This is a genomic window from Streptomyces sp. NPDC107546 (assembly GCF_055639175.1).
Window position 1 is genome coordinate 1 of sequence record NZ_JBVKBA010000013.1, and the last position, 57671, is coordinate 57671.

The window sequence follows — 57671 nt, forward strand, 5'->3', positions numbered from 1 at the left end:
TGAACTGCTGGACCGGCACCTGCACCACCTGCCACCAACCCCTGCCCAGCAGAGCCACGCCAAGATCAAGAAAGACCTAACGGAGTCCTACTAGTACGGGAGTTCATGGCAGGCCGAGACGTATGCGACGAAGAGATGGTCGGTCGCGGTACAGCAGCGAAGTAGAGCCGCAGCAACCGACCAGGACCGGCAGTGCCTCTGAGGGGCCTCGCGGCGACCTCCGTGACCGTCGTTGACCGATCTTTATAGAGCTACGGATCAGAAGGTGATGGCCCCGGCCCGATCCCCAGGGCATCACGTCTCCGGGTCCCAGCGTTCCGGCCCTACTCCGCGCCAGTCGATCCACGGGGTCCCTGCCACCTCCGCCGGGTCGATCTCCAGCCCGGCCCGGCGCAGGAACTCCGCGACGTCGACCACGCTGTGGGCCAGGCCGAGGGTCTCGCCGTCCACGCGTACGCGCCGACCTCCCGTGGGCGACGGCGGATGCACGATCACGCGAATCGCGCCGGACATGCCTTCAGGATCATCCGGCGCATGCGGCCCCGCATTCCAGCGCGTCATCGATGAAGCCGCTCGCTCACGTCCCCGTCCGAGCGTCCCAGATCACGCAGTTCCCGCCACGCCGCAGGGCCCGGGCGCTGCTGCTGCCAGTAGGGATGAAAGAAGAGCTGAGCCGACAGCCGGTACAGATGCCGGCGCAACTCGGTACAGCCGGGCCGCTCGGCAAGCTGCCGGTAGGTGGCACTCCACTCCTGCTGTGCCTGGGCGAGGTCGTCGGGAAACGGTCGCATGACCGAATTCAAGCATGTGTTCGATTTCTCAGGCCAGCAAAGATCCCGTGCCAGGTGACGGAGGACAGGCCCTGGGCACACCTCGGGCGGTACGGCTCGCCCCGACGCCGAACCGAGACCGCGGTGGCGAGTTGCCTTTGAGCGCTCACCTGGGCAGGAGCAAGGACCCGGCCGGTCGCCACCGTCTCAGTTTCCGTCTCATTCACCGCCGTTCGCGGACGTTCAGGCGAGACCAGCGGCCCACTCCCGCACACCGACCATCCGCCCATAGACCCAGGTGAACACCCCTGCACACACCGCAACACCCCACCACTGAGGCTTCGATGCAACAACGCTAAGGCGACGGGGGATGCACCAGCGTCGTTCGTCGAGGGACATAAAAGTCACCCTTCGAAGTGGTGACTGAACAGCTCAACGTGGCGATCGCTGCTCCTGATGTTGGATGGAGGTGCCCTCCCGCTTCGCGGTGGGGCAGGCGGTGGGGGTTGTCGCGGAGGGACGCACTGGCAGGGGCGTGAGGGGCGTGCAGACCGGGGCAGCCAGTCCGATGAGCTTGACCAGTCCTTCGCCGCCCGTCGGTGGGATGATCTTCGACCAGTTGTTGGCCACCCAGACGTTTCCGGAGGCGTCGATCTGAACGGCCGTAAGATGCTGGATCGCCTTGTTCTGGAAGCCCGTGCCAGGGGACAGGACGGTGCCGGCCGAGGCTCCCGCAGTGCAGGCGGCGGTGTTCACGCCGCACAGCAGCGACACTGAGGAGGCGCCGAATCCGGCGACCCACACGCGATCCGTACCGTCGACAGCGACCGACCAGGGGAAGACCGTCCTGGGCAGCTGATGCACGCCCGCGACGGTGCCGTTGGGTTGGATCTGAGTGATGGCGCTGCTGAAGAAGTTCGCCACCCAGGCGTTGCCCTTTGAGTCCAGTGCGAGTCCGACGGGCGCTTGGAGGGAGCTGTCGTTGATGGAGGTGATGGGTTTGAAGTCGGGTCCGATGACGGTGACGCTGCCGCCGACTTTGCCGGGGCGCTTGCTTTCCATGATCTCGGTGAAGGAGAGGTGGCTGTTGGTGACCCAGGCCCGGCCGTAGGCGTCGATCTGGACGGCGAACGGATGGTTGAAGCTGCTGTCGGTGATGGTGATGGCCTTGGAGGGGTCGCCGTGCGGGTATACGACGACGCTGCCCTGGCCGGGTTTGCCCTTGAGACCGTAGGAGTTGGCGATCCACACGTTGCCCCGCTGGTCGACGGCGGTGCCCTGCGGGTGGTTGAGCCCGCCGTTCTTCCACCCGGTCGGGGGCGACAGCACGGCGCCGGTGGCTGAGTACTTCGACATGGCGTTGCCGCCGTAGCTGGGTATCCAGACGGAGCCGTCATGGTCGATCGCGATGCCCCACGCCCCGCCTTTCATGCCGCCGCCGCTGATGGGGCTACCGAAGGTGGGAATGCCTGTCGGGTCCTGGACGGTCACGAAGGGGTTGGGGTTCCGGGTACCGGGCAGCCAGTTGTTGCTCGCCCAGGCGTTGCCGTGGGCGTCGAAGGCGATGCGGCCGGGAGCGTAGAGGTCGCCTGCGGTGTGGCGTAGCGCCAGGATCCAGGCCGTGGGTGGTGCGGTGAGGGCGGGAGTGAAGACGTTCGCCTCACGGGCCAGGGCGTAGAGGTCGGCCGGAGACAGTGTGGGGCTGTGGGCGAGGTTCCCGACCGCCTGCACGGTGTCGGCCGCAGCCGCGTTTCCTGGTGGTGTAGCCAGCCGAAGGACCTGGTCGCAGCGCGGGTTGTCCGCCGTGCACAGGGAGATGAGGTTGGCGAGCGTATCCAGTGTGGCGAGTGTCTGGCTGTTGGCGCTGTCGGCCGTCACCGCCGCTGCGGGCTTGCCGGTGACCGGGTCGGCGAGGGTGAAGGCTGTCGCCGCGGCGTTCTGCAGTCCCGGGCTCGGTCCGGTGATGCCGCGCTGGTCGCCGAACTGGGCCAGGGCGTAGGCCGTGGCGATCGTGGTCAGTTCGTTGACGGTCACCGTGTTCACAGTCCGCTGGGGCACACCGCCGCCGACGCCCAGCCCGACGACCGAACGCAGCCGGAATCTGCGCGCTGCCGTCGAAGCCGCCTCGACGTACACGACTCCGTCAGCGGGCTGGGCATAGGTGATGGTGAAGGAGCCGCTCGCATCGGTCGTTGCGCGGCCCAGCTCTCTGACTCCTGACCGCGATCCGGCGAAGAGCGTCACGTGCGCACCGCGCAGCGGCCGTCCCGCGCCGTTGACCATGCCGTGCAACGGGCCCGGTGGGGCGCCGGGTGACGCCGCGGGAGTGGTCACTGTTCCCAGGGCGACGGCGACGGCGACGGCGGCGGAGGCCGCTGCCGCGGTGGCCGCCGCCCACGGCACCGGACCCGTCCGTATTCGTGCGCGGCTCACTTTCGCGAAGACCGGTCTGAGCGGATGTATGTCTGAGATGCGCATCATGGAAACCGTTCGCCGTAGGTGGTCGGACTGGGGTGCGGAGCCGTAAGGGGGTTGTGGTCGTCGGCGACTCCGGTGACAGCCGGGGCCGGCACCGGTCCGCTGTGCGGGTGGATGGGGCTCAGGTCTCTTCGGCCTCGGCCGGGCCGGGGCCGCGTTCCAGAACTCGAAGCACGAACCATCCGACCCTGAACCCGAACAGCCAGACGACCCCCAGATACAGGCCCGGACCGACTTGCCGCATCTCGTCGCGCACTCCCCGGGCGACCAGGGACGTCCTTGAGTAGTCGATGACGACACACTCCCGGTCGTCCAGCAGGCTCGGGCCTGTATAGACCTGCGCCACGATGGCGAGCACGTCGAAGGAGGTCATCCGATTGCTCAGGTAGCCGTTCGGGGCGAAGACCTTGCCCCGCCACACGGCCGTGCGCACGAGCGCCGCCAATGGTCGGGCGACCCGACTGCCGCCCCATCGGACAATGCCAGTGCCCTGCAGCGGGCCATTCGGGATGTCACCGGGCGAACTTTCGCGGAAGAGCTCCACCAGCCCGGCATCGCCGGCTTTGAGCAGATCCGCCTCAGTGAGTGCCACGATCACCCTCCTTGCCGCCTTCAGACCGTCGGTCAGGCTCACGGCTGCCGCATTCCCGACTCCGCCGATGGGGCCGGTCAGGGAGATACGCAGCTTGGGTGGCACCGCAGCGGGACTCCGGCTGCCCGTCGGCGATCGTGTGGCTTCGCGCCCCCTGCACGCGAAGCGGGCCTGTGCAGGACCCATCCTCGATGCGTGATCCAGCTGCCAACTCTCACCCTGGATCCTGCAAACGCGAATCTCCACTGCTGCTCGGCCGAACGGGAAGAAGCTTAGAGTTCCTAACGAAAGGCCGGCCTCGCTCCTCGCACCCAGGCACCACCACACGACCGCCCGCTGTACAGGCGAGCCGCGGACGGTTGCTGTACAGCAGCGATTTGGGAGCCCTACGACCTCACCGCCGACACTCTTGTCGTCCTCCCCGAGGGGGGACCGCACGCCGGAGCGGGGGGTCGTGAACCGCATGGCGGCGATCGGCGTCACCGTCAGCCATGCTGTGGAACAGCCGGAGCCACGACAGGCGACCGCCGAGGAAGCCTCACTTCTGGGCATCCAGAAGGCGGCACTCGTCACGCATATCCGGCGGACGTACTACAGCGACGACGGGCGGCCCGTGGAGACGGCGGAATCGCGGCGCCCGCGGCTCACTGCGAGATCGTCTACGAGATCCCGATCAATCGGTAGGCGCACGCCTCGCGGGGACGGGCTACGGCAGTGCGCTGGGTGCGTCGACGTCCTCAAGCGGCGAGCGGTCATCCCTGCGATCACGCAGTAGTAGCGGAGCCCCCGGATGTGAGCTGCCGAGTGATCACCTCTGGGCCGTCTCTGGGCCGTGCGAGGCCGCCCGAGGCCGCCCGAGGCCGACCAATGGCGACCGACAGTGACAGGCGAGTCTCAGTCGTCCATCACAAAGACCCAGGTCAGAGCCGCCCAGCCATACGCGTTTCCGCCTACGGCTGGCGGTACGGCAAGATGGGGTGTATCTGCCCACTGCCTGATTTCAAGCTGCCGGACGGTTTCTCTTGGCTGAGTTCATTTACACCATGCGCAAGGCGCGCAAGGCGCACGGCGACAAGGTGATTCTCGACGACGTCACCCTGAGCTTCCTCCCGGGTGCCAAGATCGGCGTCGTCGGTCCGAACGGTGCCGGCAAGTCGACCGTGCTGAAGATCATGGCGGGGCTGGAGCAGCCGTCCAACGGTGACGCCTTCCTCTCGCCCGGCTACAGCGTCGGCATCCTCCTCCAGGAGCCTCCGCTCAACGAGGAGAAGACCGTCCTGGAGAACGTCCAGGAGGGTGTCGCCGAGATCAAGGGCAAGCTCGACCGGTTCAACGAGATCGCCGAGCAGATGGCGGTCGAGTACACCGACGAGCTGATGGAGGAGATGGGCAAGCTCCAGGAGGACCTCGACCACGCCAACGCGTGGGACCTGGACTCCCAGCTGGAGCAGGCCATGGACGCGCTGGGCTGCCCGCCCGGCGACTGGCCCGTCACCACCCTCTCCGGTGGTGAGCGCCGCCGTGTCGCGCTCTGCAAGCTCCTCCTCGAGCAGCCCGACCTGCTGCTGCTCGACGAGCCCACCAACCACCTCGACGCCGAGTCCGTGAACTGGCTGGAGCAGCACCTGGCCAAGTACGAGGGCACCGTCGTGGCGATCACCCACGACCGGTACTTCCTGGACAACGTCGCCGAGTGGATCCTCGAGCTGGACCGCGGCCGCGCCTACCCCTACCAGGGCAACTACTCCACCTACCTGGAGACCAAGGCCACCCGCCTCAAGGTCGAGGGCCAGAAGGACGCCAAGCGGCAGAAGCGCCTGAAGGAAGAGCTCGAGTGGGTGCGGTCGAACGCCAAGGGGCGGCAGGCCAAGTCCAAGGCGCGTCTGGCCCGCTACGAGGAGATGGCCGCCGAGGCCGAGAAGATGCGGAAGCTGGACTTCGAGGAGATCCAGATCCCGCCGGGCCCGCGCCTGGGCAGCGTCGTGGTCGAGGTCGACGACCTGCACAAGGCCTTCGGGGAGAAGATCCTCGTGGACGGGCTTTCGTTCACGCTGCCGCGTAACGGCATCGTGGGTGTCATCGGCCCGAACGGCGCCGGCAAGACCACCCTGTTCAAGATGATCCAGGGGCTGGAGACGCCGGACTCCGGTGACATCAAGGTCGGCGAGACCGTCAAGATCTCCTACGTCGACCAGAGCCGCGCCAACATCGACCCGAAGAAGACGCTGTGGGAGGTCGTCTCCGACGGGCTCGACTACATCAACGTCGGGCAGGTCGAGATGCCGTCCCGGGCGTATGTCTCCGCCTTCGGCTTCAAGGGGCCGGACCAGCAGAAGCCCGCCGGTGTCCTCTCCGGCGGTGAGCGCAACCGCCTCAACCTCGCGCTCACCCTGAAGCAGGGCGGCAACCTGCTGCTCCTCGACGAGCCGACCAACGACCTCGACGTGGAGACGCTGTCGTCGCTCGAGAACGCGCTGCTCGAGTTCCCCGGCTGCGCCGTCGTCGTCTCCCACGACCGGTGGTTCCTCGACCGTGTGGCCACCCACATCCTCGCCTACGAGGGCGAGTCCAAGTGGTTCTGGTTCGAGGGCAACTTCGAGTCGTACGAGAAGAACAAGATCGAGCGGCTCGGCCCGGACGCGGCCCGTCCGCACCGTGCCACCTACCGGAAGCTGACCCGGGGCTGATCTTGCGGCACATCTACCGCTGCCCACTGCGCTGGGCGGACATGGACGCATACGGCCACGTCAACAACGCGGTGTTCCTCAGCTACCTGGAGGAAGCCCGGATCGACTTCCTGAGCCGCCCGGACAAGCAGTTCAGGCAGGGATCCGTAGTGGCACGCCACGAGATCGACTACAAGCGGCAGCTCGTCCACCGGCCCGAGCCGGTGGACATCGAGCTGTGGGTGACCGAGATCAAGGCGGCGTCCTTCACGGTCGCCTACGAGGTCAAGGACGGCGACCAGGTCTGCGTCCGGGCCTCGACGGTGGTCGTGCCGTTCGACTTCGAGGCACAGCGGCCCCGCCGGATCACGGCGGAGGAGCGCGCGTTCCTCGAGGACTACCGGGACGACGAGGAGGAGGCCGTCGCCGCATGACGGTGCTCCACCTCGCCGACGACGGGGAGGCGGCGGACCTGGCCGCCTTCCTGGCCCGGCTGCTCCACTACGACCGCGGCGCCGCGGTACGTCTGCAGGCGACCGGGACGACGCTGGCGGTCTTCGGGCGGCCGCCGTCGTTCGAGGTGCTCGCGGTCCGCGCGGTGCGGCTCGCCAAGCCGTACGAGGACGGGCTGGAGGTCCAGCTCGATGTGACCGTGTCGGCGGGTGAACTCCTTGAGTCCGTCGACGAGTCGGCGGCCACGGCGGCGGTGCCTGCCACCGTCACCGGGCCGCCCTGGGCGGGGGTCCTGCCGCCGCGCGCCGGATGGCGGCCCGAGCCGGGGCTTGTGGCGCCCGACGCGCTGCGGGCGACCGTGGCGGCGGCGGTGGCCGAGTTCAGGTCCCGTACGGAGGAGCTGCCGGCCGAGCGGCGCACCCGTGCCGAACTCGACCGCATCGGCCGGGAGATCTGGTCCCGCACGGTGGGGGGCACCGGGCTGCCGGTGCGGGCCGTGCACGCGGCGCAGTCGCTGGGCTTCCTGCGCCCGGCCCCGCAGGCGTCCACCGGGGAACCGGTCGCGCTGCTCTCCTCCGGCGCGTGGCTCCGGCTGCGCACGCCGTACGGGTCGATCGCCGTGCGCAGGGCCGGACTGGGCGCGCTGAACGTCAGCGTCCGCTGATCCGAGGGGTCACCCCGGGGTGTTCACCATCGTCGCGGCGGCGTACGTCAGGTAGTTCCACAGCGTGGTCTCGTGCTCCTCGGAGAGGCCGAGTTCCTCCACCGCGACCCGCATGTGCTTCAGCCAGGCGTCGTGCGCGGCCTGGTTCACGGCGAACGGGGCGTGGCGCATGCGCAGACGGGGATGGCCGCGCTGCTCGCTGTACGTCGTCGGGCCGCCCCAGTACTGGATCAGGAACAGGACGAGGCGCTCTTCTGCCGGGCCCAGGTCCTCTTCGGGGTACATGGGCCGCAGGATCGGGTCCTCGGCGACTCCCTCGTAGAAACGGTGGACCAGGCGGCGGAAGGTCTCCTCACCGCCGACCTGCTCGTAGAAGGTCTGCTCCTGAAGCGTGCCGCGCCGAATCTCTTTCACACGCTCCATGCTCTCAGACACGCCGACCGAGGACGCAAGGCTTAGGACCAGGGGGCCAGTGGGGCGGATTCCGGATCCGGCGCGCGGCGTGCTCGCCTCGGGACTGTGTGCCGCAGCACAGTGGAGGTATGGCCACGCACGCTCTCGACCAGGATCTGGAGAACCTCGCCGCGTCGGCACGGGCGGAACTCGTGCGGGAGATCGACACGAGCGGCGCCTGGAGCGCGGATCCCGTGTGGCGGGAGGCGTTCGAGGCGGTGCCGCGCCATCTCTTCGTGCCGTACTACTACATCGGCGTCAGGGGCGGCTACGAACGCCGATGGTGCGGCGACCCCGACCCGGAGCGCAGGGAACAGTGGCTGCGCGGCGCGTACACCGACACCCCGCTGGCCACCCGTGTGCGCGACGGCGAGCTGGTCTCCTCCAGCAGTCAGCCCTCCCTGATGGCGGAGATGCTGACCGAGCTGGGGGTCGAGGACGGGCACGCCGTACTGGAGATCGGCGCAGGCACCGGCTACAACGCGGCCCTGCTCGCCCACCGCCTCGGCGACGACCGGGTCACCACCATCGACCTGGACCCGGAGATCACCGAGTCCGCCCGGCAGCACCTGGCGGCCGCTGGACACCACCCGGCCGTGGTCACGGGCGACGGCGCGCGCGGCGTACCGGAACGCGCACCCTTCGACCGGGTCATCGCGACCTGCTCGCTGTGTTCGATCCCGGGCGCCTGGCTCGCGCAGTGCGCTCCGGGCTCGCGCATCCTCATGCCGTTCGCGACCGGGCTGATCGCCCTGCGGGTACGGGACGCGGGGCACGCCGAGGGGCGTTTCCTGCGTACGCCCGCCTTCTTCGTGCCGTTGCGCGGGGGCACCCGTGCCGAACCGGAACCGCGGGATCTGGGCGGCCTGCCGCAGCGGGCGCGCGGCAGCGACCGGTTCCGTTTCCTGCTCGCCCTGACGCTGGACAGCCTCGATCCGTACGAGGCGTACACGCTGTGGGAGCGTGAGGAACAGCCCGGGCGGGAGCGGTACGGCATCACGGTCGGCGGTGACCGCTCCTGGGCGTGGCTGGACGACCCGGAGGGGCCGTACGCCTGGCCCCTCCCCTGATCGTCGCTTCTTTCAGCCCTTTTCAGCCCCGCCGGACGGTGATCGTCGTCCAGGCGCCCACGTGCACCCGGTCCCCGTCCTGCAGGGGCACCGGCACGAAGGGCTGGATGGGCTCCTCGGAGCCGTTGACCGTGGTGCCGTTGGTGGAGTTCTGGTCGACGATCGCCCAGGACCCGTCCGGCTGGTGCACCAGCACCGCGTGCTGGTGCGAGACGCCCGGGTCCTCCGGCGGCACCGACAGGTCGATGTCGGGGGTGTCGCCGGTGGAGTGGCGGCGGCGGCCGATGGTGACCTGGTTGCCGGTGAGCGTGCGCTGCTGCTCCGGGGAGTACGCGGGCAGGTTGAGGCCCGCGGCCTCCGGGCCGGAGCGTTGCATCATCGCCATGAAGTACTCGCGGTCCGGACCGATGGTCGCGGTCCAGGTCGCCGGCTGCTGCTCGTACGGGCGCGGCGGGGCCTGGGTGGCACCGGGCTGCGGGTAGCCGTATGCACCGCCCTGACCGCCACCGGGGCCACCGGGGCCACCCGGGCCCCCGGGACCGCCCGGGCCGCCCGGCGCCGGGGCGGACGACGGCGGTGAGATCACCCAGTCGTCGTCACCGCCGCCGAAGGACGGACCGCCCGACTGCGGCGGAGCGGGGGGCGGGAAGCCCTGGGTCGGCGGCGGGGGAGGCGGCGGGCCGGGCCGCTGGAAGGCGGAGGGCGGTGTGCCCTGCGGGAAGCCCGACGGGGCACCCGGAGCCGTGGTCTGCGGACCACGGGACGCGCCGGGACCGCCCGGACCGCCGGGACCGCCCGGACCACCGGGCGTGGGCCCGGGCGGCGGCGGAACCGGACGCGAGGGATCGGCGCCGAAGCCGGGCGGACCCGCGGGACCGGACGGGCGTGAGGCGTCCGGGCCGAACCGCGTCGGCCCGGACGGCTCGCTGCCGAACGGCGGCGGCGGAATCGGTTCGGCAGGCCGGTTGACCTGCGACGGCCGGGACCTCTCGTAGTCGTACGAGTCCGGGCCGGGCCCGCTCGGTCCGCCCTGCTGGAAGTGCGGCGGCAGACCCGGCGCCGGCGTGCGCGGGGCGGCGGGGGTGTACGAGGTCGCCGTGTTGGTCAGGAAGTTCCACCGGCACTCCTCGCAGAACGGGGCGCCGCCCTCCCGGGGTGTACGGCACTGCGGGCACAGCTCCGGCTCGGAATCCGGTACGGCGGACAGCGGGCGTCCCCCCGGGCGGCCGCCCGGGCCCGGAGGCGGCGGGGGCGAACCCGGCGGCGGGAAGCCGTAACCGGCGGCGGGCGGCGGCGGAGGCGGCGGGGGCACGGCACCGGCCATACGGTGACCGCAGACCTCGCACCAGTCGTCGGAACCCGACTGGTGTCCGTTCGGGCAGGTCGGCATGTCGGCGCGTCCCCCTCTCCTTCTTCCGGCCACCGGGACCGGCGTGGTTCTCCAACCCCTGGGGGTCGGGCTGGCTGTTATGTCACTTCTTTACACGAACAGTCTTTGTGGACCGTGTCTCGAGTGTCATCTCGTCGGCCTCTGCGACCTTCGCCTTCAGTCGCACAGTACCTGTCGCGGCATCGACCACGTCCACCACCTTCGCAAGCAGTTTCGCAGTATCCGCGTTCCCTGAGGCATTCGCGAGCTGAACGGCGCGGCCCAGCTTGGCCGTTGCGCCATCGAAATCGCCCTCTTTGCGCAGATCCAGCCCCTGTTGGATGACTTGGGCGAGTTCGGCCTGCCCTGTGTAGTGCGCGACCTGGGGGTTGATGGACGTGGACGCCGTCATGTCGTCGGTCCACACGGCTCGTACGAGCCCCTGGGCACCCAGGCGCTGGGCACTTCCTCCCCCACTCGCGGCCACGCTCGAGCGGGAGGTGCCCCCAGCCTCGGGTATGACCAACGACACGCGCGCGGCCAGCATCTCCTGGCCGATGTTCGCGGGCGGGACCTGCACGCAGACGTGGTAGTCGCGGGACTCGTCGCCCCAGGAGCCGGTGGGGTAGTCCCCGGCGCGCGGACCCGCCTCGATCCGCCGGGCGGTCAGGTCCTCGACGGTGGGCGCCACCTGCTTGACGAATGTGATCTCCGTGCCGACGGGTGTCCACAGCCGCAGCGCGACGTCCGCGACCTCCTTGCCCATGGCCGTCTCCATCATCTGTGTGAAGTCGGCGGCGAGAGCGGCCGGGTCGGCGACGATGTCGGCGGTGCCGAGCAGCGCCGAGGCGATCCCGGTGACCTCCTTGACCTCCCAGTCGGTGCCCACTCCCCGCGCGTCGCAGGTGAACCGGCCGGCGCAGGCGTCCAGCGTGGCCTTCAACGCGTCGGGGGACTCGTGCTCGTTGCGGCCGTCGGTGAGCAGGATGCCGTGGCGTATGGAGACGTCCGCCGAGGAGAGCAGCCGGTCCGCGAGCCGCAGCCAGGTGCCGATCGCGGTGCCACCGCCCGCGCTCAGCCGGCGCAACGCCTGCTTGGCCTGGCCGCGGGTGGTCGCGTCGGCGACCGCGAGCCGCCCGCCGCCCGGGTAGACCTCCTTGGCCACGTGGGTGCCGCCGATCACCGCGAAGTGCACGCCGTCGCGCAGGGTGTCGATGGCGGCGGAGGTCGCCTCGCGCGCGTTGCGCATCTTGGTCGGCGGATAGTCCATCGACCCGGAGCAGTCGACCATGATCGCCACCGCCGCGTCCGGGGCCTGCCCCGGCGCGTAGAGGTGGGGTGTCGTGACGGCGCCTCCGATCGTGCCGCCACCCGTCGCCGTCACCGTGACGATGGCGTTGACCTCGCGGCCCCCCTCCGGCAGGTACTCGTTCTGGTAGACGTCCACCGAGAACTGCGGCACGTTCAACTTCGAGAAATTGGCCATGGCCGTATCGGATCCCCCTTGAGAACCCACCGCGGTGGGTGATGACTGATGGCGGACCGGTCCCCTCCGGTCCTGGGCCCTGCCGTCGAACTCCCCACGACAGGCCCCGGGGCCGACCCCCGCCGGCCCCGGGCGCCTCCGGGGGCACCCTCACGGTGCCCCCGGCACACCTCTCAGGCGGATCCTGCCCCCTGCGGCAGTGCCGGGAACGGGAGGACCGCCACTGTTACGTTGTCGTGCCCGCCGCCGTCCAGGGCGTGGCCCAGCAGTACCCGGGCGGCGTGCAGCGGGCGGAGCCCGGCGTCGAGCGGCACGACCTCGGCCATCTCCTCGGCGGCCTCCGCGTAGTTCCACAGCCCGTCGGTGCACACCACCACGACACCCGGCCGGTCCGGCTTGAACGACGCGGTGTGCGGGTCCAGTTCGTAGGCGTCCGCGCCGAGCCAGCCCGTGATCGCGTGGGCACGCTCGTCGGCGTACGCCTGGGCCTCGCTCATCAGGCCCGCAGCGACCATCTGCGCGGCCCAGGAGTCGTCCTCGGTGAGCCGGGCCGGCGGCGCGGCGCGGTCCACCGGGACCCAGTAGACGCGGCTGTCGCCGACCCAGCCGACGACGAGCAGACTCGCGGTGACGACGGCGCCGACCAGGGTGCACGCGGGCGCGTTCTGGTGCGGGGCGTGCTCCTGGGCCGTCTCGGGCTCGGCGGCCAGGGAGTTGACGGCGTGCGAGGCGGCGACGATCGCGTCGTGCATGGCCTGCTGCGGGTGCGTGCCGCGCGGCAGGGCGTCGAGGAGCGCCTCGCTCGCCGCCCGGGCGGCGGCCAGAGAGGCGTCGTCGGGGCGGGTCGCCGAGGACACGCCGTCGCAGACGATCGCGACGACCGCGGGCGAGCCGTCGGGCAGCGCGGTTGCGGAGACCGCGAAGGCGTCCTCGTTGCGGTGGTGGCGCAGACCGCGGTCGCTGACCGCCGCGACCGCGCCCAACTCCTGCTCCAGGTGGTCGCGTTCACGGGGCTGGGCATGGCCGCAGTTCTCGCAGTAGCCGTCGCTGTCCACGGTGCCCGCGCGGCAGGCCACGCAGACCGTCGTGCCGGCGGGAGGCGTGGACGGCACGGCGGTGCGCGGGTCGACCGGCTGAGGCGGGGGTCCGACCTGCTCATGGGGGTCCCCCCGCTCGAGCGAAGCCGAGAGCGGGGGAGAAGTCGAGAGCTCGGGGGAGGCGAGGTGGTAGTCGTCGGGTTCCGCGGGACGGTCGAACCGCACGCCCCTCCCGGCGGGCGTTCCGGGCGGCTCCGCGCCGCCCGGGTCCGTGCCCGGCAGGTCGGTCGGCAGGTGCACCGGTGCGGGCGCCTGAGGGCCGCCCGCCGGAGAAGCGGTCGGCCAGTCCACCGGGGGCGCCTGCGAAGAGGGCCGCGGCACGGTGCCGTTCATGGTCAGCGTCGGGGGGTCGGACGGCGGGGAGGGCACCACCGACAGGTCGTACCCGCAGGCACCGCAGTAGAGGTCGCCCGACTCCAGGGGCTCCTCACAGCTGGGGCACCGCGAAAGCGCCGTCGACCGGGGCATCTGCGACATCGATCACACCCACGTCCGGGGGCGGTAACGGTTTGCACGTTCCACCAGGTCGATCCTCTCCTCGCCGCCCTGTGCGAGTCTGGCCAGCGTCCGGTACGAGCGCTCCAGACCGAAGCGCAGGCCGCGCTCGTCCAGGTCGCTGCCGAGCAGCGCCCGCCCGTCGGCCGCGGGCGGCGCGGAGCCCTGGCCACCGGAGAGTACCCAGTCCAGCGCACAGCCCAGGACCTCTGTGGACAACTGCTCGCGCCGCACGGCGTCCAGGCCGTACGCCTCCAGCGCCTGCACCTGTCCCGCGGCGGCCACCAGGTCGTCCAGGAAGGCCGGGTCCGGTCCCCGGCCGGTGCGCTGCCGCAGCCGCGCCCGGACGGCGGCGACGCGGGCGGCGGTGTAGTGGATGGACGCCTCCGGCACGGACTCCAGGGTACGCACGGCGCCCTGGCGGTCACCGGCGGCGAACTGGACGCGGGCCAGACCGAACGCCGCGCTGACGTAGCTCGGGTCGGTCGTCCAGACGAGGCGGTAGTACTCGGCGGCGTTGTCGAGCTGGCCGAGGACCTCCGCGCACAGGCCGAGGGCCAGCTTGGGCGCGGGCTCGCCGGGGAAGGCGTCGTAGACCGCGTCGAAGGAGAGCGCGGCGGCCTCGTGGTCACCCGTGACGAGAGCGGTGACGCCCCGGTACCACACGACCCGCCAGTCGTCGGCGTGGTCCGCCTCCAGGGCCGCGAGGGTCTGCCCGGCATCCGCCGTCTCGCCCATCTCCAGCCGGGCGCGCAGTTCGCGCAGCCGCAGCTCCGGGGAGGCGGCGGGTGCGGTCCGCAGAGCGACGACCAGCTCGGCGGGCGCGGAGGCCATGAGACCGGCCAGGAAACCGGCGTTGGGGTCGCCGGGGTCGACATGCGGAACGGGCAGCGCGAGCGCGGCGGCAGGGGCGTCGACCGGCTTGACGACGGCGGGGGTGCCGGCGGGGGTGCCGGCGGCGGCCGCGCCCCCCGTGCTCCCGGTCGCTCCCGGACCGGTACCGGCGGCGGGGGAGCCGGAGACGGCGGGGGCGGCGCCGGGAGGGGCGGCGAGCGGAGCGGCTACGACGGCGGGGGCGGACGCGGCCTCCCCGGTGCCGGAGCCCGGCGTGCCCGGCGTGGCGGGCAGCGCACCCCCGGCCGCTCGGCGCAGGCGGCGCGCCGGCACCACCCGTGCCCCCAGCCGCGACACCTCCCCGGGCTGCCTCGGGAACAACTCCGTGTCCGCGAGCTTGAGTTCCGGACCGAACAGCGTCGACAGCGCGGGCCTCGGACGGCCCGTCCGAAGCGCGACGACCTCGCGCAGCACCCCCGTCAGCTGCTCCGACATCTCCTGCGCGGACGCGAACCGGCGCGCGGGATCGGGGTCGGTGGCGCGGACCAGCAGCCGGTAGAAGGACTCGTACCGGCGGAACACCTCGATGGTGTCCGGGTCGGGCAGACAGTCCGCATAGGCGTTCGTGTAGCCCGGGAAGTCGAAGGTGAGCACCGCCAGGGTGCGCGCGACCGTGTAGAGGTCGGAGGCGACCGAGGGGCCGACCTCCGCGACCTCGGGCGCCTGGTAGCCGACCGTGCCGTAGATGGCCGACTCGTCGTCGTCCATCCTGCGCACCGCGCCCATGTCGATCAGCTTGAGCTGGTCCTCGGTCTGGATGGCGTTGTCGACCTTGAAGTCGCAGTACAGCAGGTTCCGGCTGTGCAGATGGCCGAGCGCCTCCAGCGCCTCGATGCCGTACGCGCACGCCTGCTCCACCGGCAGCGGATCGCGTCGCCCGTCCGGTGCGCGTCGCTCGTTGGCGATCTCCTTGAGCGACTTGCCGCCGACGTACTCCATGACGATGTAGCCGTCGAGCGAGCCCGTGCGCTGGTCCAGGTGCTCGACGAAGTTGTAGATCCGCACGATGTTGGCGTGCTCGATCTCCGCGAGGAAGCGCCGCTCGGAGATCGCCGCGGCCATCGCGTCCTGGTCGCCGGTGTCCAGCAGGCCCTTGAGGACCACCCACCGGTCGGAGACGGCACGGTCGACCGCCAGGTAGATCCAGCCGAGCCCGCCGTGCGCCAGGCAGCCCACGACCTCGTACTGGCCGTGCACGATGTCGCCGGCCTTCAGCTTCGGGACGAACGAATAGGGGTGGCCGCACTTGGTGCAGAAGCCCTCCGTGCGCCCGGGCCGGTCACCGCGCGACCGCCCCACCGGGGCCCCGCAGTCGGAGCGCGAGCAGAACCGCTTGCGCTCGGGCACCTCCGCGCGCTCCAGCACCATGGCGCGCGGGTCGGGCCGCGGCACCGCCGGGACCTGCACCAGGCCCAGGCCGAGCCGGCTGCGACCGGAACTCCCGGCCGTGGAGCCGGAGCTGCGCACCGACACCGAGCGGCTGGTGGACTTCCCGGACAGCCGGCCCGACACCGAGCGCCGCGACTGTGACGACCGCCGGGACTGCGACGACCGCGACGACGCCCCGGAACCGGGCCGCGCGCCGCCGGTCCCCGAGCCCTGGGAGCCCTTGCCGTCCGCGGCGCCCCCCGCGGGCGGCGAGCCCTCCGCGCCCTTCGCCGAGACGACCGGTGCGAGCCCGCACGTGTCGCAGTACAGCTCGCCGCCGCCCACGTCCTCGTACGACCCCTCGCAGCCGGGCCGCTGGCACGTCCGCCCCGCCTGGCTCATGCCTCCCCCCTCCGGTCGACCGGTGCGCCCGGCTCGGGCACGCGCGCGCCGAACAGTTCCGCGGCCGCCCGCTGGTAGCGCAGCACCGCCTGCTCGGCGGCCCTCAGGTCGCAGGGTGCGCTCCACAGCATGCGGCGGGCCGTGTCGTACCGCTCGACCAGCAGCGGGTCCTCAGCCAGGCCGTGCCGGGCCACCTTCGCCTTGTACGCGTCGAGGCGGCCGCGCAGCTCGGCGCGGACCGCGAGCGGCGCGGTGACCGCCGTCAGCGACTCGCGGGCGCGCTGGAGTTCGTCCTCCGCCCTCTGCTCCAGCGAGTCCAGGAGGGGCGAGAGGCGGTGCCACTGGGCGTGCCTGCGGTACTCGGCGGCCGTCGCCAACTGCTCCTGCAGCGCGGTGGGCGGGCCGCTGACCGCGGGCACCTCCGAGGCGGCGATCTTCGCCAGCACCTCACCGCGCGCGCTGCGGGCCTCGGCCAGGGTGCGGTCCGCGCGGCTGAGCAGGTCGCGCAGCCTGACGAGCCGCTTCTCCGCGTCCTGACGTACCGTCAGCACCGCGTCGATCTCCCGGCGTACGTCCTCCAGGGCGCGCGCCTGGCGGTCGTACACCGTGGTGTCCGGCCTGCCGCCGCCGGGCGCCGAACTCCCCTGGGCCGGGACCCAGTACGCCAGCGGGTCGGAGACCACCTGCTCGCGCAGCCTGGTCAGGGTGCGGGTGATGCGCTCCAGGTCGTCGCCCGCCGGATGCTCGCCGGGGCGTACGCCCACCGAGTGGGCGAGCTGACGCGTGCGCTGCAACTCCGCGGCCAGTAAATCGATCCGGGCGGGCAGCGCCGACCACACGGCGTCGGCGGCGACGACCATGTCCAGGGAGGACGCGTACAGGTCGTTCATCCGGTCCACGAGCTGTTCCAGGGTGAACTGCTCGCTGAGCCGGCCGGTGCCCGCCAGGGTCGGCGCGTTCGCCGTCGCCGTGGCACCGCCCGCGACGGTGACGCTCGGGCCGCGCAGCAGTTCGGTCAGCTCGGCCAGGTCCTCGCGGCTCGACCAGCGTCTGCGGGAGCGGATCTCCCGCGCGGTGCGCAGCGTGTCCGTGTAGGCGTCGAAGTACGCCCACAGCAGGGTGATCGACGCCTCCGCCGACGCCCACCGCTCCTTGGTGACGCCGGTCAGTTCGGCGCCCTCGAGGAGTCTGCGGCCCGCGTGGTCCTGCAGGGCGAGGAGCGAGGTCTCTATGGCCTCGTGCTCCGCACCGAGCCGCGCCAGCGCACGGTCCACCTCGTCCCGGTCCAGCACCGGCCCGGTGGGTCCCGTGACGCCCATCGATCACCTCTCGCTCTCGTCGTTCCCCGCGCGCGTGTCCGGTGCGCCGGGGCAACTCTCCAGTGGTATCAGGTCGGTTGCGCCGGTTCAGGTGGAAGGCGGCTGTGACGGCGTCGAGTCCTTGCCCAGCGTCTGGGACAGCCACCTGGTGTACGAGGCCTGCCAGCCGTTCCTGCGGTAGTCCTCGAGCGCCTGGTTGACCCGGCGTACCAGATCCTTGTCATCCTTGTTCATCGCCACGCCGTAGTACTCGGTCGTGAAGGGCTTCCCCTTGAGTTCGACGGTCGGGTCCTGGGCGGCCTGGCTCGCGGCGAGCGCGCCGTCGGTGACCACCGCGTCGACCTCGCCGAGTTGCAGTTTCACCAGGCAGTCGAGCTGGTTGGGGACGGTGGTGGAGATGTCGGCGGACGCGGCGAGCCGGCCGGACTTCCTGTCCTCGGTCAGCTTCGCGCCCGCGGTCGAACCCTGGGCCGAGCAGATCCTCCTGCCGGCGAGCGAGGTGTCATAGCCCGTGATCGGGGACGTCTTGGGCGCAAGGACCTGCTGGCCGGTCGTGAAGTACGGCTCGGAGAAGGAGACGTCCGCCAGCCGGGCGCAGGTGATCGTCATGGTGCGCACCACCATGTCCACCTGGTGGTTCTTGATCGCCGGGATGCGCTGGTTGGTGGGGATGGCGTGGAAGCGGACGGCGTCCGGGCTGCCGATGATCTGCCGGGCGATCTCGCGGGCGAGGTCGATGTCGAAGCCCTCGAGGTCGCTGCCCTTGGTGTTGGGGTCGCGGTAGCCCCAGTGGTAGCTGTTCTGGTCGACGCCCACCGAGAGATAGCCGCGCTGTTTGATGGCCGTGACCGCCGGGCCGCTCTCGTCGCTCGACGGCGGCGGGCTCATCCGCTCCGGGTGGCCTCCGCAGGAGTCGTCCTTGGCCTGTGTGGCCCTGGCGAGGCCCGGGCCACCGGTGCCCGTCTGGCCGTTCCCGTGCGGGTGGGTCATCGGCAGCAGCAGCGCGAGGACCAGGGAGAGCGCGCAGGCGACGAGCATCCCCGCCACGCCGCCCCAGCCCCTCAGGCTCGCCCGCAGACGCCGTGCGATCATCGCCGCTCCCCCTCTCACCGGTACTCCGACAGCCTGCGCCCGATGCCGAGCACCACGCCGGACGCGCCCAGCACGGCGAGGACGGCCGCGCCCAGCGGGAGCCCGGTCATGGCGTCCCGTCCGTCGCTCGCCGCCTGCACGAACTCACTCTCCTCGTGGTTCAGCGCCTTCGCCAGGTTCGCGTCCACGCTGTCGAAGCACTCGCCGGTGGGCTGGTCCGCCCGGGATCCGATGATCTTGTTCAGGGCCGCCTGGTAGTTGCCGTCGTCGTCGGCCGCCCGGGCCTGCCTGTGACGCTCCTGCCACACCTTCATGTTGCCGGTGGCGGCCTTCACGGGCTGCTCGCCCGCTTGGTCGTCGGCGAGGGAGGTCGCCTTGGCGAGGCTCGTGCCGAGTGCGTCCATGTCCTGCTGGAACGCGTAGTCGTAGACGTCCTCGACCGCCCCGCTCGGCAGCTTCTTGGTCTCGGCGCCGCGGCTGACCAGGGTGAGGTTCTCGTTGCCGCGCGCGTTCAGGGACGCGATACGGGCGTCGTGCAGCACGTTCAGCGAGCGGATGCCGTGTGCGTACGAGGAGTTCAGGCCCGCGCGGGCGACGCTGTGGCCGGCGACCAGCCACAGCAGGACGATCGCGGATGCGGCCGTGGCGGCGACCAGACCGTGGTTGAGCACCCGGTTGGTCCGCAGGTAGTGGCGGCGCTGCGCCCAGCCGAGGGCGGCGAGCGCGAGGACGCCGAGGGCCAGGGCGAACCAGGGGTACGGGGTCGCGTCCGCGTAGTCGGAGCGCAGCCGCTGGTTCTCCTTGGTGTACAGGTCCTGGGCGGCCGGCAGCATCTCCTGCTGCATCTTCTCGTTCGCCGCCCGCAGATAGGCGCCGCCGACCGGGAAGCCCTGGCGGTTGTTGGCGCGGGCACGCTCGATGAGGCCCTTGTACTCCGGGAGCAGCGTGTTGAGCTTGGTGATGGTGGCCGCGGAGGGGGAGCCGGGCTCGGCGTTGGCCGCGGCGGTGACCAGCTTGGCGGCGGCCGTCCGGATGTCCTTCTCGTACCGGAGGGTGGTCGCGGCGGGTTCCTGGCCGCCCGCCAGGAAGCCGCTGGAGGCCGCGGTGTTGGCGTCGGCGAGGGAGCGGTAGATGTCGGCGGCTCCGGCGCTGAGCGGCTGGCTGCGGTGCAGTACGTCGTCGGCGGCGCCCGCGCGGTCGGTCATCTGCCAGGCGGCGACGGCGCCGAAGGAGACGACGAGCAGGGCGAGGACGGCGCCGATGACGCGGAGCCGGCCGGGCTCGGTGGCGGCGGCGGCGCGCAGGCGGTCGGCGCCCTCGGCGAAGGCGGTGCGGCGGGGTGCGAGGGGCGTCGCCGGTGGGGCGACGCCCTGCTGCAGCTGTGTCACCTGACCTCCCCCTTGGCCACCCGTCGCGGCAAGTATCGCCGCGGGGGGTGCTGTCCGCACAGGGCTTTGGGTGATCTTGTTGCTGAGCTGTGCCGTTGTGTTGCCCCCCACTCTTGAATACGCGACGTGAGGGTGTTCGGTTCCCGGGGGTGGGGTGGGGTGGGCCGGGGGGAGGTTGCGCAACCCGGCGCCAACGGGGTGCTTTCCCCAAGCTCCTCGAGCAGGGGGTACCCCAGCGCCCACCTGTGCCGCCCTGGAGGTCCCCCAGGCCGTCAAGGCTCTGGGGGAGGCACGACTGCCCGCGGCTACGGCGGCTGCGGCAGCCACAGCGGCAGTGGGCAGTGGGCAGTGGGCAGTGGGCAGTGGGCTACGCCCCCTCGTAGTACCCCCGTACCCGTTCCTGGGCCTCGCGCGGTGCGTCCTCGTGGTCCAGGCCCAGCAGTGCGGCTCCCAGGACCGGACGGGCCGTGACCACCTGGGGGACCGCCTTCGGGGCCTTCGACGCCAGGAGGTCCCTTACCGCGTCGTCCAGTTGGGGGTGCTGGGCCGCCAGGATGCTGCCGCCCAGTACGACCGGGGTCTCCTCCTCCAGGAGGTCCAGCCGCCTGAGCGCCACCGTCGCCATAGTGACGACCTCCTCCGCCAACCGGTCCACGACCGCGCGGGCCACCGGGTCGCCCTCCTCGGCCGTCGTGAACAGCACGGGGGCCAGCTCGTGGCGCCGGTCGTGGGCGATGTGCCCCAGGTGCAGCGCCTCGATGAGCGCGTACATCGAGGCGAGGCCGAAGTGCGCCGGCAGTGTGCGTGCCAGGGCGGTCGGGCCGCCGCGGCCGTCCTCAGCGCGCGCCGCCCACCAAAGGGCCTCCTCCGCCAGGCCCCAACCGCCGCCCCAGTCACCGGAGACACGGCCGAGTGCGGGGAAGCGGGCGGTGCGTCCGTCGGGGCGCATGCCGACGCAGTTGATGCCGGCGCCGCAGACCACGGCGACGCCTCTCGGTTCGGCCACCCCGGCCCGGAGGATCGCGAACGTGTCGTTGCGCACCTCCACCGTCGTGCCCCACGCGCGCGCGTGCAGCGCGGCGGCCAGCTGTTCCTCCTCCACCGGCAGGTCGGCGTTGGCCAGACAGGCCGAGACATGCGCGACCGAGGCGACCCCCGCCGCCGCGCAGGCTTGCTCGACGGTTTCCGCCAGGGCGTCCACCGCCGTCTCCACGCCCACTGCCGGTGGCCTGAACCCCCCGCCCCGCGCGGTGCCGAGCACCTCGCCGTCGGCGGCCACCACGGCGACGTCGGTCTTGCTGTTGCCCGCGTCGATGGCGAGGACACTTGCGGTCAGGCCCACGCGAGGTGCTCCCGGTTGTGCGCGATCAGTCGGTCGGTGAGGGCGTCGGCGTAGTCGTACTGGCCGATCAGGGGGTGGCAGAGCAGGGCGCGGAAAACGCGGTCCCGGCCGCCGCGCAGGGCGGCGTCCAGGGCCAGCTCCTCGTACGCCGTCACGCTCGCCATCAGCCCCGCGTACAGCGGATCCACGGCCGGTACGGGCAGCGGTGACGGTCCGTGCGGGCCGACGGCCGCCTGTACCTCGATCACGGCGTCGTCCGGAAGGAAGGGCAGCGTGCCGTGGTTGTACGCGTTCACCACCTGGTACGGCGACCCGGATCCGCCGAGCAGCGCCGCCGCGAGGTCGACCGCGGCCTCCGAGTAGTGGGCGCCGCCCCGCCGGGCGAGCAGCGCCGGCTTCTCGTCGAGCGCCGGGTCGCCGTACATCTGGAGCAACTCCCGTTCCATGACGGCGACTTCGGTGGCGCGCGAGGTCTTCGTCCTCAGTTCCCGCACGACCTCGTCGTGCGCGTAGTAGTAGCGCAGGTAGTACGACGGGACCACGCCGAGCCGGTGCACCAGGCTCCGGGGCAGGCGCAGATCGGCGGCGATCGCCTCGCCGTGCTCGGTGAGCAGCTTGGGCAGCACGTTCTCGCCCTCGGGGCCGCCCAGGCGCACACCGGTCTCCCAGGTGAGATGGTTCAGTCCCACATGGTCCAGGTGCACATCGGCGGGTGTGACCCCGAGCAGCGCGGCGAACTTGCGCTGGAAGCCGATCGCCACGTTGCACAGCCCGACCGCCCGGTGGCCCTCCTGCAGCAGGGCGCGGGTGACGATGCCGACCGGGTTGGTGAAGTCGATGATCCAGGCCTTCGGGTTGGTGCGACGCACGTGTTCGGCGATGTCCAGGATCACCGGCACGGTACGCAGCGCCTTGGCGAGCCCGCCCGCGCCGGTCGTCTCCTGGCCGACACAGCCGCACTCCAGCGGCCAGGTCTCGTCCTGCTCCCGCGCCGCCTGGCCGCCGACGCGCAGCTGGAGCAGCACGGCGTCGGCCCCCTCGACCGCCTTGTCGAGGTCGCCGGTCGTGACGACGCGTCCGGGGTGCCCCTGCTTGGCGAAGATCCGCCGGGCCAGTCCGCCCACCAGCTCCAGGCGTTCGGCGGCCGGGTCGAGGAGGACCAGCTCCTCGACCGGCAGCGTGTCCCTCAGCCGTGCGAATCCGTCGATGAGTTCAGGCGTGTAGGTCGACCCTCCGCCGACCACGGTGAGTTTCATGTGTGGCTGACTAACCCTTCACTCCGGTGAGCGTGACACCTTCGACGAACGCCCGCTGGGCGAAGAAGAACACGAGGATCACGGGGGCCATGACCAGCACGGTCGCGGCCATGGTCAGGTTCCAGTCGGTGTGGTGCGCGCCCTTGAACGACTCCAGGCCGTAACTCAGCGTCCAGGCGCCCGGATTCTCGGAGGCGTAGATCTGCGGGCCGAAGTAGTCGTTCCAGGCGTAGAAGAACTGGAAGAGCGCGACGGCGGCGATGCCCGGCCGGGCCATGGGCAGCACGACCTTCAGCAGCGTCCGCAGGTCACCGCAGCCGTCGACCTTCGCGGCGTCCAGGTACTCGTTCGGGATGGTCATCAGGAACTGGCGCAGCAGGAAGATGGAGAACGCGTCGCCGAACGCCATCGGGATGATCAGCGGCCACAGCGTGCCCGCCAGATCCAGCTGCTTCGCCCAGAACAGGTACATCGGGATGATGATCACCTGCGGCGGCAGCATCATCATCGAGACCACCAGCATGAGGGACAGATTCCGGCCCCGGAAGCGGAACTTGGCGAGCGCGTACGCCACCGGTACGGACGACACGACGGTCAGGACGGTGCCGAGGCCGGCGTAGACCAGGGTGTTCTTCCACCAGGTGAGGAAGCCGGGGGTGGTGAGCACGCTCTTGTAGTTGCCCCACTCCCACGTGTGCGGGATCAGGTCGCGGCTGAGTGCCTGGCTGTCGCTCATCAGTGAGGTCAGGAACACGAACACGAAGGGCAGCGTGAAGAAGAGGGCGGCGGCCACGCCGAGGGAGTGGACCGCGACCCACTCCAGGGCGGCCCTGCGGCGGGCGGTGCGCGCGGCCGGCGAGACGGGCGCCCGCACCTGGACCGGCTTGTCGAGTACTTGGGTCATGGTCAGTCACCTGCCAGGTTGAGGCCGCCCCGGCGCCGCATCAGGAACGCGGTGAACACCATGGACAGGGCGAACAGCACGAGCGCGACCACACAGGCGGAGCCGTAGTCGAAGCGCTGGAAGCCGAGGTTGTAGACGAGCTGGGGCAGGGTGAGCGTGGACTTCTCGGGGTAGCCCGGCTCGAACTGCGTCCCGGCGCCCTGGATGACACCGGAGGCGACCTTTCCGGCGATCAGGGGCTGTGTGTAGTACTGCATGGTCTGGATCACCCCGGTGACAAGCGCGAACATCACGATCGGCGAGATGTTCGGCAGCGTCACGTACCGGAAACGCTGCCAGGCCGACGCGCCGTCCAGTTCGGCCGCCTCGTACTGCTCCTGCGGCACGTCGAGCAGGGCGGCCATGAAGATGACCATCAGGTCGCCGATGCCCCACAGGGCGAGCAGGGTGAGGGCGGGCTTGGACCAGGAAGGGTCGTTGAACCAGCCCGGTGCCGGGATGCCGATCTTCTCGAGGATCGAGTTGACCGGGCCCGTACCCGGATTGAGGAGGAAGGCGAACGCCATGGTGGCGGCGACGGGCGGGGCGAGGTAGGGCAGGTAGAACAGGGTGCGGAAGACGCCCGTACCCGTCTTGATCTTCGTGATCAGCAGTCCGACGCCGAGCCCGAAGACGACCCGCAGGCTGACCATGACGACGACCAGCCAGAGGGTGTTGCGGAGCGATGGCCAGAAGAACGGGTAGTCCTTGAAGACATACGTCCAGTTCTTCGTTCCGCTCCACGCCGGCGGACGGAAGCCGTCGTAGTGCATGAACGAGAAGTAGACCGTCGAGATCAGCGGGTACGCGAAGAAGACCGCGAAACCGATCAGCCAGGGAGACATGAAGGCGGCCGTCCGAAGCGCCGCCCTGCGACGCTTCGAGGCGAGGGTGATCGTGCTCATCGCTACTTCGCCTGCGCGATGTCCGTGTCGATCTGCTTGGCGGCGCTCTCCAGGCCCGCCCTGAGGTCCTTGACCTTGCCGCTCTCGTAGTCGTATCCGAGCTGCTGGATCGTCGTGAGGTACACGCCGCCGTTGACCGAGGCGGGCGTGGTCGTGGAGTCGGGGTTCGCGGCGATGTCCAGGAACGTCTTGAAGCGCGGGTCGAACTTCAGCTTCGGGGACTTCAGGGCCGCCAGGGTGGAGGGCACGTTGTGGATGGCGTTGGAGAAGTTCACCACCGCGTCCGTGTCGGTGGTCATGTACTTCACCAGCTCCCAGGCCGCGTTCTGCTTGGTGCTGGTGGCGGCGATGCCGGCGATCGTGCCGGTGATGTAGCCCTTGCCGTACTGGGAGGCCTGGTCGTCGGGGACGGGCAGCGGGGCGACCCCGACGTCGAAGTTCGGCTTGGCGTCCAGGGCCATGCCCAGACGCCACTCGCCGTCGAGCTGCATGGCGACCTGGCCGGTGTGGAAGGGATGCTTGGGACCCCATTCGTCACCGAGCTTCGAGCGGTACCTCTCCAGCTTCTGGTAGCCGCCGAGTTCGTCGACCAGCTTCTTCTGGAGCGTGAAGCCGGCGGTGAAGGCGGGGTCCTTGGCCAGGTTCGACTTGCCGTTCTTGTCGAAGTAGCCGGGGGAGAACTGCGCGAAGTAGTGCTCGATCGTGGTCTCCCAGCCGTGGTAGTCCGGCATGAACCCGAGCTGCTGGTAGCCGTCGCCGTCGGGGACGGTCAGCTTCTTGGCGTCGGTCTCGAATTCGGACCACGTCTTCGGCGGGGCCGTGATGCCCGCCTTCTTGAAGGCGGTCTTGTTGTAGTAGAGCCCGTATGCATCGCCCAGCAGCGGCGCCGTGCAGCGGTTGCCGTCGAACTGGGTGTACTCGTTCATCGCCTTCGGGAACGTCGTGGCCGGGTCGATGCCGGCCTTCTTGAAGAACGGGTTGAGGTCGACCAGGGCGCCGGAGGAGCAGAACTTGCCGACGTTGTTCGTGGTGAAGGACGAGATGACGTCGGGAGCCTTGTCGCCGCCGGTGCGCAGCGCCTGGTTGATCTTGTCGTCGGTCATGTTGGCGACGACGTTGACGTGGATGTTGGGGTGCGCCTTCTCGAAGCCGGCGATCAGCGCGTTCACGGCCTTGGTCTCGTTCGGCGCGCTCCAGGCGTGCCAGAAGTTGATGGTGGTCTCCTTGGACGCGTCGTCACTCGCGCCGGAGGAGGACTGGCCGGTACAGGCGGTGGTGAGGAGAGCGACCGAGGCGGTCAGGGCAAAGGCGACTTTTCGTACTGTTTCGGGCATGACGGGGTCTCCCTGGGACGGGTGGGGGCGTGGTTCGACCGGAGCGGGTGCCGGGGCAGGGGCGGAACCGGGGTGGGGACCCGGGGACTCAGCGCGAGGTGTCGAAGACCTCGTCGCGGGTGGCGGCGAGGGCGCTCTCCAGCGCCCCGCGCAGCACGGGGTGTTCACGAACGTCGCCGACCACGAGGCGTGGCCGGGATGCGGCCAGCTCCTCCAGTTCGGCCTGGAGCAGGCCCCGCAGCGGCTCGCCCCCGGCGGTGAGGGAGGCGCCGCTCAGGACGACGAGTTCGGGGTCGAGCACGGAGACGAGCGAGGCCAGACCGGTGGCCAGCCGGGTCGCGTACGTCTCGAGGAGTCGGCGGTGGGGGCCGGTGGCGCTGTCGGCGGCCCGGGCGACCAGGTCGGCGGCGACCTCGGCGTACGGGCCGGTCGGTACGTCCTCGACGCCCAGTTCGCGGGCGAGCTTCGGGATGGCCTGGGAGCCGGCCAGTTCCTGGTAACCGCCGCTGTTGGCCTTGGTGACCTGGCGGACCAACGGGGCGCCCGGCACCGGCAGGAAGCCGACCTCGCCGGCGCCGCCGGTCCAGCCCCGGTGCAGTCGGCCGCCGAGGACCAGAGCGGCGCCGAGACCGCCCTCGTTCCACAGCAGCACGAAGTCGTCGTGGCCCCTGGCCGCGCCCAGGCGCTGCTCGGCGAGGGCGACGAGGTTGACGTCGTTCTCGTACTCGACCGGCATCGGCAGAGCGGCGGCGAGTTCCTCCAGCAGCGTGGGGGAGTGCCAGCCGGGCAGGTGGGAGGCGTAGCGCAGGCGGCCGGTGTTGGGATCGAAGGCGCCCGGGGTGCCTATGACCACCCGGTGCACGTCGGAGGCGGCGAGCCCGGCGGCCTTCACGGCGCCGTCGAGGGCGTCGGTGACCTGTCGTACGACGGGCTGCGCCGCGCGGCGGCCTGGGGTGGGCAGCTCGTACTCGCCGACCGTCCGGCCCGTGATGTCGGCGACGGCGGCGAGGATGCGCTCGGGGGTGACGTCGAGACCGGCGACATGGGCGGCGGCCGGGTTGACGACGTACAGCTGGGCGCTGGGGCCCGGGCGGCCCTCGCTGGTGCCGGTCATCAGGACGAGTCCGGCAGCTTCCAGGCGGGCGAGCAACTGGGAGGCGGTGGGCTTCGACAGGCCGGTGAGCTTGCCGATGCGGGTGCGGCTGAGCGGACCGTGCTCCAGGAGCAGGTCCAGGGCGGCGCGGTCGTTCATGGCGCGCAGCACGCGGGGGGTGCCCGGTGTACCGGCGAATCCTGCCATGCGTGTCGCCACCTGCCTTTCAACGGCCCAGCTTCTCAGCGGGGGCGCGGGGAAGTCCACCGAGCGATCGCTGCGCTGCGTGATCTGTTAGGAAGGTTTCCTATCGATGGCAGGAAGGTACGGGTCGGTCGCCGGAGGCGTCAATACCGGCCACCGGCGGCTATGTAGTTGTTACGGGGGGCGTCAGCCCTTCACGAACGGGGTGGTGCCCAGGGTGGGATAGGGGGCGGGAAGGGGGAAGGGTTCCAGCAAAACGTTCCCGCTCACTCCAAAGAGTGTGCTGAACCCTTCACCCCTCTTCGCGCGCACGAAGGGGCGGCGCCCGGAACCCCCGGACGCCGCCTCCCTCATGCGACCGTGCGACCCGCTACTTCGCCGCCGGACGCGGCGGTGGGATCGGGGAAGCTGCCTCCGACTGCGGAGAGTCCGGGTTCGAGTGGGCCGACGGGGGCGCCACCGGGGCCGCGGGGTCGGCCGGTTCCTCCTCCGTGAGCGTGGTGGGCGTGCCCCCCACGATGTGGATGTCCGCCTCGTCGAACGCCCGCTTGACGCGCCAGCGCAGCTCGCGTTCCACCGCCAGTGCCTTGCCCGGCATGGTCTTCGCCGAGAGGCGGACCACCATGGAGTCGATCAGCACGCTGTCCAGTCCGAGCACCTCGACCGGGCCCCAGAGGATCTCGTTCCAGGGCTCCTCCTTGCTCATCCGCTCGGCCACCGCGTCCAGGACCGCCTTCACCCGGTCCAGGTTCTCGCTCGCGCGGACGGTGACGTCCACCCCGGCCGTAGCCCAGCCCTGCGAGAGGTTGCCGATGCGCTTGACCTCGCCGTTGCGGACGTACCAGATCTCGCCCTCGGCACCGCGCAGCTTCGTCACCCGCAGGCCCACCTCGATCACCTCGCCGGAGGCCACCCCCGCGTCGATGGTGTCGCCGACGCCGTACTGGTCCTCGAGGATCATGAAGACGCCGGAGAGGAAGTCCGTGACCAGGTTGCGGGCGCCGAAACCGACCGCCACACCGGCGACACCCGCCGACGCCAGCAGCGGGGCGAGGTTGATCTGGAAGGTCGACAACACCATCAGCGCCGCGGTGCCCAGGATCAGGAAGCTCGCCATCGAGCGCAGCACCGATCCGATGGCCGCAGCGCGCTGCCGGCGGCGCTCGGCGTTGACCAGCAGGCCGCCCAGCGAGGTGCCGTTCGCCGTCGCCTCGCTGGTGCGGTTCATACGCTCGATGAGCTGGGTGATCGCGCGCCGTACCGCCACTCTGAGCACTGCCGCGATGACCAGGATCAGGATGACCCTGAGGCCTATCGCGAGCCAGGTCGACCAGTTCTGCTCGACCCAGCTCGCGGCGTGGTTCGCGCTCTCCTGGGCGTCCTGGAACGTGGGAACCGCCGGAGCCGTCGACTCCGTGGGGGACGGAGTCGGTGTGGCGCCGGCGGCCAGTAGGGCGGGCAGGGACACGGCGGGTACCTCCAGTGCTTCTGCCTCCGGTGGGGGGCGGTCAAGGTCGTCGAGGTCACGGAAAGGTCACCGGACGGCAGGAGCACCACACTAACGGGGCATCGTGTGGGGATCATGACGATGTCCCGTGCAGAGACCGTGTCACCTGGGGGTTCACCAGGTGGAGCAGGGGGGCGCGCGGCCGGTGGCGCACCGGGTGTGGTCGAAAACACTCCCAGCCCGTTACCGGGACATGGTGGCGCTTCCACCAGGCATGAGGGGACACTGGCTCTCAGATCGTCCCGGCGCGAGCCACGCGCCGCCGGCGTACAAGGAGGGCATCCGTGCCGCACGTCCTGGTCCTCAACGCGTCGTACGAGCCACTCGGCGTCGTACCGCTCCGCCGCGCGCTCATCCTCGTCCTCGAGAACAAGGCCGTCTGCCTCGAGGAGTCCGGCGCCTACATGCACAGCGCGACCGTCACTGTCCCCGCACCCAGCGTGGTCCGGCTGAAGCGATTCGTACGGGTTCCCTACCGGGGGCCCGTTCCTCTCACCCGTCGTGCGCTCTTCGCCCGCGACGGCGGCCGGTGCATGTACTGCGGTGGCGTCGCAACCAGCGTCGACCACGTCATTCCGCGCAGCCGCGGTGGTCAGCACGTCTGGGACAACGTGGTGGCTTCCTGCCGCCGCTGCAACCACGTCAAGGCCGACCGCCACCTCTTCGAGCTGGGCTGGCGGCTGCGCCACAAACCCGCCCCGCCCACCGGCCTGGCCTGGCGCATCATCGGCACCGGCCATAGGGACCCGCGCTGGCTGCCATACCTGCAGCCGTACGGCGCGGACGACGCCTTGGCCCGGATCGACGGCATTTCAGCCTGACGATCCGGGCCTTCGTGTTCCCCGGGGGCGGCCGCTCTGGTCTCGGGGCCCGGCCCCGGGAGTCCCCTGCGCTCCCGGGACCGGCCGTCAGGCCTGCCGCAGCTCGCCCGGGTGCACCTGGTGCTGTGGCCGGAAAGGTTCACCGGCTCGCGACGCCCGGCACGGCACCTCGCCGCGTTGTCGCATCCCCCGAGTACCTCCAGTACGCGGACGACGCTCCGCCTTGCCGGTGCCGGAAAGTCCGGAGGTATCTCGGGACGATGGCGTGCCCCGGGGTCCGGTCGCGGGGTACGGTCTGTGAGCAAACCCACCTTGTCCACCCTCCCACGTCTGCGCACGCGTCCACTGGGTAGGGCTGCACTCACCCGCAGAACGTCGCACGACGACAAGGAGGCCCCCGTGGCCGTACCGGCACACCATCCGCTCCCCACCCTGTCCAAACGCGACGCGGAACCCTCCGTCGGCCCCCGGGCGCCGATCGGCGTCCTCAGCGCGGAGGGCGCCCGCACCCAGGCGCCGCTGACCAGCGAACCGCCGCTGCCCGACGCCGAGCCCCTCACCAGCGAACCCCCGCTCGCCGACGTAGCCCCCCTGACCAGCGAGCCCCTGGCCGCCGGCTCGGACCCCATGGGGTACTAGATGACACCGGCGGACCCCGAGCGCGACGACACGCCCCTGGCCCGGCTCGCCGCGCTGCACGGCGTCGCCACCTCCTACCGCCCCTCCCCGGACCGTACGGTCACGTCCTCGGACACCGCGGTCACCGCCGCTCTCGCCGCGCTCGGCGTGGACGCGAGCACCCCGGACGCCGTACGTGAGGCCCTGGCCGCCCGTGAGAGGGAGCTGCGGGAACGGTTGCTGCCCCCGACCGTGGTCGGCTGGGGCGGCGAGCCGCCCGCCGAGCTCGCCGCCCTTCCGGACGGCACCCGGGTACGCGTCGAGACCGAGCAGGGAGAGGCGCGGCCTTCCGCCGACGACCTCCCGCCCGGCGTCCACAGCCTGCACGTCACCGCCCCCGACGGCCGCACGGCCGAAGCCCACCTCATCGCCGCCCCCGCCCGGCTGCCCGCGCCGCCGGGGCGCTCCTACGGACTGCTCGTCCAGCTCTACTCCCTGCTCTCCCGCCGCTCCTGGGGCATGGGCGACCTCGGTGACCTGGCCGAGCTCACCGCCTGGGCCGGACGTGCGCTCGGCGCGGGGTTCGTACAGGTCAACCCGTTGCACGCGGCCGTACCCGGCGCCCCCACGGACCCCTCCCCCTATCGCCCCTCCTCCCGCCGCTACCCGGACCCCGTGCACCTGCGGGTCGAGGACATCCCCGAGTTCCCCTACGCCGAGGACCGCGCCCGCGTCGGGGCGTTGCTGGAGCGGGCCGCGCGGCTGCGCGAATCCGTCCTCGACAAGGGCGAGTTGATCGACCGCGACGCCGTGTGGGAGCTCAAGAGGGAGGCGCTGGAACGCGTGCACGCCGTCCCGCTCGGGCCCGGACGGCGCGCCGCCTACGCCGACTTCCTCGCCGAACAGGGCCAGGAGCTGGAGGACCACGCCACCTGGTACGCGCTCGCCGAGCTCTACGGCCCCGACTGGCACACCTGGCCCACCCGGCTGCGCGACCCCCGCTCGGCCGCGACCGGCCGCGCCCGCGCCGAGCTGATGGACCGCGTCGACTTCCACAGCCGGCTCGCGTGGCTCACCGACGCCCAGCTCGCCACCGCCCAGCGCGCCGCCCGCGACGCCGGAATGCCGATCGGGTTGATCCACGACCTCGCGGTCGGCGTGCACCCGGGCGGCGCCGACGCCTGGGCGCAGCAGGAGTACCTGGCGTCCGGGATGTCGGTGGGCGCCCCGCCGGACGCCTTCAACCCGCGCGGCCAGGACTGGGGCCTGCCGCCCTGGCGCCCCGACCGGCTGGCCGCCTCCGGCTACGCCCCCTACCGCCGGCTGCTGCGCGCCCTGCTGCGGCACGCGGGCGCACTCCGCATCGACCACGTCATGGGCCTGTTCCGGCTGTGGTGGGTGCCGCAGGGACAGTCGCCCACGGAGGGCACCTACGTCCGCTACGACGCCGAGGCCATGCTCGCCGTCCTGGTCCTGGAGGCCTCGCGCGCCGGGGCCCTGGTCATCGGCGAGGACCTCGGCACGGTCGAGCCCGGGGTCCGTGAGGCGCTGCACGAGCGCGGGGTGCTCGGCACGTCCGTCCTGTGGTTCGAACGGGACTGGGAGGGCAACGGGCAGCCGCTGCCGCCCGAACGCTGGCGCGCCGACTGCCTGGCCACCGCCACCACCCACGACCTGCCGCCCACCGCCGCCCGGCTCAGCGGAGAGCACATCGAACTGCGTGACCGGCTCGGCCTGCTCACTCGCCCCCTGGCCGAGGAGCGCGCCGAAGCGGCGGCCGAGACCGGCCAGTGGCTCGCCCTGCTGTCGCGGCTCGGTCTGCTCGAGGGGGGCAGCGGCGGGAACTCGGCGGTGGCGGAGGAGAGGGAGATCCAGGCCGTCCACCGCTTCCTGCTGCGCACCCCCGCACGGCTGGTCGGCGTCTGGCTGCCCGACGCGGTCGGCGACCGCCGCCCGCAGAACCTGCCGGGCACCTGGGACCAGTACCCGAACTGGCGTCTGCCGATCGCGGACGGGCAGGGACGTCCCGTGACGCTGGAGGACCTGGCGGCCTCGCCGCGGCTGTATGCGCTGATGGACGTGGTGCGGGGTCGGTAGGCGCGGTACGGCACCGGGGGCGGCCCGGTGCGGCACCTCGGTGGCCCGGAACGGCACCCCGGGCGCGCGGGCCGTCAGGGCGTTCGCTACTTTTGCACCGTGGACAAGAAGAACGCCCTGCGCGCCGGCGCCCTGGCCGCCGGTACGACGCTGATGATGCTGCTCATGTCGTCCCCCGCGCTCGCGCTGACGCGCGACGACGGCGACGACCCCGGCAAGGGCCTGAGCGTGGCCGACACGCTGGGGCTGTTCGTGGCGGCGCCCATCGTGCTGTTCCTGGTCATCGCGGGTCTGGTCATGGTGACCGACAAGACCCGCAAGGAGACCAAGCAGGGCTGACGCCCACACGGTCGTACTGTCCGCCGAGGGAGTCCGCGCACCAGGCGGGTGCGTGGGCTCCCTCGGCGTGTTCGTAGGGCCCGGGTTCCGCGGGCCTACGGTTCTCCACAGCTTCGGACCTACGGATGCGGTGCGGTGAGGTAGCGCCGCAACGTAGGGGCCAGCCAGGCCACCACCTCCTCGGGGGCCAGGGCGGCGGCCGGCGGGATCTTCAGCACATACCGGGCGAACGCCATCCCGACGACCTGTGATGCGGCGAGCCCGGCCCGGGTCGGTGCCTGCTCGGGGTCGGGGCAGGTCTGCCGCGCGACCGGCAGCAGCTGGTCCCGGAAGATCTCCTGGAGCCGCCGGGCCCCCGCCGGGTTGGTGACGCCGACGCGCAGCAGCGCGGTGAGCGCGTCGTGGTTCTCCTCCCAGAGGGTGAGGAAGTGGTTCACCAGGACCACGCCCACATCGTGGCGGGGCACTCCCCTCAGGTCGGGCAGGCGCAGGTCGATGTCGAGCACCGCGTCGAAGAGGCCCTCCTTGGAGCCGTAGTAGCGCATCACCATGGACGGGTCGATCCGCGCGTCCCTGGCGATCGCGCGGATGGTGGTGCGCTCGTAGCCGTCGGAGGCGAAGCGCTCCCGGGCGGCGGCGAGGATCGCGCCGCGGGTGGCGTCGGAGCGGCGGGGTGGGGGCTTTTCGGACATGCCAACAAACGTAGGCCAACAGGTGTTGACCGTCCAATGTTGGTCAACATATGTTGGCCAACGAGCGTTGGCCTACACGCGTTGGCATCAGGAGGCAGCCATGGCAGAGACGCCCCGCACCACCGTCACCACGGCTCCCGGCGGCGGCGACGCCACCCCCACCGGCGTCCTCGTCGTCGGCTGCGGCCCCACGGGTCTCCTCCTCGCCGGTGACCTCGCCACCGCCGGCGTCTCCGTCACCCTCGTCGAGAAGCGCCCCCACAAGATCAGCAACCTCTCCCGCGCCTTCGTCCTGCACGCCCGCACCCTGGAGCAACTCGACGCCCGCGACGTCGCCGACGACCTCGAGGCCAAGGGCCGGTCGCTCTCCGACATCCGGCTCTTCGGCGGGCTCTCCATCCGGCTCGACACCCTCCCCTCCCGCTTCCGCCACCTGCTCGTCCTGCCCCAGTACGCGGTGGAGAAGGCGCTGGAGCGGCGCGCGGCCGACGCCGGGGTGCGGTTCCTGTACGAGACCGAGGTCACCGGCGTCGACCAGGACGCCGACGGTGTGACGCTGCACGTCCGCCGCCCCGACGGCGAGCCCGGCGAACTGCGCGCCGCCTACGCCGTGGGCGCCGACGGCCTCCACAGCGCCGTACGCGCCTCGATCGGCCTGCCCTTCCCGGGCAAGTCCGTCATCCGTTCCGTCGTCCTCGCCGACGTCCTCCTCGACGAGCGGCCCGAGCACACCCTGACCGCCAACGCGGTCGGTGACGCCTTCGCCTTCATCGCGCCGTTCGGAGACGGCTACCACCGGGTCATCGCCTGGCAGCGCGGCCGCGACCTCCCCGACAGCGCGCCGCTCGACCTCGACGAGGTCCGCGAGACCGTCCGCCTCGCGCTCGGCCGCGACTACGGCATGCGCGACGCGCGCTGGATGTCCCGCTTCCACAGCGACGAGCGCCAGGCGCCCGCCTACCGCGTCGGCCGTGTCTTCCTCGCCGGGGACGCCGCGCATGTGCACACCCCGGCCGGCGGGCAGGGCATGAACACCGGTCTGCAGGACGCCGCGAACCTCTCCTGGAAGCTCGCCGCCGTCCTGCGCGGCCACGCCGAGCCCGCCCTCCTGGACACCTACCAGTCCGAACGGCACCCCGTCGGCAGGTCGGTGCTGCGCAGCAGCGGCGGCATCGTGCGCCTCGCCATGGCCAAGCGGCCCTGGAGCCTTGCGCTGCGCACCGTGCTCGCCGCCGCCGTCACCCACGTCGGCCCCCTCCGGCGGCGCGTGACGGGCCAGGTCACCGGCATCGGCTACGCCTACGCCGCTCCGCGCGGCTCCCACCCGCTCACCGGCAGGCGCATCCCGGACGCGGCCCTCACCGGCGGCCGGCTCTACGAGGCCCTGCGCGGCGGCCGGTTCGTGCTGATCACCCCGGACCCGTACGACGCGGACGGCCGCAAGGACCGGCTGGCCGTGGAGCGCTGGGCGGGCGAACGGCGCACGACCGTGCTGGTACGGCCGGACGGCTATGTCGCCTGGGCCGCCGAGGCGCCCGACGCCGCGCAGATCGAGTCCGCGCTGCTCAGCTGGACGGGCCGAGGGTGACCGTACCGGCGAGCGAACCGACCGGCCCACCGCGGCCACTCAAAACTCGGCCACTGAAAAAGGGGCGCCCGGCACGAGCCGGGCGCCCCTTCCGCGTGCGATCAGGCCGCTGCCGCGTCCGCCGCCTGGGCCTTCAGTGCCCGTTCGATGCCCGCGCGGGCCTCGGAGACCAGGCGCCGCAGAGCCGGAGGCGGTTCGGCGGAGGCCAGCCAGGTGTCGGTCCTCGCCAACGTGTCCTCGGACACCTGGATCGACGGGTAGAGACCGACCACGATCTGCTGGGCCATCTCGTGCGAGCGGGAGTCCCAGATGTCCCTGACCACCTCGAAGTACTTCTCCGCGTACGGGGCGAGCAGCTCCCGCTGGTCGGTCTCGACGAAGCCGGCGATCACCGCCTCCTGCACGGCGTTCGGCAGCTTGTCGGACTCCACGACCGACGCCCACGCCTCGGCCTTGGCCTCCGCGGTCGGGCGGGCGGCCCGGGCGGTGGCCGCGTGGCGCTCACCGGCCGCCGTCTTGTCGCGCTCCAGCTCGCCCGCGATCTCCGCCTCGTCGAAGCGGCCCACCGCGGCGAGCCGCTCCACGAACGCCCAGCGCAGCTCGGTGTCCACGACCAGGCCCTCCACCGACTGCGAGCCGTCGAGCAGCGCCTCCAGCAGGTCCAGCTGCTCCGGGGTGCGGGCGGTCGCCGCGAAGGCGCGCGCCCAGGCGAGCTGGTGGTCGCTGCCCGGCTCGGCGGCGCGCAGATGGGCGAGGGTCGCGTCCGTCCACCGGGTCAGCAGCGCCTCGCGCGCGGACGGGTCGGCGTACAGGTCGATCGCCAGCTTCACCTGGCGGTGCAGCGACTGCACGACACCGATGTCGGACTCCTTGGCGATGCCGGACAGGACGAGCGAGAGGTAGTCGCGGGTCGCCAGCTCCGCGTCCCGGGTCATGTCCCAGGCCGACGCCCAGCACAGGGCGCGCGGCAGCGAGGACTCGAAGTCGCCCAGGTGCTCGGTGACGAAGGCCAGCGACTTCTCGTCCAGGCGGACCTTGGCGTAGGACAGGTCGTCGTCGTTGAGCAGGATCACGTCCGGGCGGCGCCGGCCGGTCAGCTGCGGCACGGCGGTCAGCTCGCCGTCGACGTCCACCTCGATCCGGCCGTCCTCGTCGCGCAGCAGTTTGCCGCTGTCCTCGTCGAGGCCGTACAGGCCGATGGCGATGCGGTGCGGACGCAGGACCGGCTCGCCCTTGGCGCCGGCGGGCAGGGCGGGGGCCTCCTGGCGGACCGCGAAGGACGTGATGACGCCGTGCTCGTCCGTCTCGATCTCGGGCCGCAGGATGTTGATGCCCGCGGTCTGAAGCCACTTCTTGGACCACGTCTTCAGGTCCCGGCCGGAGGTCTCCTCCAACGCGCCCAGCAGGTCCGACAGGCGCGTGTTGCCGTAGGCGTGCCGCTTGAAGTACGCCTGCACACCGCGGAAGAACTCGTCCATGCCGACGTACGCGACGAGCTGCTTGAGGACGCTGGCGCCCTTGGCGTACGTGATGCCGTCGAAGTTGACCAGGACGTCGTCCAGGTCGCTGATCTCGGCCATGATCGGGTGGGTGGAGGGCAGCTGGTCCTGCCGGTACGCCCACGTCTTCATCTGGTTGGCGAACGTGGTCCAGGAGTGCGGCCACCGGGAGGCGGGGTGGAGCGCCTGGCAGGCGGCCTCGGCGTAGGTGGCGAACGACTCGTTCAGCCACAGGTCGTTCCACCACTCCATGGTCACCAGGTCGCCGAACCACATGTGGGCCAGCTCGTGCAGGATCGTGGCGGCCCGGGCCTCGTACGCCGCGTCCGTCACCTTCGAGCGGAACACGTACTGGTCGCGCAGCGTGACCGCGCCCGCGTTCTCCATCGCGCCCGCGTTGAACTCCGGCACGAAGAGCTGGTCGTACTTCTGGAACGGGTACCGGAAGTCGAACTTCTCCTGGAACCACTCGAAGCCCTGCCGGGTCACCTCGAAGATCGCGTCCGAGTCGAGGTACTCGGCGAGGGAGGGCCGGCAGTAGATGCCGAGCGGGACGCTCTGGCCGTCCTTCTCGTACACGCTGTGCACGGAGTGGTACGGGCCGACGATCAGCGCGGTGACATACGTCGAGATCCGCGGCGTCGGCTCGAAGACCCAGACGTCGTCCTTGGGCTCGGGGGTGGGCGAGTTGGAAACGACGGTCCAGCCGCTGGGCGCCTTCACGGTGAACTGGAAGGTGGCCTTCAGATCCGGCTGCTCGAAGGAGGCGAACACCCGCCGGGCGTCGGGCACCTCGAACTGGGTGTAGAGGTAGGCCTGGTCGTCGACCGGGTCGACGAAGCGGTGCAGGCCCTCGCCGGTGTTGGTGTAGGCGCAGTCGGCGACGACGCGGAGGATGTTGGGGCCCTCAAGGAGGCCGGGCAGGGCGATCCGCGAGTCCTTGAAGACCTCGGCCGGGTCGAGGGGGTCGCCGTTGAGGGTGACCTCGTGGACGGTCGGGGCCACCAGGTCGATGAAGGACTCCGCGCCGTTCTCGGCGGAGTCGAAGCGCACCGTGGTCACGGACCGGTAGGTGCCGCCCTCCTGCGCGCCGGAGAGGTCGAGATCGATCTCGTACGAGTCAACGGTGAGCAGCTTCGCCCGCTGCTGTGCCTCTTCGCGAGTCAGGTTTGTGCCAGGCACGCGGTCATCTCCTCGTGATGGGTCGGTTCCGTCATCCTTCCACGTCACCGCCACGTTCGGCGATGATCGGGCCGTACAGCAAGGGGCGCGCACCGGTCGTGGTGCGCGCCCCTTCGATGTGAGGGTTTTCCCTATTCGCTCAGCTCTGCCGCCACCAGCTCCGCGATCTGCACGGCGTTCAGCGCGGCGCCCTTGCGGAGGTTGTCGTTGGAGACGAACAGGGCCAGGCCGTTGTCGACCGTCTCGTCGCGGCGGATGCGGCCCACGTACGACGGGTCCTTGCCGGCCGCCTGCAGCGGGGTCGGGATGTCGGAGAGGGCCACGCCGGGCGCGCCGGCCAGCAGCTCCGTCGCGCGCTCCACCGACAGCGGACGCGCGAAGCGGGCGTTGACCTGGAGGGAGTGGCCGGAGAACACCGGGACGCGCACGCAGGTGCCGGAGACCTTCAGCTCGGGGATCTCCAGGATCTTGCGGGACTCGTTGCGGAGCTTCTGCTCCTCGTCGGTCTCGTTCAGGCCGTCCTCGACGAGGTTGCCCGCGAAGGGGACGACGTTGAAGGCGATGGGGCGCTTGTACACCTGCGGCTCGGGGAAGTCGAGCGCTTCACCGTCGTGGGTCAGCTTGTCGGCCTCGGCGACCACCTTCTGCGCCTGCCCGTGCAGCTCTGCCACGCCCGCGAGGCCCGAGCCGGACACCGCCTGGTAGGTGGCGACGACCAGCGCCTCGAGCCCCGCCTCCTCGTGCAGGGGCCTGAGCACCGGCATAGCGGCCATCGTCGTGCAGTTCGGGTTGGCGATGATGCCCTTCGGCCGGTTGACCACCGCGTGCGGGTTCACCTCGGAGACCACCAGCGGCACGTCCGGGTCCTTGCGCCAGGCGGAGGAGTTGTCGATCACGACGGCACCCTGCGAGGCGACCTTCTCGGCCAGCGCCCTGGAGGTCGCGCCACCCGCCGAGAAGAGCACGATGTCCAGGCCGGTGTAGTCGGCGGTCGCCGCGTCCTCCACGGTCACGCCGTCGAAGATGGTCCCCGCCGAACGGGCCGAGGCGAACAGGCGCAGCTGGGTGACCGGGAAGTCGCGCTCCGTGAGGATCCTGCGCATGACCGTGCCGACCTGACCGGTCGCTCCGACGATTCCGACCCTCACGGCGACTCCCTCTCGTGATCTTTGTGTGCGTGTTGCCTGACCGAGGCTTTTCCATCATGCGGCCGACCCCGGCCCGCCTGTCCAATTCTTTGTACGGCGTGCCCGAGGAATGGGACGCGACGGCCGGGCCGGCGGTTGCGGAACTGCGGCGTCCACCCCGCCGAGCTGCAGAAATTCAGCCGCCGGGCGTCCCGCACCGCAAGCTGTGCTGCCCCGCACCTGCCCCGCCCCTTCCGGCGCACACGACGGTGTGACGCACGCCCCATCGGCCGGGCGGACGAGAGAAAGGGCGGGCGCCCCCACGGACGCCCGCCCCCACAGCCGTAGCGAGCCCTACGGTGTGACCTTCTCGATCTTCACGCTGCCGGTGCCCGCGACCGTGCCGCGCGCGTTCACCAGCTGAACCCGGCCGAAGAACTCCCGGCCCTCGGGTGCCGGAGCGGCCGCGGTGACCGTGCCGGACACCGTCGCGGAGTCACCCGTGCCGAGCTTGACCGGGGCCGAGCCGTCGACCGTGACGGAACCGAGCGCGGGGGAGAAGAACACGTCCCGGTAGTCGTAGGCGGTCGAGCCGGACGGGACCGAGTAGCCCGCCACCTTGATCGTGTACGTCCCGGCGGCCGGCGAGTCGATGTGCACCGACTCCTCCGAGTCGCCGTCCGCGGACTGCGCGACCTGCTTGCCGCTCGCGTCGTAGACCGTCAGGTCGAGGTCGGCGGCCGTGTCGGACACGTTGCCGATCGCGACGTCCAGCGAGGTGGCACCCGCGGGCACCTCGACGGTGGTGGTCTGCGTCTCGCCGTTCTTGATCGTCGGCCGGGCCGTCTTGGACGAACCGAGCGGACCGCCGACCAGCTTGCCCTCGAGCGCGGCGTACTTGTTGGTCACCTTCCAGGAGGCGGCGGCCGGGGTGCCGACCTTGGCCTCGGGCACGGTCACGGTCTCGGGGTCGAACGCCGCGCCGAGGACGGTGACGTCCAGCGTGTAGGGGTTGTCGAGCAGCGGCGAGGTGCGGCGCGACTCGACCTCGATCTCCCAGACACCGGCCTGCGGGTCCGCGTACGAGCGCACGTCGGGCTTGCAGCCGTTGCCGTCGAGGTAGTTGTTGTAGCAGTACGGCGTCGAGGTGTTGTCGACCGGAGTGCCGTACGGGTGGATCGCGATGAACCGGGTCTGGCTCTTGTCCTTCAGCCCGCCGATCGCCACCTCCAGCGACTTCGCTCCCTCGGGCACGGTCAGGAAGTACGACCGGGTGCTGTTGCGCTGCACCGAACCCGAGGCCGAGTAGGTGTACTTGACGGGGGCCGACACCACGACCGTGGTGAGGATCTGCTTGTCGACGCCCTCGGTGAACGGGTCGTCGACCTCGAGGATCGCGCTCTTGACGCCCGCCGAGCGCGGCGCGGCCTGGACCTTCACGGTCACCGGCTGGTTCAGCGGCAGCCTCACCAGGGGTGAGCCGAGGAGGCGGAAGGTGTCACCCGCGTTGTTCTCGAAGCGCAGCGTGTGCCAGACCGGCCCGTCGGGGCCGGAGGTACGGGTGACGGTGATGTCGTACGTCTTCTTCTCGCCCGCCTTGAGGCCGCCCTCGCGGTCGTACAGGCCGGTGCCGAAGCCGGGGGTCTTCAGCGCGTAGTCGATCGCGGTGTCGACCGGGGCCTTCACGGTGTAGTCGTGGGAGGCCGCGTCGCCGCGGATCGCGTCCCAGGCGTCGACGATGTTGATGCGGCCCGCGCCCTCCTCGTACGCCTGCACACCCTTGATGTGGTCGGCCGTCGAGGTCAGCGCGGTGCGCAGCTTCGCGGGCGTGAGGTCGATGCCCTTCTGCTTGGCGGCGGACAGCAGCAGCGCGCTCGCGCCCGCGGCCTGCGGGGACGCCATCGAGGTGCCCTGGAGCATGGAGTAGCCGGCCGGCAGCGAGTAGCCCGCCTCGGCGACCGGGGAGCCCGGCAGCCAGGTCTGGGTGGTGTTGATCGCGGCCCCGGGCGCGACGAGCGTCGGCGTGAAGCCGCCGTCCTCGCGCGGGCCGCGCGAGGAGAAGGGCATCATCTGGTACTTCTTCTCCACGACCGAGCCGTAGTTGGCGGCCCAGGTCTCCTTGGAGATGGCCGCGCCGACCGAGATCACCTTGTCGGCGAGACCGGGGTCGCCGATGGTGTTGGCGCCGGGGCCGGAGTTGCCCGCCGAGATCACCAGCTGCACGCCGTAGGTGTCGATCAGGCGCGTGTACAGCTCGGCGCGCGCGTTGTTGCCGTCGTTGAGCGCCGGCAGGCCGCCGATGGACATGTTGACGATGTCGACGCCGCGGCCGACGACGAGGTCGATCATGCCTTCGGTGAGCGCGACGTTGGTGCAGCCGCCGGTCCAGGTGCAGGCCCGGGAGGAGACGATCTTCGCGCCCGGGGCGGCGCCGTTCATCTTCCCGCCGAACAGGCCGTTGGCGGCGGTGATGCCGGCGACGTGGGTGCCGTGCTCGGACTCGATGACGCCGATGTTGACGAAGTCGGCCTTCTTGCCGACCCAGGACCCGCCGTAGGGGTCCATCGGGACGTCCTTGCGGATCTGCACGACGAACGGCACCCGCTCGACGACGTCCGTCTTCGGGTCGTCGGTGCCGAAGTAGCCGACCTGGAAGCCGTCCTTGTACGGCTTCATCGGCGTGTCGTCGGTGAAGTCGTTGTTGTTGTTCAGGTCGAGCGTGACCGTGCCGGCCGCCGGGTCGTACAGGACGCCCCAGCTGTCGGTGGTGTCGCCGTCGCGGTTGAGGTCGCCCTTCTCGTCGCCGCCGGTGGTCGCGGACTCCTTGAAGGTGCTGATCTCGTACGAGCCCGCCGGCGCCTTCCAGCTCTGGCCGCCGTAGGTGAAGGAGGGGCCGGAGACCGCAGTCACCATCGGGCGCCACGTCGCGTCGCTGTCGACTATCGGGTCCGTAGAGGTCACCCAGTCGACGATCTTCCGCTCGCCCGTGGTGGTCTTCTGCAGCGCCGGGTGGCCGAGGTCCACGCCCGAGTCGAGGATGCCGATGGTGATGCCGCGGCCGTCCGCCTTCGGGTGCTCCTGCACGAAGTCGACGGCGCCCGTCTCGAAGGACGGGTTGTACGGGTTCTCGGCCGGGGTGTTCTTGCCGGGGGCCGGGTAAGTGGCGCCCCGCGCGCCGGGCTTGGCGCCGTCCGCGCTCGGCGACGGGTCGTCGAGCGGGATCTCCCGCTTCAGGTCGATGGCGTGCACGGAGGACAGCTTCTCGGCGGCAGCGATCGCCGAGTCCGCCTCGGCCGTCGGGACGGTGGCGCGGACGTAGCCGAGCTTGTCGTAGGTCCGGCCCACGGAGCCGCCCTTGACCGCGTCCAGCTCCTTGGCGACCTGCTCGGTCTGCCCGGGCGCGGTCGCGACCATCATGGTGACGTTCTTGGCGCCGTCGGCCTTGGCCTCGGCGAGCAGGTCGGCGTCGTCCGAACCGAGCTTGGCGCTCGCGGACTTCACGGCCGGGTCGGTGCCGGCCGGCGGGTGGTCGGCGGCGAAGGCCAGGGGTATCGGCCCGGCCGCGGAGAGCGCGGCCACCAGCCCCGTGGCCGCGGCTATGCGCGCCACACGTCTCGTGCCCGGGTTCGGGCCACGCTGGGGGGTGAAGGTCATCGGCATCCCTTGTAGGTAAAGGAGCGTGCAGGGACCGACCGGGACCGATCGGCCCTGGTCGTAGTCGTCCGGTGGGCGACCCCGGACGATCGCACAGCTTTACGCAAGGAACATGTGTTTGGGGAGTGTTGACCGAATCGAAATGGATGTATGGGGAAAACCCGCGATGGACTTGGGGGAGTTCAGCCCCGAACGCCGACAACTCGGCGCCGCATCAAGCGCCCTTCGAGCCGCGCCGCCGCGCCGACCCGCGCCCGAATACTCCCCTGCCGATCCGGCGCCGGCGGGCTAACGTGCCCCGGGTGCGTACACGACTGAGGGTGGCGGCCTACGCCATCTGCGTTCGCGACGGCCGGCTCCTGCTCGCCCGTGGGTGGGCCTGGGACGGCACCCCCGAATGGACCCTGCCCGGCGGCGGCATGGAGCACGGCGAGGATCCCCACGACACCGTGGTCCGGGAGGTGGAGGAGGAGACCGGCTACCGCATCGAGGTCACCGGGCTGCTCGGTGTGGACTCGATCCGCCGCCGATTCCGCCGCGGCTTCGGCCGCACCGTCGACCACCACGGTGTACGGCTCGTCTACGAGGGCCGGGTGGTCGGCGGTGAACTGCGCAACGAGGTCGGCGGATCCACGGATCTGGCCGCCTGGCAGGACATGACCGCCGTGCCCGGGCTCAGGCGGGTGCGGCTCGTCGACACGGGACTCGCGCTGTGGCGGGAGCGCCCCGCGGCGGGGCGGACCGCTCTACCCGAGCCGCCCGAGGGGTGAAGCCCCTGCACCGCACCACGAACTACGGACCGACCGGTCCCGGGCGCGCGGCGAGCGGGTGTGGGCGGGCGCACGCGGCCAGGCCCGTCCGGGGCCGCCCGCGTCGCCCGCCCGCGTCCTGACGGCGCCGGGGCGCGAGGACTGAACGACTCACCCCGTGCGCGGCAGCACCAGCTCCGCCCCCTCCACGGCCGGCTCCCGTGGCCCCGTCGAGCGGTTCGCGGTCGTCGGGCCCTGCGGGGTCGGGCCCGTGAAGCAGAAGGAGAGCGCGGTGAGGAAGCGGCGGCCCCGCTCCCAGCCCGTCGGGACCGTCGCGGTCACCCGGGCGGTGCCCGAGGCGGCCGTGTGGTCGAGTAGCGCGGTGGCCAGGGGCCGGGCCGCTCCCGTGCCCCACAGGGAGGGGTGCAGCAGGAACAGGCCCACCGCGCAGGCGTCCGGGTCCGGGTGGTGCAGCACCGCGTCGACGATTCCCACCACCGGGCCCTCGGTGTCCTCGGTCACGACCAGGATCCGTTTGTCCTGCCAGTCGGCTCCCGGCGGCAGGCTGTAGTACAGGCTCTGCAGGTCTGCGGGGCCCGAGGGCAGGCCCGTGGCCGCCTCGAAGTACTCCGCGCTCGCCTCGAACAGGGACGTCACGCCCGGTTCGTCGTCGGGCGTGGCCTCGCGGACGGTGTACCGGCGCCCGTCCTCCGTGGTCGCGGTGATCGGCTCGGTCATCGGGTCATCGTCACATCGGCCGTCACCCTCTGGCCACCGAAAATACGGTGTGCCACTGGATCACGGTGTACAAGACCGACGAATTCCGGCGTAACCCAGTCGACCCGGACATGAGACGCCGTGTTCATCCGCTCGAAACATTTGTGCCGCCTCATAGCGAGCAACCCGCTGTTCACGGGGATGGTTCGACACTTGTGCAAGGCGGGTGGTCACGTGCGCGTAAGGCACGAGCTGCGCGTGCTGTCGGTCTACGACGGCTTCTTCTCCGGGGGCGCCCGGATCCTCCACAGCGACGTCGTCCTGGGGCTGCGCGAAGGCGGCCAGCACCACCGGGTGCTCAGCGTCCACGGGGAAGTGCTCCGTGAGGCCACCCGGCAGGCCATGCGGAACGACGCCTGCTACCGGTCACTGACCGCGGCCGGGGTGGAGGTCACGTCCCTGGGCCGTACCTTCGGGCTGACCGGGGTCCCGGCCGTCGATCCGGCCGTCTTCAGCGGGCCGGAGCTGGCGGAGACGGCACGGGCGATGGCCGGGGCCGACGTCGTCCTGTCGCTCAAGGAGCAGCCGCTCGGCCTGCTCAACCAGGCGGGCCTGCCGCGCCGCCCGGTGATCGTCTGCCTTCACCGCTCCGACCCGGAGAACCAGGGCGGGGCGCTCGCCGAGCTGAAGGCCGCCATCGCGGACGGCACCGTGGTCGCCTGCGTCTGCTGCGCCGAGTCCACCCGGGAGGCCTACCGGGCCGCCGGGATCCCGGCCGAGCTGCTGCACGTCATCCCCAACGGGGTCGACCTGCTCCGGTTCCGGCCCGACCCCGGCCGACGTCTTCGCACGCGCGAGGCGCTCGGCATCCCGGACACCGCACCGGTCGTCGTCTTCGCGGCCCGCTACGACGCCATGAAGAACGTCCCGCTCTTCCTGCGCGCCGCACACGCCTGGCTGCGCCGTGAGCCCGCCGGGCACGTGCTGATGTGCGGCGCGGGCATGACCGGGGACCAGCCCGGGCTGGCCGCCGACATCCGGGACGCCTTCGGCGAGGACACGCGGCTCACCGAGCGGCTGCACGCGCTGGGTGTCCGGCGCGACATGGAGACCGTCTACGCCGCCTCCGACGTGGTGGCGCTGACCTCGTCCTGGGGCGAGGCGGCCCCGCTGTGCCTGATCGAGGGCATGATGTGCGGGGCCGTCCCGGTCGCCACGGACGTGGGGGACAGCGCGCTGATCGTGTCCGGGCACGGCTATCTCACCCCGCCCGACCCCGACGCGATCGCCCGGGCCTGGACCGAGGCCGTCGCCGCGCGCAGCGAACTCGCGCCCGTCCTCGCCCGCAGCCGCGAGCGTTTCAGCCGCACCCGCATGATCGCCTCGTACGCCGACCTCATCGACCGCGTCCACGCGGAGGCGATGAGGCCCACCCCACCGGAGCGGGAGCCCGCGCTCCCCGAACCGCCCCTCCCGGACCCGCTCTGACGGTCGTCGGCGTCCCCGAGCCGCACCGGATCCGCACACGAGGAGGGGCCGCCGGCACCCGTCGGCGGCCCCTCCTCTCCCCTCCTCGTGCCACCCCGGTCCGTCACCGGGGCAGCACCTCCACCGGCGCGGCCGGCTCCCGGTCCAGGGACGCCATCAGCGCCGTACGGACCACCGTCGCCTGCTGCTCCGGACAGTCGCGCAGCTTCTTCGGCGTCAGGTACACGACCGTGATGCCGAGCCGCTCCAACTGTTCGCGCTTGCGGGCGTACTCCGACCACAGCGCGTCCTCGTCGTGGCGCGGGGCGCGGGTGTCCAGTTCCACCGCCACCGCCTGCTCGGGCCAGTACGCGTCCAGGCCGCCGAGGTAGGGGCCGCCCGGCAGCCTCAGGTCCACGTTCCAGACCGGGTCCGGCAGGCCGTGCTCGCGCATCATCCGGTACAGGCGGTCCTCCGCGACCGCCCTGCTCTCCGCCAGCAGCGCGTCCACGGCGTCCACCACGTGCGGGCGGCTCAGCAGCCGCGCCTGGTTCAGCTCTTTCACCAGCGCGGCCGGTTCGCAGTGCCCGTCGCGGACCGCCTCGGTCAGCAGGCGGCGCACGACAGCCGCGTCCGGTACCCCGGCCACCGCGTCGGCCAGGGCGCGTGCGACCGGGGCGACGGGCACGCCGGTCACCAGCCGGGGGTCGGGCAGCGACGGGGTACGGACCACCCGGGCGCAGCCGGTGCTGCGCAGGCGGCGCGTCCGCGGCACCAGGACGTCGATCTTCTCCAGCGACGACAGCCCGGGCGCGGAGGTGAAGCCGTACAGAGCGAGGGCGGCCAGAGCGGTGACCATCGCGTCCTTGTACGGCAGCGGGCCGTGCGGGGCGCCCGCGCCGGGCTGGGCCGGGACCGCGGGGACGGGGTCGGCGAGCGAGGAACGGGCCGCGTAGAGCAGCACCCCGTGCAGGCGCTCCTCGGAGGTCGGCGGGCCGGGGTGCAGCAGGTACACGCCGGGCAGGAACTGCTGCCAGGGGCCGCCGGGCCGGCACTTCCCGGTGGTCTCGGCGGCGCTCACTCCATGGGCACGCAGCTGGGCGGTGGTCAGCACCCGGCGCTGCACGTCGGACAGATGGCGCAGGGGGCGGGGGGAGAGCGGGGTGTTGTGGTTCATGATCCCGGGTTTCCCGCCCCCGGTCCGCTCTCTAACCGCTGTTACACGCCTGTCGACAAATGCGGACAACACGGCGCTAAAGTACGCGCGTTCGACTGCCGAAAGGGGCTGGTCCGGACGGGTGACGCGGAAGGTTACGGGTTCCGATACTCGTATTTCGTCACCGTCGTCCCGCCGCGCCCGTCAACCGCCGTCCCCGCGTCAGTGAGCCGCCCGCGCGTCGCGGGCCTGCCCCCGCAGGGCGCGCGCCAGGTCGTCGCGCGCCTCCAGCACCAGCCGTCGCAGCGCCGGCGGGGCGTCCTCGTGCGCGGCGAGCCAGGTGTCCGTCGCCTCCAGCGTCTCCGGCGAGTCCTGCAGCGCCGGGAACAGGCCCCTGACCACGTGCATGCCGATCTGGATGGACCGCTCCGCCCACACCCGCCCGATCGCCGCGAAGTACTTCTCCGCGTACGGCGCGAGCAGCTCCCGCTGGGAGGGCTGCGCAAAGCCCGCGATGGTCGCCTCGACGAGCGCGTTCGACAGCGTGTCGGACTCGACGACCTGCGCCCACGCCTGCGCCTTGACCGCGGCCGAGGGACGCGCGGCCAGGCAGCGGACCTGATGGCGCTTGCCGGAGGCCGTGTCGTCGCGGGCCAGTTCGGCGGCGAGCACCGACTCGTCGGCGGCCCCGTGCGCGGCCAGCGGCTTCAGGAACGCCCAGCGCAGCTCCTGGTCCACCTCCAGCCCGTCGATCTTGTCCGTGCCGTCCAGCAGACCCCGCAGCAGCCGCAGATCGGTCTCCTCAGACGCCACCGCCGCGAAGAACCGCGCCCAGGTCAGCTGGTGCTGGCTGCCCGGCTCGGCCCCCCGCAGCTCGCGCAGCGCGCCCTCGGCGAGCAGCCGCCCGCCCGTCTCCCGCCACGCGGGCGCCGCGTAGTACGTCAGCGCGGAGCCGGCCCAGGTGTGCAGCATCTGCAGCACGCCGATGTCGGACTCCCGGCCGGCGAACCGCAGCACCAGGTCGACGAAGTCCCGCGCCGGCAGCAGCGCGTCCCGGGTCAGGTTCCACAGCGCCGACCAGCACAGCGCACGGGCCAAGGGGTCGGTGATGTCGCCGAGACGGTCCTTCAGGGTCTCCAGCGAGGTGTCGTCGAAGCGGATCTTGCAGTAGGTGAGGTCGTCGTCGTTGACCAGGACCAGCTCGGGTGCCTCCGACCCGGCGAGTTCACCGATCACCGTCCGCGGACCGTGCACGTCCACCTCGGCGCGCGCGTACCGTGCGAGCGCTCCGCCCTCGGTGCGGTACAGGCCCACCGCCACCCGGTGCGGCCGCAGCTCGGGATGGGACTCGGCCGCCTCCTGGAGCACCGACAGCTCCGCGATCCGCCCGTCCTCGCCCAGCAGCACCTGCGGCGTAAGGGAGTTGACCCCCGCCGTCTGCAGCCAGGAACGCGCCCAGGACGTCATGTCCCGGCCGCTCGTCTCCTCCAGCACCGACAGCAGGTCGCTCAGGCGCGTGTTGCCGTACGCGTTCCGCTTGAAGTAGCGGCGCGCGCCCTCCAGGAACGCGTCCCGCCCGACGTACGCCACCAGCTGCTTCAGTACGGACGCGCCCTTGGCGTAGGTGATGCCGTCGAAGTTGAGCTTGGCGTCCTGGAGGTCGCGGATGTCCGCGGTGATCGGGTGCGTGGAGGGCAGCTGGTCGGCGCGGTACGCCCACGCCTTGCGGTTGTTGGCGAAGGTGATCCAGCCACTCGTGAACCGGGTCGCCTCCACCAGCGAGAACGAGCCCATGAAGTCCGCGAAGGACTCCTTCAGCCACAGGTCGTCCCACCAGGCCATGGTCACCAGGTCGCCGAACCACATGTGGGCCATCTCGTGCAGGACCACATTGGCCCGGCGCTCGTACGACGCCTGGGTGACCTTGCCGCGGAAGACGAACTCCTCGGTGAAGGTCACGAGCCCCGGGTTCTCCATCGCGCCCAGGTTGTACTCGGGCACGAACGCCTGGTCGTACTTCCCGAACGGGTACGGGTAGTCGAAGTGGTCGTGGAAGAAGTCCAGGCCCTGCTTGGTGACCAGGAAGACGTCGTCCGCGTCGAAGTGCCGGGCCAGACCCTTGCGGCACATCGCGCCGAGCGGGATCTCGAGAGTCGTGCCGTCGTCGAGGGTGCGGGTGTAGGTGTCGGTGACGTAGTGGTACGGGCCCGCCACGACACAGGTGATGTACGTCGAGATCGGCTTGGTCTCCGCGAACCGCCACACCCCCTCGTGCTTCTCACCGGCGCCGTTGCTCCACACCGTCCAGTCCTCGGGGGCGCGGACCTCGAAGCGGAACGGGGCCTTGAGGTCGGGCTGTTCGAAGTTCGCGAAGACGCGGCGGGCGTCGGCGGGCTCGTACTGGGTGTACAGGTAGACCTCGCCGTCCTCCGGGTCCACGAAGCGGTGCAGGCCCTCACCGGTGCGGGAGTAGGCGCAGCGGGCGTCGACCACGAGCTCGTTCTCGGCGGCCAGGTCCTCCAGCAGGATGCGGGTGCCGTCGAAGACCTCGCCGGGGTCGAGGTCCTTGCCGTTGAGGGACACCGCGGTGACGCTCGGGGCGATCAGGTCGGCGAAACTCGACGCGCCCGGCTCGGCGCAGCGGAAGCGGATCGTGGTGACCGAGCGGAAGGTGCGCGGCTCGGCGTCCGCGCCGCCGGGTGCCTTGCCCACGGCGGAGCGCAGGTCGAGCGACACGTCGTACCCGTCGACGGACAGCAGGGCGGCCCTCTCCTGGGCCTCGTCGCGGGACAGGTTCTCACCGGGCACGGGCGGCACTCCTTGGCGGCTGCTGGATGGCACGGACAGGACCGATCCTGCCATGCGCCCCTGACCTGGGGCAGCAGGGAATGCGGCCGGCGTGCGAGGGAATGACGTGGGCGGCTCCCCAGTTGTTGAGAAATGAACGTCCATGTTTCCAAGGAGAGCCATGTCCGAGACCGCGACCGCTTCCGGCAAGACCCCCGTCGACTTCTGGTTCGACCCGCTGTGCCCCTGGGCCTGGATGGCCTCCCGCTGGGTGCTGGAGGTCGGGAAGGTCCGTGACATCGAGGTCCGCTGGCACATCATGAGCCTGGCGGTGCTCAACGAGGACAGGATCGACCAGCTGCCCGAGGACTACCGGGAGATGCTGGCGACCAAGGCGTGGAAGCCGGTGCGCGTGGTGACGGCGGCGTGGCAGAAGCACGGTGCGGACGTCCTCGGGCCGCTGTACACCGCGCTCGGTACGCGCTTCCACAACCAGGACGAGGGCCCGACGCTCGAGGCGATCGCGGCGGCGCTGGAGGAGGTCGGTCTGCCCGCCGACCTGATCGACTACGCCGAGCAGGAGAATTTCGAGTTCGACGCGCAACTGCGGGCCTCGCACAAGGAGGGCATCGAGAAGGTGGGCCAGGAGGTGGGCACGCCGGTGATCGCGGTACCGGGCCCGGACGGGGAGCAGATCGCCTTCTTCGGGCCGGTGGTGACACCGGCACCGATGGGCGAGGACGCGGTGAGGCTCTGGGACGGGACGCTGGCGGTCGCGTCGGTGCCGGGCTTCTACGAGATCAAGCGGACGCGGACGAAGGGGCCGGACTTCAGCAACCTGTAGTTCTCACCGCCGGGTGCCGCCGGGGCCAGGTGGACAGGGCGCCGCAGCCACGGCCGGCGCGGCGCCCTGTCCCGTTTCTAGGACTCCTCCGGCAACGTGGCCCCCGTCCTCCAGTGGTCCTTGCGCTGGATGCGCCGGCAGCCGGGCCGGGCGCAGCGGTGGTAGTCCTTCGCGACGAAGGCGTGCTCCTCCAGGATCGGCCGGAGGGCCTCCTCGGCCGCCGCCTTCTCCGCGTCTCCCTCCAGATCCCGGAAGTCCTGCATGGTGTCCCCGCAGTTGGGACACCGCCGGTATGCCCGGTAGGTCATGGCTGTCTCCTCGTTGTGCCCGATCACGCCAGGGAGTGCGCCGGGGGCTCCCCGCGCACCCAGCGGCCCACCTCCTCCGCCGCGATCCCGGCCGCCTTCTCGGCCGCCGGGCGGCTCGACCCGCCGAGGTGCGGGGTCAGCACCAGCCGTTGTGCCAGAGCGAGGAGCCGGGAGTCCGGCGGCAGCGGCTCGTGCGCGCACGTGTCGAGGGCCGCCGCCGACAGCTGCCCGCTCTCCAGCGCGTCGCACAGCGCGTCCTCGTCCAGCAGCTCCCCGTCCGCCGCGTTCACCACCACCGCGCCGCGCGGCAGCAGGGCCAGCTCGCGGGCCCCGATCAGGCCCCGGGTCCCGGAGGTGAGCGGGGCGTGCAGGGTGATCACCCGGGAGCGGCGCAGCAGGTCGTCGAGCGAGCCGATCCGCAGTCCGTGCACCTCGCCGCGCACATACGGGTCGTGGACCATCACCCGCGCCCCGAACGCGCACAGCACCCGCGCGACCCGGCTGCCCACCGCGCCATGACCGATCAGTCCCACCGGCAGGTCCTCCAGCTCCGGGCCGGCGTGCTCGTACACGGGGGACGCGGGGCCCTGCCACCTCTCTTGCCGGGTCAGGAATCCGTGGGCCTGGGGGATGCCGCGCAGGGCGGCCAGCATCAGGCCGAGCGTGAACTCGGCGGTGGCCGCCGCCTCGCCGCCGGGCGCGCGGCACACACGGACGCCGTGCGCCTTCGCCGCGTCGAGGTCGACGTTCACCGGGCCGCCCCGGCACACCACCACCAGCCGCAGCTCCGGCGCGGTGGCCAGCACCCGTTCGGTGACCGGGCCGCCGCGGGTGACGAGCACCTGGGCGTCAGCCAGCGCCTTGATCAGTCCCTCGTCGGCGTCGTCCGCGCCCTGCGCGAGCGCCGACTCCCTCACCTCGCAGGGACGGTCGTTGATCTCGTGGTGTACGGCCGCCGCGATCAGCGACGGCAGGACGAAGCGGTCACCCGCGGCCACCACACGTACCGGGTCGGTCGACTCCATCGGCTCCCCTTCCCGTCCCCGTCCCCTCCTGGGAACGGCCTGTCGACCGAGGGTGATCCCGAGGTGGCGGACCGTCAATCCCACGTGCGACGGAAAGTGGGGCGCCGCGGGACCGCGACCGCGCCGCTGCAGGCGTCAGCGCTTGGCGCGCGCCCTCTGCCAGGCGTAGCCGACGGCCGCCAGGAACAGGGTCATCCCGCCCGTCGAGTACAGCTGAACGCGGGTGTCCGGCTGCCTCGCCATCAGCACGAAGATCGCGACCATGCCGGCCAGCGCGAGCCACGTCAGCACGGGGAACGCCCACATCCGCACGACCAGCTTTCCGGGCGTCTCCCGCTCCAGGCGGCGGCGCAGGCGCAGCTGCGAGACGGCGATGAAGAACCAGACGACCAGGATCACCGCGCCGATCATGTTCAGCAGCCAGGGGAAGACGTCGTCCGGCCGCCAGTAGCTCAGCACGACGCACACGAACCCGAAGACCGAGGACGCCAGCACCGCGATCCGCGGGACGCCACCGAAGACCCTGCCCAGCGCCTTCGGGCCCTGGCCGCGCTCCACCAGCGAGTACGCGATGCGCGAGGAGCCGTAGATGTTGGCGTTCATGGCGGACAGCAGTGCGACCAGCACCACCACGTTCATCAGCTGCCCGGCGCCCGGGATGCCCAGGTGGTCGAGGGCGGCCACGTACGGGCCCTTCTCGACGACCTCCTTCGCGTTCCACGGGACCAACGTGACGATGACCGCCATGGAACCGACGTAGAACACCGCGATGCGCCACATCGCCGTGCGCACCGCGCTCGCCACACCCCTGACCGGGTCCTGCGACTCGGCGGCCGCGATGGTGACGGTCTCCAGGCCGCCGTACGCGAACACCGACGCGAGCAGGCCGATGACCAGGCCCTCGCTGCCGTGCGGCAGGAAGTCGGTCAGGTGCGAGGCGCCGGGCGAGTCGGTACCGGGCAGTACGCCCGCGATCGCCAGCACGCCGAGCACCAGGAACAGGGTGATCGCGCCGACCTTCAGCGCGGCGAACCAGAACTCGAACTCGCCGAAGTTCTTCACGGCGGCCAGGTTCGCCCCGCAGAAGACCACCATGAACAGCGCCACCCACGCCCATTCCGGGGTGCCGGGCAGCCAGCCGGTGACGATCTTCGCGGCGCCGATGCCCTCCAGGCCGACCGCCGTGCACAGCAGCACCCAGAACGACCAGCCCGCGGTGAAGCCCGCCCAGGGGCCGATGGCCCGCTCGGCGTGCGCGGAGAAGGAGCCCGACGAGGGGTAGGCGGCCGACATCTCGCCGAGCATCCGCATCACCAGCATGACGAGCAGACCGGAGACGGCGTACGCGATCACGATCGACGGCCCGGCGGCGGCGATGCCCGCGCCGGACCCGACGAACAGGCCTGCGCCGATCACCCCGCCGAGGGCGATCATCGACAGATGGCGCTGCTTGAGGCCGTGGGAGAGGGAGACGTCGTCGGTCGGCGGCGTCTTCACGGTGGTGCTGCTGGGCATGGGCGCGGCTCGTCCCGTACGTGAGAGGGGCAAAACGCCCACAGTGTGGGCAGCCTCCCCGATCGGACGGAGAGACTGCCCACTATCCGGACGCCGAATGTACGGCGGGTGACCGGACGGTTACGCGGCGACCGGTGTGTAGTGCGAGGCGTCGCCCTCGATCGAGTAGCTCTCCTTGCCCTCGACACCGACCGGGACGTCACCGGCGACGGTCACCCGGTGCAGTCGGCGCGGCCGGCCGTCGTAGTTGTCGATGGCGTAGTGCTGGGTGATCCGGTTGTCGAAGAGCACCAGCTCGTTCTCCGCCCAGCGGTGGCGCAGGATGTTCTCCGGGCGGGTGACGTACGCCTGCAGCAGCTCCAGGATCTTGCGGGACTCGCCGAGCGACAGGCCCACGATCCGCTGCGCGAAACCGCCGATGAACAGCCCGCGCTCCCCGGTCAGCGGATGGACGCGGACGACGGGGTGGGCGGTGCGGTACTTGATCGAGGTGAACTGGGCCCGCTGGGCGGCCTTCTCCTCGTCGATCTCTTCCTCCGGCACCGCGTAGTCGTAGTCGTTGGTGTGCTCGGCCCACAGGGTGTCGGCCAGGCGGCGCAGCGGCTCCGGCAGGTCGCGGTAGGCCGCCGCCGCGTTGGCGATCAGGGTCTCGCCGCCGTAGGGCGGGATCGTGATCGAGCGCAGGGTGCTGGCCTGCGGCGGGTTGAGGACGAAGGTGACGTCGGTGTGCCAGTGGTTGGCGCGACCCCGCTCGCTGTCCACGGGCAGCACGTTCGGGGCGCCCTCGACGGCGCCGACCGTCGGGTGGGCGGTGGTGAGGTCGCCCAGCCGGCGGGCGAAGGCCTGTTGGCCCTCGTCGTCCAGGTCCCCGGCGTCGAAGACGAGTGCCTTGTGGGCGTTCAGGGCCTCGCGGATCGCGGTGACCTGCTCCTGGTCGAGCGGCTTGGTGATGTCGACTCCGGAGACCCGGGCGCCGATGCGTGCGGTGACCTTCGTGATCTCGATGGACATGACGGGTCCTTTCAGACGGTGGCGAGTGTGGGGGATGAGGGTCCCCCCTGTTCGAGCGACGCCGAGAACTTGGGGGCGTACTGGTTGGCCGGGCGGGGGAGGCCGTAGCGCTCCCGCAGGGTCTGGCGGGGGTCGTACTCCGTGCGCAGCAGTCCGCGGCTGCGCAGGATCGGCACGACGTGCTCGACGAACGCCTCCAGACCGGAGGGCAGCACGGCGGGCATGATGTTGAAGCCGTCCGCGGCCCCTTGCGTGAACCAGGTCTCGATCTGGTCGGCGACCTGCTCCGGCGTCCCGGCGAAGGTGAGGTGCCCGCGTCCGCCGCCGAGCCGCCCGATCAGCTGCCGTACGGTCAGCCGTTCGCGCCGAGCCAGCTCCACGACGAGCGTGTAGCGGCTCTTGGCGCCCTCGATGGCGGACTCCGGCGGCAGATCGGCGGGGAGCAGGGCGTCCAGCTCCAGGGTCCCGGGCTCCAGGTGCAGCAGGCTCTCCAGGCGGCCCACCCCGTGGTCGTACACGATGTGGTCCTCCAGGAGCTGCTCGGCGGCTCTGGCCTCGGCCTCGGTCGAGCCGAGCACGGGGACGATGCCGGGCAGCACCTTGATGTGGTCGGGGTTGCGCCCCTCCCGCTCGGTGCGGGACTTGAGGTCGGCGTAGAAGGCCTGCGCGTCCTGGATGGTCTGCTGGGCGGTGAACACCGCCTCCGCGTACCGGGCCGCGAACCGCTTCCCGTCCTCCGAGGATCCCGCCTGCACCAGCAGCGGGTAACCCTGCGGAGTGCGCGGCACGTTGAGGGCGCCGGCGACGCTGAAGTACCTCCCCTTGTGCCGGGGCGGGTGGATCTTGCTGTCGTCGCCCCAGACTCCGGCCGCCTTGTCGGCGACGACGGCGTCGTCCTCCCAGCTGTCCCAGAGCTTGAGGGCCACGTCGAGGAACTCGGCGGCACGGGCGTACCGCTCGGCGTGCGCGGGCTCGGCGTCCAGGCCGAAGTTGCGGGCGGCCTCGGCGCCCGCGGTGGTGACGATGTTCCACCCCGCCCGGCCGCCGCTGATGATGTCCAGCGAGGCGAACTTGCGGGCCAGGTTGTAGGGGGAGTTGTAGGAGGTGGAGGCGGTGGCGATCAGGCCGATGTGCTCGGTGGCCGTCGCCAGCGCGGTCAGCAGGGTGAGGGGTTCCAGGGCGCCGGCCGGTCGCTGGGCGAGGTTGTTCCACAGCTGTGGGCCGTCGGCGAGGAAGAGGGAGTCGAAGGTGCCGCGTTCGGCGATCCGCGCCAGGTTGACGTAGTGCGCGAGGTCGACGTGCGCGTGGGGGTCGCTCTCCGGGAGCCGCCACGAGGCTTCGTGGTGACCGGTGTTCATCAGGAACGCGTTGAGGTGCAGCCGACGGGTCATGCGTGGTCCTCCGTGACACCGAGGGCGGCCAGCAGCCGCTCGCGGTATTCGCCCAGGACCGGCTCGCGGTAGGAGCGCGGATGCGGGCGGTCGATGGTCAGGTCGAGGCCGATACGGCCCTGGTCCAGGACGAGGACGCGGTCGGCGAGCACGATCGCCTCGTCCACGTCGTGGGTCACGAGCAGCACGGAGGGCCGGTGGCGCTTCCACAGCTCGCGCAGCAGGTTGTGCATCTTGATCCGGGTGAGTGCGTCCAGCGCCCCGAACGGCTCGTCGGCCAGCAGGAGCTCGGGCTCACGGACCAGGGAGCGGGCCAGCGCGGCCCGCTGGGCCTCGCCGCCGGACAGCTCGCCCGGCCAGGCCCGCTCACGGCCCTTCAGGCCGACCTCCGCGAGGGCGGTCCGGCCGCGCTCCTCGGCGCCCTTGCCGTCCAGGCCCAGCAGGACGTTGTCCAGTACGCGGCGCCAGGGCAGCAGCCGGGAGTCCTGGAAGACCACCGAGACCCGCTCGGGCGCGGTGAGCTGCCCGCTGCCGGCCACCCCGTGGTCGAGTCCGGCGACGGCCCGCAGCAGGGTGGACTTGCCCGAGCCGCTGTGCCCGAGGAGGGCCGTGAACTGTCCGGCGGGCAGATCGAGGTCGATGCCGTCGAGGACCGTACGGCCCTCGAACGACCGGGTCAGGCCCCGCAGTTGGACGGCGGGCCGGGTCAGCTGCTCAGTGTGCGGCGCCACGACAGCACCCTCCGTTCGACGAGACGGACCACGCTGTCGGAGACCAGGCCGAAGACGCCGTAGATCAGCAGGCCGACCAGGATGACGTCGCTCTGGCCGTAGTTCTGCGCCTGGAACATCATGTAGCCGAGGCCGCTGGTGGCGTTGATCTGCTCCAGGACCACCAGGCCGAGCCAGGAGCCGGTCACGCCGAGCCGGAGCCCCACGAAGAATCCGGGCAGCGCGCCGGGGATCACCACCTGCCGGACGAAGGTGAACCTCGACAGGCCCTGCACTTCGGCGAGTTCGACGTACCGGCTGTCGATGCCGGACAGCGCGGAGTGCGTGTTCAGGTAGATGGGGATGTAGACGACGATCGCGATGATGGCGATCTTGAAGGTCTCGCCGATGCCCAGCCAGAGGATGAACAGCGGGATCAGACCGAGGGTCGGGATCGCCCGGTTGAGCTGCACGGTCCCGTCGATCAGCGCTTCCCCGGCCCGGCTGAGCCCCGAGGCGAGCGCCAGCAGCACGCCCGCCGTCAGGCCGATCGCGAAGCCGTACGCGGCCCGCTGCAGCGAGGTCAGCACATCCGTGGCCAGCGTGCCGCCCGTCCACAGGTGGCCGGCCGTCCTCAGCACCGTCCAGGGCGCCGGGACGGCACCCGGGTCGAGCGCTCCCGCGGCCGAGGCGGCGGACCACAGGGCGAGCACCACCAGCGGGCCGATGAGCCGGGCGGCGGGCAGCTGACGCCCGGGGGAGAGCCGGCGGCGCCGGCGGACCTGGGGGAGTTCGCCGGCGGCCGTCGCCGCCACGGCAGTCGTCGTGGTCACGGCGCTCACCTCCGGTACTCCGCCGGTACGGCCCTGGCGGCGATGGACTCGAAGCGGTGGTCGAAGAGCGAGGACACGTCGAACTTCTTCACGAAGCCGCCCTCGGCGAGCAGATCGGCGGTCTCCTGCTCCCACTTGATCGCCTCGTCCCAACTGGACGGGAACAGTGGCTTGTTCGCGAGCGCGGTGATGGACTTGGCCTGTTCCAGGGTCAGGTTCTGCGTCTTGACGTAGAACTCCTCGTCCCAGACGTCCGGGTGCTCGTACGTCCACACCTGGCCCTGGGCCCACTGGGGGATGTACGCGGCGATCGCGGCGGCCTTGGCCGGGTCGTTGAGCACGGACTGCGGCGCCCACAGCAGGTTCAGCAGGTCGACCACGTCGGTGGTGATGGTGTGGGCGCCCCTGGACCCGTACTGCTTCAGGTAGGCGGGTGCCTGGTTGTTGCCGAGCGGGGCCACGTCCACCTGCCCGGACTGCAGGGCGGTGAGGAACTGGTTGCTGGTCAGCGGGACCAGCTTCACGTCGTCGTACTTCAGGCCCGCCTTCTTCAGCGCCCGCAGCAGTACGACACCCTGCGCCTGGCCCTGGGAGAAGGCCAGCCTCTTGCCCTTGAAGTCCTCGACGGTGCGGATGTCGCTGCCGGGTTTGGTGGCGAAGAGGTAGTTGGGCTTGCGGGTGATGTCGATCGCCACGATCTTCGCGGCGAAGCCCTGGTAGTGCGCCTGGATCGGCGGGATGCCCGCGTTGTTGGCGAGGTCCAGCGAGTTGGCGCGGAACGCGTTGATCACGTCGGGGCCGGCCCCGATGTTCACCCAACTCGACACCGTGAACGGCAGCTTGGGCAGCTTCGCCAGCTTGAACTGCAGCTGCTGCTGGTTCTGGTACGAAGCGATCTTCA

46 protein-coding genes and 1 pseudogene (1 of these 47 running past the window's edge) are annotated in these 57671 nt (G+C 71.4%); 13 read left to right on the forward strand and 34 right to left on the reverse strand.

Going from position 1 to position 57671, the window contains the following annotated elements; all coding sequences use genetic code 11:
* Window positions 1-294 precede the first annotated feature (294 nt).
* The 4 genes from ACZ7L1_RS20225 to ACZ7L1_RS20240 all read right to left on the reverse strand — a co-directional run bounded on the left by ACZ7L1_RS20225 (window position 295) and on the right by ACZ7L1_RS20240 (window position 3882).
* A complete protein-coding gene (locus tag ACZ7L1_RS20225; protein WP_471438898.1) occupies window positions 295-513 on the reverse strand; it encodes a hypothetical protein in 219 nt (72 codons plus the stop codon).
* 44 nt (window positions 514-557) lie between these two features.
* A complete protein-coding gene (locus ACZ7L1_RS20230; RefSeq protein WP_471438900.1) occupies window positions 558-791 on the reverse strand; it encodes a hypothetical protein in 234 nt (77 codons plus the stop codon).
* A gap of 411 nt (window positions 792-1202) precedes the next feature.
* Entirely contained in the window at window positions 1203-3173 is a 1971-nt protein-coding gene (locus tag ACZ7L1_RS20235; protein ID WP_471438902.1) for an NHL repeat-containing protein, read from the reverse strand.
* Between the two features lie 196 nt (window positions 3174-3369).
* Window positions 3370-3882 (reverse strand): hypothetical protein, encoded by a 513-nt coding sequence (locus ACZ7L1_RS20240; RefSeq protein ID WP_471438904.1) that lies wholly within the window; start codon window positions 3880-3882, stop codon window positions 3370-3372.
* Window positions 3883-4215: 333 nt separating this feature from the next.
* Between ACZ7L1_RS20240 and ACZ7L1_RS20245 the strand changes: the two are divergent.
* The 4 genes and pseudogenes from ACZ7L1_RS20245 to ACZ7L1_RS20260 form a co-directional block, all read left to right on the forward strand.
* A pseudogene (locus ACZ7L1_RS20245) lies at window positions 4216-4524 on the forward strand (UTRA domain-containing protein); the annotation flags it as partial.
* A gap of 338 nt (window positions 4525-4862) precedes the next feature.
* Window positions 4863-6527 (forward strand): energy-dependent translational throttle protein EttA, encoded by a 1665-nt coding sequence (ettA, locus tag ACZ7L1_RS20250; RefSeq protein ID WP_471438906.1) that lies wholly within the window; start codon window positions 4863-4865, stop codon window positions 6525-6527.
* A gap of 2 nt (window positions 6528-6529) precedes the next feature.
* Entirely contained in the window at window positions 6530-6940 is a 411-nt protein-coding gene (locus tag ACZ7L1_RS20255) for an acyl-CoA thioesterase (protein ID WP_263229944.1), read from the forward strand.
* On the forward strand, window positions 6937-7623 hold the full coding sequence (locus ACZ7L1_RS20260; RefSeq protein ID WP_471438908.1) for a DUF8185 domain-containing protein: 687 nt from the start codon (window positions 6937-6939) through the stop codon (window positions 7621-7623). Before ACZ7L1_RS20255 ends, ACZ7L1_RS20260 begins: the two co-directional genes overlap by 4 nt.
* A 9-nt stretch (window positions 7624-7632) precedes the next feature.
* On the opposite strand, the gene ACZ7L1_RS20265 is transcribed toward ACZ7L1_RS20260, so the two are convergent.
* The gene (locus ACZ7L1_RS20265; protein WP_471438910.1) at window positions 7633-8046 is read right to left on the reverse strand and encodes a globin; all 414 of its coding nucleotides are present in this window, start codon (window positions 8044-8046) and stop codon (window positions 7633-7635) included.
* 119 nt (window positions 8047-8165) lie between these two features.
* On the opposite strand from ACZ7L1_RS20265, the gene ACZ7L1_RS20270 reads away from it, so the two are divergent.
* Window positions 8166-9146 (forward strand): methyltransferase domain-containing protein, encoded by a 981-nt coding sequence (locus ACZ7L1_RS20270; RefSeq protein ID WP_471438912.1) that lies wholly within the window; start codon window positions 8166-8168, stop codon window positions 9144-9146.
* A gap of 22 nt (window positions 9147-9168) precedes the next feature.
* Here the strand turns inward: ACZ7L1_RS20270 and ACZ7L1_RS20275 are convergent, their stop codons facing one another.
* From ACZ7L1_RS20275 to ACZ7L1_RS20340, 14 genes are all read right to left on the reverse strand, one after another.
* Window positions 9169-10536, reverse strand: coding sequence for an FHA domain-containing protein (locus ACZ7L1_RS20275; RefSeq protein ID WP_471438914.1), 1368 nt, complete (start codon window positions 10534-10536; stop codon window positions 9169-9171).
* A gap of 82 nt (window positions 10537-10618) precedes the next feature.
* On the reverse strand, window positions 10619-12001 hold the full coding sequence (locus tag ACZ7L1_RS20280; protein WP_471438916.1) for a vWA domain-containing protein: 1383 nt from the start codon (window positions 11999-12001) through the stop codon (window positions 10619-10621).
* Window positions 12002-12174: 173 nt separating this feature from the next.
* Window positions 12175-13575 (reverse strand): protein phosphatase 2C domain-containing protein, encoded by a 1401-nt coding sequence (locus ACZ7L1_RS20285; protein WP_471438918.1) that lies wholly within the window; start codon window positions 13573-13575, stop codon window positions 12175-12177.
* A gap of 3 nt (window positions 13576-13578) precedes the next feature.
* Window positions 13579-16257, reverse strand: coding sequence for a tetratricopeptide repeat protein (locus tag ACZ7L1_RS20290; RefSeq protein WP_471438920.1), 2679 nt, complete (start codon window positions 16255-16257; stop codon window positions 13579-13581).
* Entirely contained in the window at window positions 16254-17576 is a 1323-nt protein-coding gene (locus ACZ7L1_RS20295; RefSeq protein ID WP_471438922.1) for a hypothetical protein, read from the reverse strand. The genes ACZ7L1_RS20290 and ACZ7L1_RS20295 overlap by 4 nt, the downstream gene beginning before the upstream one ends.
* Before the next feature lie 87 nt (window positions 17577-17663).
* On the reverse strand, window positions 17664-18668 hold the full coding sequence (locus ACZ7L1_RS20300; protein WP_471438924.1) for a glutamate ABC transporter substrate-binding protein: 1005 nt from the start codon (window positions 18666-18668) through the stop codon (window positions 17664-17666).
* Window positions 18669-18682: 14 nt separating this feature from the next.
* On the reverse strand, window positions 18683-20056 hold the full coding sequence (locus tag ACZ7L1_RS20305) for a hypothetical protein (protein WP_471438926.1): 1374 nt from the start codon (window positions 20054-20056) through the stop codon (window positions 18683-18685).
* 367 nt (window positions 20057-20423) lie between these two features.
* Window positions 20424-21398 (reverse strand): N-acetylglucosamine kinase, encoded by a 975-nt coding sequence (locus ACZ7L1_RS20310; protein WP_471438928.1) that lies wholly within the window; start codon window positions 21396-21398, stop codon window positions 20424-20426.
* Window positions 21389-22654: a 6-phospho-beta-glucosidase gene (locus ACZ7L1_RS20315; RefSeq protein WP_471438930.1), complete on the reverse strand. Its 1266-nt coding sequence runs from the start codon at window positions 22652-22654 to the stop codon at window positions 21389-21391. Before ACZ7L1_RS20315 ends, ACZ7L1_RS20310 begins: the two co-directional genes overlap by 10 nt.
* 10 nt (window positions 22655-22664) lie before the next feature.
* On the reverse strand, window positions 22665-23558 hold the full coding sequence (locus tag ACZ7L1_RS20320; RefSeq protein WP_471438932.1) for a carbohydrate ABC transporter permease: 894 nt from the start codon (window positions 23556-23558) through the stop codon (window positions 22665-22667).
* Between the two features lie 2 nt (window positions 23559-23560).
* The gene (locus ACZ7L1_RS20325; RefSeq protein ID WP_471438934.1) at window positions 23561-24502 is read right to left on the reverse strand and encodes a carbohydrate ABC transporter permease; all 942 of its coding nucleotides are present in this window, start codon (window positions 24500-24502) and stop codon (window positions 23561-23563) included.
* A 2-nt stretch (window positions 24503-24504) separates the two neighbouring features.
* Window positions 24505-25836 carry an ABC transporter substrate-binding protein gene (locus tag ACZ7L1_RS20330; RefSeq protein ID WP_471438936.1) on the reverse strand — a complete coding sequence of 444 codons (1332 nt, stop codon included), beginning with the start codon at window positions 25834-25836 and terminating at the stop codon, window positions 24505-24507.
* A gap of 88 nt (window positions 25837-25924) precedes the next feature.
* Window positions 25925-27136, reverse strand: coding sequence for an ROK family transcriptional regulator (locus ACZ7L1_RS20335; RefSeq protein WP_471438938.1), 1212 nt, complete (start codon window positions 27134-27136; stop codon window positions 25925-25927).
* A 367-nt stretch (window positions 27137-27503) separates the two neighbouring features.
* The gene (locus ACZ7L1_RS20340; protein WP_471438940.1) at window positions 27504-28601 is read right to left on the reverse strand and encodes a mechanosensitive ion channel family protein; all 1098 of its coding nucleotides are present in this window, start codon (window positions 28599-28601) and stop codon (window positions 27504-27506) included.
* A 323-nt stretch (window positions 28602-28924) separates the two neighbouring features.
* Between ACZ7L1_RS20340 and ACZ7L1_RS20345 the strand changes: the two genes are divergently transcribed.
* The 4 genes from ACZ7L1_RS20345 to ACZ7L1_RS20360 all read left to right on the forward strand — a co-directional run bounded on the left by ACZ7L1_RS20345 (window position 28925) and on the right by ACZ7L1_RS20360 (window position 32515).
* Complete coding sequence (locus ACZ7L1_RS20345) at window positions 28925-29461, forward strand: HNH endonuclease (protein WP_388986146.1); 537 nt, start codon at window positions 28925-28927, stop codon at window positions 29459-29461.
* Between the two features lie 399 nt (window positions 29462-29860).
* Entirely contained in the window at window positions 29861-30100 is a 240-nt protein-coding gene (locus ACZ7L1_RS20350) for a hypothetical protein (protein ID WP_471438942.1), read from the forward strand.
* Entirely contained in the window at window positions 30101-32176 is a 2076-nt protein-coding gene (gene malQ / locus ACZ7L1_RS20355) for a 4-alpha-glucanotransferase (protein WP_471438944.1), read from the forward strand.
* Between the two features lie 99 nt (window positions 32177-32275).
* Complete coding sequence (locus tag ACZ7L1_RS20360; protein ID WP_200417407.1) at window positions 32276-32515, forward strand: hypothetical protein; 240 nt, start codon at window positions 32276-32278, stop codon at window positions 32513-32515.
* Window positions 32516-32634: 119 nt separating this feature from the next.
* Here ACZ7L1_RS20360 and ACZ7L1_RS20365 read toward each other — a convergent pair whose 3' ends face one another.
* Window positions 32635-33207, reverse strand: a complete 573-nt coding sequence (locus ACZ7L1_RS20365; RefSeq protein ID WP_471438946.1) for a TetR/AcrR family transcriptional regulator — start codon at window positions 33205-33207, stop codon at window positions 32635-32637.
* 100 nt (window positions 33208-33307) lie between these two features.
* Here ACZ7L1_RS20365 and ACZ7L1_RS20370 point away from each other — a divergent pair, with 100 nt between their 5' ends.
* Window positions 33308-34795 (forward strand): FAD-dependent monooxygenase, encoded by a 1488-nt coding sequence (locus ACZ7L1_RS20370; protein ID WP_471438948.1) that lies wholly within the window; start codon window positions 33308-33310, stop codon window positions 34793-34795.
* Window positions 34796-34896: 101 nt separating this feature from the next.
* Here the strand turns inward: ACZ7L1_RS20370 and pepN (ACZ7L1_RS20375) are convergent, their stop codons facing one another.
* The 3 genes from pepN (ACZ7L1_RS20375) to ACZ7L1_RS20385 form a co-directional block, all read right to left on the reverse strand.
* Entirely contained in the window at window positions 34897-37476 is a 2580-nt protein-coding gene (gene pepN / locus ACZ7L1_RS20375) for an aminopeptidase N (RefSeq protein WP_471438950.1), read from the reverse strand.
* 131 nt (window positions 37477-37607) lie between these two features.
* A complete protein-coding gene (locus ACZ7L1_RS20380; RefSeq protein ID WP_471438952.1) occupies window positions 37608-38624 on the reverse strand; it encodes an aspartate-semialdehyde dehydrogenase in 1017 nt (338 codons plus the stop codon).
* A 333-nt stretch (window positions 38625-38957) separates the two neighbouring features.
* Window positions 38958-42257 carry a S8 family serine peptidase gene (locus ACZ7L1_RS20385; RefSeq protein WP_471438954.1) on the reverse strand — a complete coding sequence of 1100 codons (3300 nt, stop codon included), beginning with the start codon at window positions 42255-42257 and terminating at the stop codon, window positions 38958-38960.
* Window positions 42258-42559: 302 nt separating this feature from the next.
* On the opposite strand from ACZ7L1_RS20385, the gene ACZ7L1_RS20390 reads away from it, so the two are divergent.
* Window positions 42560-43027, forward strand: coding sequence for an NUDIX hydrolase (locus ACZ7L1_RS20390; protein WP_471438956.1), 468 nt, complete (start codon window positions 42560-42562; stop codon window positions 43025-43027).
* 150 nt (window positions 43028-43177) lie between these two features.
* Here ACZ7L1_RS20390 and ACZ7L1_RS20395 read toward each other — a convergent pair whose 3' ends face one another.
* Window positions 43178-43744: a GNAT family N-acetyltransferase gene (locus ACZ7L1_RS20395; protein WP_471438958.1), complete on the reverse strand. Its 567-nt coding sequence runs from the start codon at window positions 43742-43744 to the stop codon at window positions 43178-43180.
* A gap of 237 nt (window positions 43745-43981) precedes the next feature.
* On the opposite strand from ACZ7L1_RS20395, the gene ACZ7L1_RS20400 reads away from it, so the two are divergent.
* Window positions 43982-45211: a glycosyltransferase gene (locus ACZ7L1_RS20400; protein ID WP_471439179.1), complete on the forward strand. Its 1230-nt coding sequence runs from the start codon at window positions 43982-43984 to the stop codon at window positions 45209-45211.
* A 103-nt stretch (window positions 45212-45314) separates the two neighbouring features.
* On the opposite strand, the gene ACZ7L1_RS20405 is transcribed toward ACZ7L1_RS20400, so the two are convergent.
* Window positions 45315-46367, reverse strand: coding sequence for a hypothetical protein (locus ACZ7L1_RS20405; RefSeq protein ID WP_471438960.1), 1053 nt, complete (start codon window positions 46365-46367; stop codon window positions 45315-45317).
* 201 nt (window positions 46368-46568) lie between these two features.
* Window positions 46569-49154: an aminopeptidase N gene (gene pepN, locus ACZ7L1_RS20410; RefSeq protein WP_471438962.1), complete on the reverse strand. Its 2586-nt coding sequence runs from the start codon at window positions 49152-49154 to the stop codon at window positions 46569-46571.
* Window positions 49155-49314: 160 nt separating this feature from the next.
* Between pepN (ACZ7L1_RS20410) and ACZ7L1_RS20415 the strand changes: the two genes are divergently transcribed.
* The gene (locus ACZ7L1_RS20415) at window positions 49315-49977 is read left to right on the forward strand and encodes a mycothiol-dependent nitroreductase Rv2466c family protein (protein WP_471438964.1); all 663 of its coding nucleotides are present in this window, start codon (window positions 49315-49317) and stop codon (window positions 49975-49977) included.
* 77 nt (window positions 49978-50054) lie between these two features.
* On the opposite strand, the gene ACZ7L1_RS20420 is transcribed toward ACZ7L1_RS20415, so the two are convergent.
* The 8 genes from ACZ7L1_RS20420 to ACZ7L1_RS20455 all read right to left on the reverse strand — a co-directional run.
* Window positions 50055-50285 carry a hypothetical protein gene (locus ACZ7L1_RS20420; RefSeq protein ID WP_471438966.1) on the reverse strand — a complete coding sequence of 77 codons (231 nt, stop codon included), beginning with the start codon at window positions 50283-50285 and terminating at the stop codon, window positions 50055-50057.
* A 23-nt stretch (window positions 50286-50308) separates the two neighbouring features.
* A complete protein-coding gene (locus ACZ7L1_RS20425) occupies window positions 50309-51310 on the reverse strand; it encodes an NAD(P)-dependent oxidoreductase (protein WP_471438967.1) in 1002 nt (333 codons plus the stop codon).
* Between the two features lie 135 nt (window positions 51311-51445).
* Window positions 51446-52825, reverse strand: a complete 1380-nt coding sequence (locus ACZ7L1_RS20430; protein ID WP_471438969.1) for an amino acid permease — start codon at window positions 52823-52825, stop codon at window positions 51446-51448.
* A 120-nt stretch (window positions 52826-52945) separates the two neighbouring features.
* Window positions 52946-53836: a TauD/TfdA dioxygenase family protein gene (locus ACZ7L1_RS20435; protein ID WP_471438971.1), complete on the reverse strand. Its 891-nt coding sequence runs from the start codon at window positions 53834-53836 to the stop codon at window positions 52946-52948.
* 11 nt (window positions 53837-53847) lie between these two features.
* Window positions 53848-55227, reverse strand: a complete 1380-nt coding sequence (locus ACZ7L1_RS20440) for an LLM class flavin-dependent oxidoreductase (protein ID WP_471438973.1) — start codon at window positions 55225-55227, stop codon at window positions 53848-53850.
* Window positions 55224-55958 carry an ABC transporter ATP-binding protein gene (locus ACZ7L1_RS20445; RefSeq protein WP_471438974.1) on the reverse strand — a complete coding sequence of 245 codons (735 nt, stop codon included), beginning with the start codon at window positions 55956-55958 and terminating at the stop codon, window positions 55224-55226. Before ACZ7L1_RS20445 ends, ACZ7L1_RS20440 begins: the two co-directional genes overlap by 4 nt.
* Window positions 55934-56779: an ABC transporter permease gene (locus tag ACZ7L1_RS20450; RefSeq protein ID WP_471438976.1), complete on the reverse strand. Its 846-nt coding sequence runs from the start codon at window positions 56777-56779 to the stop codon at window positions 55934-55936. The genes ACZ7L1_RS20445 and ACZ7L1_RS20450 overlap by 25 nt, the downstream gene beginning before the upstream one ends.
* On the reverse strand, window positions 56776-57671 hold the 3' portion of the coding sequence (locus ACZ7L1_RS20455) for an ABC transporter substrate-binding protein (protein ID WP_471438978.1). The gene runs 172 nt beyond the window's last position; only the last 896 of its 1068 coding nucleotides appear in the window; its start codon lies off the right edge, out of view — the gene reads right to left on this strand; its stop codon occupies window positions 56776-56778. The genes ACZ7L1_RS20450 and ACZ7L1_RS20455 overlap by 4 nt, the downstream gene beginning before the upstream one ends.

Coding starts and splice junctions, on each gene's coding strand:
- ACZ7L1_RS20225 (WP_471438898.1), bottom strand. CDS start 513: ATGTCCGGCGCGATTCGCGTGATCGTGCATCCGCCGTCGCCCACGGGA.
- ACZ7L1_RS20230 (WP_471438900.1), bottom strand. CDS start 791: ATGCGACCGTTTCCCGACGACCTCGCCCAGGCACAGCAGGAGTGGAGT.
- ACZ7L1_RS20260 (WP_471438908.1), top strand. CDS start 6,937: ATGACGGTGCTCCACCTCGCCGACGACGGGGAGGCGGCGGACCTGGCC.
- ACZ7L1_RS20265 (WP_471438910.1), bottom strand. CDS start 8,046: ATGGAGCGTGTGAAAGAGATTCGGCGCGGCACGCTTCAGGAGCAGACC.
- ACZ7L1_RS20270 (WP_471438912.1), top strand. CDS start 8,166: ATGGCCACGCACGCTCTCGACCAGGATCTGGAGAACCTCGCCGCGTCG.
- ACZ7L1_RS20275 (WP_471438914.1), bottom strand. CDS start 10,536: ATGCCGACCTGCCCGAACGGACACCAGTCGGGTTCCGACGACTGGTGC.
- ACZ7L1_RS20280 (WP_471438916.1), bottom strand. CDS start 12,001: ATGGCCAATTTCTCGAAGTTGAACGTGCCGCAGTTCTCGGTGGACGTC.
- ACZ7L1_RS20285 (WP_471438918.1), bottom strand. CDS start 13,575: ATGTCGCAGATGCCCCGGTCGACGGCGCTTTCGCGGTGCCCCAGCTGT.
- ACZ7L1_RS20290 (WP_471438920.1), bottom strand. CDS start 16,257: ATGAGCCAGGCGGGGCGGACGTGCCAGCGGCCCGGCTGCGAGGGGTCG.
- ACZ7L1_RS20295 (WP_471438922.1), bottom strand. CDS start 17,576: ATGGGCGTCACGGGACCCACCGGGCCGGTGCTGGACCGGGACGAGGTG.
- ACZ7L1_RS20300 (WP_471438924.1), bottom strand. CDS start 18,668: ATGATCGCACGGCGTCTGCGGGCGAGCCTGAGGGGCTGGGGCGGCGTG.
- ACZ7L1_RS20315 (WP_471438930.1), bottom strand. CDS start 22,654: ATGAAACTCACCGTGGTCGGCGGAGGGTCGACCTACACGCCTGAACTC.
- ACZ7L1_RS20320 (WP_471438932.1), bottom strand. CDS start 23,558: ATGACCCAAGTACTCGACAAGCCGGTCCAGGTGCGGGCGCCCGTCTCG.
- ACZ7L1_RS20325 (WP_471438934.1), bottom strand. CDS start 24,502: ATGAGCACGATCACCCTCGCCTCGAAGCGTCGCAGGGCGGCGCTTCGG.
- ACZ7L1_RS20330 (WP_471438936.1), bottom strand. CDS start 25,836: ATGCCCGAAACAGTACGAAAAGTCGCCTTTGCCCTGACCGCCTCGGTC.
- ACZ7L1_RS20335 (WP_471438938.1), bottom strand. CDS start 27,136: ATGGCAGGATTCGCCGGTACACCGGGCACCCCCCGCGTGCTGCGCGCC.
- malQ (WP_471438944.1), top strand. CDS start 30,101: ATGACACCGGCGGACCCCGAGCGCGACGACACGCCCCTGGCCCGGCTC.
- ACZ7L1_RS20365 (WP_471438946.1), bottom strand. CDS start 33,207: ATGTCCGAAAAGCCCCCACCCCGCCGCTCCGACGCCACCCGCGGCGCG.
- ACZ7L1_RS20370 (WP_471438948.1), top strand. CDS start 33,308: ATGGCAGAGACGCCCCGCACCACCGTCACCACGGCTCCCGGCGGCGGC.
- ACZ7L1_RS20385 (WP_471438954.1), bottom strand. CDS start 42,257: ATGACCTTCACCCCCCAGCGTGGCCCGAACCCGGGCACGAGACGTGTG.
- ACZ7L1_RS20395 (WP_471438958.1), bottom strand. CDS start 43,744: ATGACCGAGCCGATCACCGCGACCACGGAGGACGGGCGCCGGTACACC.
- ACZ7L1_RS20405 (WP_471438960.1), bottom strand. CDS start 46,367: ATGAACCACAACACCCCGCTCTCCCCCCGCCCCCTGCGCCATCTGTCC.
- ACZ7L1_RS20415 (WP_471438964.1), top strand. CDS start 49,315: ATGTCCGAGACCGCGACCGCTTCCGGCAAGACCCCCGTCGACTTCTGG.
- ACZ7L1_RS20420 (WP_471438966.1), bottom strand. CDS start 50,285: ATGACCTACCGGGCATACCGGCGGTGTCCCAACTGCGGGGACACCATG.
- ACZ7L1_RS20425 (WP_471438967.1), bottom strand. CDS start 51,310: ATGGAGTCGACCGACCCGGTACGTGTGGTGGCCGCGGGTGACCGCTTC.
- ACZ7L1_RS20430 (WP_471438969.1), bottom strand. CDS start 52,825: ATGCCCAGCAGCACCACCGTGAAGACGCCGCCGACCGACGACGTCTCC.
- ACZ7L1_RS20435 (WP_471438971.1), bottom strand. CDS start 53,836: ATGTCCATCGAGATCACGAAGGTCACCGCACGCATCGGCGCCCGGGTC.
- ACZ7L1_RS20440 (WP_471438973.1), bottom strand. CDS start 55,227: ATGACCCGTCGGCTGCACCTCAACGCGTTCCTGATGAACACCGGTCAC.